Consider the following 53,644-nt stretch of genomic DNA (forward strand, 5'->3'; position numbering starts at 1 on the left):
GCGACCACCCTCGGCGTACCCCTCGAAAGGGTGCGGTTGGCGCCGACGCGGACCGACAAGGTGCCGAACACGTCCGCGACCGCGGCGTCGTCCGGGGCCGACCTGAACGGGGCGGCGATCAAGAACGCGTGCGAGCAGATCCGCGAGCGGCTCGCGCAGGTCGCCGGCGGGAAGCTCGGGATCAGCCCGGCTGACGTACGGTTCGTGGACGGCGACGTCCGCGGGCTGTCCGGCGACGGCGTACCGTGGAACGAGATCGTTGGCATGGCCTACATGCAGCGGGTACAGCTGTGGGCGGCCGGGTTCTACCGGACCGAGGGCCTGCACTGGGACGCGAACGCGATGCGCGGCGAGCCGTTCAAGTACTTCGCGTACGGCGTGGCCGCGTCCGAGGTGGAGGTCGACGGGTTCACCGGTTCGTACACGCTGCGGCGGGTCGACATCGTGCACGACGTCGGCGACAGCCTCAGCCCGCTGATCGACATCGGCCAGATCGAGGGCGGGTTCGTCCAGGGCGCCGGGTGGCTGACGCTGGAGGACCTTCGCTGGGACACGAAGACCGGCCGGCTGTCGACGCAGGCCGCCAGCACGTACAAGCTCCCGAGCTTCTCCGAGATGCCGGAAGTCTTCAACGTGACGCTGCTGGAGAAGGCCCACGAGGAGGGCGCGGTCTACGGCTCCAAGGCCGTCGGCGAACCCCCACTCATGCTCGCCTTCTCCGTCCGCGAAGCCCTACGCCAAGCAGCCGCCGCCTTCGGCCCGCCCGGCACCAGCGTCGACCTCCCGTCCCCGGCCACACCCGAGGCTGTCTATTGGGCGCTCGATCGGGCCCGAGGAGGTGCCTCATGGAGTGGGTGAAGGCCGTTCAGCGGTTGCGGGCCCGGCGTGAGGCTGGGGTGTTGGTGACGGTGCTGTCCGTGCGCGGGCATGCGCCCCGGGAGGCCGGGGCGAAGATGGTTGTTGCCATGGACAACGTCTGGGGAACGGTCGGCGGTGGCAATCTGGAGGCGCTCGGGGTGGAACGTTCACGGTCGATGATCGGTCAAGGCGTTACCAGTCCGGAGGTGCTGACCGCGGCGTTGTCGGACAAGGCGCCGTACCAGCACGGGGTTCAGTGTTGTGGTGGTGAGGTGCAGTTGTTGCTGGAGCCGTTGCCTGTGGTGCCGTCGGTGGCGATCTTCGGGGTCGGGCATGTGGGGCTCGAGCTGGCGCGGATCCTCGCGCGGCACGACATCGAGCTGCATCTCGTCGACTCGCGCGCGGATCAGCTGACCGGCGAGCGGCTCGGCGTACTGGACGATGCGGTCGCGCAGGTTCATGTGCACAACGTTCCGGTGCTTCCCGAGCTGGTCGTCGGCGAACTGCCGGCCGGTACGCATGTGGTGATCATGACGCACGACCACGCCGAGGACGCCGCGCTCTGCGACGCCGCGATCCGGAACGAGCAGCTCGCCACCATCGGGCTGATCGGGTCGAGCGCGAAGTGGACCCGGTTCCAGCGCAAGCTCGCCGAGGACGGGAACCCGCCCGCGGCGATCGCCCGGATCACCACCCCGATCGGCATCCCGGGCCTCACCGGCAAGCAGCCGGCCGTGATCGCGGTCAGCGTCGCCGCCTGGCTCCTCGAACGCTTCACCACCCAGACAGCCGAGGCGCAGTCCGCTTCGGCCCAGACCGCCGGGGCGCAGGCCTCGGCGCAGTCCGCCGCGCGGCTTCCCGTGTCGGCTCGATCTGCCGAGCGTCGCCCCGCCTCGGCTCAGCGTAAGGCACAAGCATGACTCTCTACCGTGGCACGTTCATCGACACCCCGGAGAGCCCGTTCGCGGGCGCCGGGCTGCGGGTCGACAGCGACGCCGGCCTGCTCGTCGAGAACGGGGTGATCGTTGCCCGCGGCCCGTACCTGGAGATCCGCGAGGCACACCCCGCCGAGCAGGTCGTGGACCTGCGCGACGGCGTCGTACTCCCCGGGTTCGTCGACACCCACGTGCACTTCCCGCAGATCCGCGCGGTCGGCGGCCTCGGCCTGCCGCTGCTCGAGTGGCTGGACCGGTACGCCCTCCCGGAGGAGGCGCGGATGGCCGACGCCGAGTACGCGACCGGTGTCGCGCACGAGTTCGTCCGCGGGCTGGCGGCGGCCGGTACGACGTCCGCGCTGGTCTTCGGCGCGCACTACACCGACGCCGTCGACGCGCTCTTCACCGCCGCGTCCCAGGTCGGGCTGCGGGTGACGAGCGGCCTCGTCCTGAGCGACCGGCTGCTCCGGCCGGAACTGCTCACCACCCCGGTCCGCGCGTACGCCGAATCGCTCGCGCTCGCGAACCGCTGGCACAACGTCGGCCGCAACCGGTACGCCGTCACGCCGCGCTTCTCCCTGTCCTGCACCGACGACCTGCTCGCCACCTGCCGCGAACTCATGGAGGCGATCCCCGGCGCCCTGTTCACCTCGCACGTGAACGAGAACGAGGCCGAGATCGCGACGGTCGCCGACCTGTTCGGCGGCAGCGACTACGTCACGACGTACGACCGGCACGGCCTGGTGGACCGGCGTACCGTGCTCGCCCACAACGTGCACCCGACAGACGTCGAACTCAAGACCCTCGCAACCAGCGGCGCCACCGTCGCCCACTGCCCCACGAGCAACGCGGCCCTCGGCAGCGGACTGTTCCCGCTGACGCGCCACCTGCAGTACGGCGTCCGCGTCGCACTCGGCTCCGACGTAGGCGCCGGCACCGGCTTCTCCCTCCTCAAGGAAGGCCTCCAGGCCTACTTCTGCCAGCAACTCCTCGGCGACCAGGGCCGCCCACTCACCGCAGCCCACCTCCTCTACCTGGCCACCACCGCCGGCGCCGAGGCCCTCGACCTCCCCCACGTAGGCCACCTCTCCGTAGGCCAAGCCTTCGACGCCCAACTCCTCCGCCCCACCGAAGGCTCCCCCCTGGCGGTCGCGATCACCCACGCCGAAGACACCGAAGAAGCCCTAGCCCGAATCTTCACCCTAGGCACCCCCACCGACATCCAAGCCGTCTGGCTCAACGGCGACCTCCTCCACTGACCACCCCCGCCGGGGTCGCGCGACACGCTATTGCTTGTCGCGCGACCCTGGCGGGTGTCTCGCGATCCCCCGCCAGATCCGCGTGGCGGTCTCGTGCGCACGGTTGAGGTCCGCCCAGCCGAAGCGGAGTACGCCGTACCCGCGCTCGCGGAGGCGGTCCTCCCGCCACTTCTCCGCGACGACAGCATCCGCACCGTCGACGTACTTCAGCGCGCCGTCGAACTCGATCACCAGCACGCCGCCGAGCAGGAAGTCGACGCGCGCGAGCAGCCGACCGGTGTCGTCCCGGATCTCCACCTGCAACTCCGGTGCGGGGAGGCCGTGGTTCGCCAGCAGCACGCGGAAGCGCGACTCCCCGACGGACTCGCTCAGGCCGTTGGCAAACTGCGCGGCCGCACGCGCGGCGGGAGACCCGTGCCAGCGGTGATGCCGTCGTACGGTCGCGCCCAGGCGCTCCCTACTCGTGAGATCCATCCGGAGCGCAGCATCGGCGAGAACGACGCCGACCTCGTACGTCGAGGTACACGTCGTCTCCACGATCGCGCGATCGACGCTGGTGACTCGCAGGCCGCCGAGCTCCACGATCTCGTCGGCGGCGGTGGCGCGGCGATGCACCCGCACCGCCCGACCGCTGCGGGCACGCCCGGAGGCCACCCGGGTGAAGTGTGGTCTGGCCAGATCTGTCCCCCACACGGGTCAGCCGTGCAGCGCCGCCGCGGACTGATGACTCACGACGACGTCCCCGAGCCGCTCGCTCGCCATCCGAACGTTGAGCAGGTGCAGCCGGATCGCCCGGTCCCACGGGGATTCGTCGGCGGGCCAGCCGCGTGGGTCGACGTACGAGTTGAAACTCAACCTGAGCCACTGCCCGCTCTGCACGCGCTGCCGCACCTGGCTGTCGCTGTATCCGGCCGCGATGGCGTCCGGACGCGTGAACCACCCGCCACGGGCGGCCGCGACCACTTCCAATCTCCTGTTCATGCCCAAGAAGGTGCAGGCGTTGAGGACCAGCCCGGACACGCAGATCGTCCTTGTGGATAACCCCTGGGGTCGCGGAACAAGCTATTGCTTGTCGCGCGACCCCAGGGGTTATCGCGATCAGAGCAGGAGGCCGGCCTGGGTGCGCGCGACGTCCGTTGCGAGGGTGGTGGGGTCGGCGGTTTGGAGTACGGCGTTCTCGACCACGGGGCGGCCGTTCGTGAGGAGGAGCGCCAGGGGTGGGGGTGTGGAGAGGGCCAGGGATGCTACGGGGTCGGGGATGCCGGCGTGCGGGAGGCCCTTGAGGTCCCAGAGGGCTAGGTCGGCTAGTTTGCCTGGTTCGAGGGAGCCTATGTCGGCGGAGCGGCCTAGGATTTGGGCGCCGTCGAGGGTGGCCATTTCGAGGGCGGCGCGGACGGTGAGGGCTTGCGGGCCGCCGCGGGCTCTTGCGAACAGCAAGGCGTGGCGGAGTTCTTCGACGAGGCTGCCGGATTCGTTGCTGGCGGCGCCGTCCACGCCCAGGCCGACCGGGGAGCCGGCGGCGCGGAGGTCGGCGGTACGGGCGATGCCGGCGCCCAGGCGGGCGTTCGAGCTCGGGCAGTGCGCGACGCCCGTACCGGTGCCGCCGAGGTGCTTGATCTCCGCGTCGTCGAAGTGGATGCCGTGCGCGAACCACACGTCCGGCCCGGTCCAGCCGAGCTGGTCGGCGTACTCGAGCGGCGTGCACCCGTACGTCTCCCGGCACCACGCCGTCTCGTCGGTCGTCTCCGCGAGATGCGTGTGCAGCCGTACGCCGCGACGCCGGGCGAGCTCGGCCGACTCGCGCATCAGCTCCCCGCTCACGCTGAACGGCGAGCACGGCGCCACCACGATCTGCAGCATCGAGTCGGAGGATGGGTCATGCCAACGGTCGATGGCGTCCTCGGTCGCCGACAGGATCGAGTCACGGTCCTCGACCACGGAGTCCGGCGGCAGCCCGCCGTCCTTCTGACCGCGGTCCATCGACCCGCGCGCGGGATGGAACCGCAGCCCGATCTCACCGGCGGCCGCGATCTCCGCCGCGAGCAGATCCCCGCCAGGGAACACGTAGTGGTGATCGGCGACCGTAGTACATCCGGTCAACGCGAGCTGGGCCAGCGCCGCGCGTGCGGCGACGTACACGGTTTCCGGGGTGATCCGCGCCCAGACCGGGTACAGCGTGGTCAGCCACTCGAAGAGCGTCGCGTCCGCGGCCAGCCCGCGCGTCACCCACTGGTACAGGTGCTGATGCGTGTTCACGAACCCCGGCGTGACCAGACAGCCGCGCCCGTCCACCACCCGGGCGGCGTCGTACACCGGTGCCGGCCCGGGCCCGACCGCTACCAGGCGATTGCCCTCGGCAACCACGTGGCCGGTGAACTCGCGCCGGGCCGGATCGAGGGTCGCCACGTGAGCGCCCTCGATCACGATCCGGGACATCAGCAGAAGCCGGCGATGTTGACCCAGGCGCTGCCCGAGTCGCTGGCGTCGTCGCGGGTCACGGACGCCTCGATCAGGCCGTACGGGCGGTCCGCGGCGATGAAGACCTCGCCCGGGTTCTCGACCCCGAACGGCGACAGGTCGACCAGGAAGTGGTGCTTGTTCGGCGCCGAGAACTTGATCTCGGCCACCTCCGGGTGCTCCTCGAGTACGGCGGTGCCCATGCCGTACAGGGTCTGCTGCAGCGCGAGGCTGTGGATCGTGGCGAACCGCGACAGCAGCAGCGCCTTGATCGCGTCGTACGACTTGTCCCAGTCGACCTCGGTGTGGTCGTACCGCCAGCGCGCGACGAGCGAGGTCGCGAGGATCCGGTCGTTCGTCTCCGGCAGCGTCGTGTACTCATCCTTCAGGAACCCGTGGAACTCGGACCCGGTGGACTTCAGTACGACGAGGTCGCTGATCCCGGAGACGACGTACGCCTTCCGGTCCGCGCCGCGGCCGTCGATGTTGACGACCGTGTTCCGCACCCCGGCGCCGCTGCGGACGAACGAGTGGTCGTGCTCCTGACCGTCGACGAGGATCCGCTCCCAGGCGTACTCCTCGACCGCGATCCGGGCGCCGGACGCGGCCGGCGACGCCTCCAGGAACCGGTCGCCGAGGGTCAGCGCGTAGTCCTCGATCGCGCCGACGCCCTTCTCCTTGGCGAACGCGAACGCGGTGTTCTTCTGGGTGTCGGTCGGCAGTACGTCGGCCTGGTCCCCGCTGGTGTGCGCGGCCGCGAAGTCGCCGCGCAGCGCGGTCGACACGTTCAGGTCGCGGATCTGGTGGCGGGGCGTGTCCCGGTAGATGCGGACGACGCGGTTCTCGGCTTTGCCGTACTGGTTGGTGCCCAGGTGGATGGCCATCTCGGGTCAGCTCCCTCGGTAGGTGGAAAACGCGAACGGGCTGAGCAGCAACGGGACGTGGTAGTGCCGCTCGTCGGCGACCGTGAAGGTCACGGAGACCTCGGGAAAGAAGATGTCCTGACCGGTGTTTCCGGCGTACGTCGTGACGTCGAAGCGCAGGCGGTACGTCCCCGGGCCGAGGGCCGGCACGAGCGCCACCCGCCCGTCCGCGTCCGTCGTACCGGACGCTTCGAGTACGTCGCCCCGGTACAGCTCGACCGGAACGCCGGCCGCCGGTCGTCCCAGCGCGGTGTCGAGAACGTGCGTGGACAAGGAACTCATGCCGTCACCACCTTGCTCAACCGGAGCAGCGCGATCTTGCGCAGCTCCTCGTGCACAACTGCCGCCTCGGTCGCGTCGTCGTGCGTGAGCCGCTCCCGCAGGCTGCCCAGCATCTGCTCCGCCGACAACCCGGTGGCGCAGATCAGGAACACCCGGCCGAACCGGTCCTCGTACTGACGGTTGCCCTCGGCAAGCTCCTGGCGCACGCCGGTGTCGTCGCCGACTCCGGACTGCTCCGAGCGGGACCAGGACGCCTCGGTACTCGCGCCTCGCGGCCGGTCACCGATCCGCGGGTGCGCCTGCAGGGCTCGGTCGACCTCGTCGTCGTCGAGCTCCCGTAGTACCTGGTCGGCGAGCGCGGTCAGGGCGGCGAGTTCGCCGTACGGCCGCTTGGCGAGGATCGCGTCGACCCAGCGCGGTACGTCGCAGCAGGCCGTCAGCGCCGGCCGCAAGCGGTCGGTCGGAGCGGAGTCGAACTCCTCCAGGTCCACGATCACACCTTCTCGAATCCCGAAATCTACTTTCCGTATGACGAGAGCGTGACATCCACCGAGCTTGTCGTCAACAGTTTGTTGAATTTCAGCGGGAGCGGTTCAGGTAGTTGTAGACGGTGAAGCGCGTGACGCCGAGCGCCTCAGCCACGATCTCCGCCGACTTCCGGTACTCGAAGGCACCACGCGACTCCAGCAACAGGACAGCCTGCTGCTTGCCGGTCCTGGACAGCTCGTTGAGCGGCCCGCCCAACTCGTCGGCGACGTCGGCCAAAAGCCCCTGCACACCCCGGACACCAGCCGCACCAGCCGCACCACGCGCGCCGGGAGCGCCGCCTGAGGCAGCGGAGCTGGCGGGCGCCGCGGAGGTGGCGGAGGTGGCGGACTCGGAGGCGGCGGCGGGCGCGGAGGCGGCGCCGGACGCGGCGGAGCCGGAGGCGGAGCCGGAGGCGGAGCCGGAGGCGGAGGCGGAGGTGGAGGCGGAGGTGGAGGCGGAGGTGGAGGCGGAGCCGGAGGCGGAGGTGGAGGCGGAGGTGGAGGCGGAGGTGGAGGCGGAGCCGGAGGCGGAGGCGGAGGTGGAGGCGGAGGTGGAGGCGGAGGTGGAGGCGGAGGTGGAGGCGGAGGTGGAGGCGGAGGTGGAGGCGGAGGTGGAGGCGGAGGTGGCGGAGGCGGCGGAGGCGGAGGCGGCGGTGGCGGAGGCGGCGGTGGCGGAGGCGGAGGTGGCGGAGGTGGAGGTGGCGGAGGTGGAGGTGGCGGACGCGCCGGAGGAGGCGGGCGCGGAGGAGGCGGACGCGCCGGACCCGACGGACGCAGCGGACCCGGCGGACCCGGCGGACCCGGAGGAGGCGGACGTGGGGACTGGTGGGAGGCGGACGGCGAGCACCGCCTCGCCCTCCCACTCCAGTGGGATGTCGTCGCCGCGCGCGTCGCCCGGTGCGACCAGCTCGGCGTTCAGCCGCTCGACCAGCGGCCGGATCGCCTTCGCCAACGGATGCTCAGGCATCGCGCCGTACCTGCAAGGTCACCTGGTTCGCACCACCGGCGAACGCCGCCTCCAGCACCTTCGGGAGCGCGGGCAGCAGCAGGTGCTGCTCGCCGCTGACCTGCGTACCGAGCGGGCCGAACTCGCAGTCGAGCCCGGCCGCCTCCGCCGCCCGCAGCGCCTCGGTGGCGTGCGCGGGCGGCGAGCCCTCCACATCGAAGGGTTCCGTCGTGAACTCCGCTACGAGTCGCATGTGGCGAGGCTAGGCGCGCCGCGCCAGTTTCGCGAGGTCCTTCACGTCGAACTCGCCCGCGTCGGTCGCGCCGCACTCGATCCCGCGCAGCACGAACCCGGCGAGGGCGACCGCGGTGGCCGGCTCGTCGAGGTACCCGGACTCGCCGTGGCCGAGGTACGCGCGCAGCCGGAGCGCGGCCTGGTCGAAGCCCTCCCGGTAGAACAGGTACGTCGCCGCGAACCGGGTCGGGAGCTGCGCCGGGTGCATGTCCCAGCCCTGGTAGATCCCGCGCCCGAGCGAACGCCGTACCAGCCGGAAGTGCAGGCGCCAGGCGTCGTGGATCGCGTCGCCAACCGGGAGAACGTTGGTCGACCCATCGGATACGAAGACGCCGGTGCCGGCCGCGGCGAGCTGCATGACGTCCTTCGCGTGGTCCGCGACCGGATGCTCCATGCTCTGGTACGCCGCCGCGACTCCGAGCGACGCGGAGTAGTCGTACGTGCCGTAGTGCAGCCCGGTGACGCGCGAGCCGCCGGCCTTGACCATCCGCGCGATCAGCGCCGTACCGTCGGCGCCGAGGATCGCCTGCGGGGTCTCGACCTGGATCTCGAAGTCCAGCGGCCGGAGGTTGTGCTCGGCCTCCAGTGTCTCGAGCGCGTAGACCATCGCCTCGACCTGCTCGACCGAGGTCACCTTCGGCAGCGTGATGACGAAGCCGTCGCGGTTGCCACCCAGGTTCGCCAGGAACAGGTCGAGGGTCCGGATGCCGCGACGCCGGGTCGGGGCCTCGAGGGACTTGATCCGGAGACCGAAGTACGGCGACTGCTGGGCGACCCGGGCCGCAGCGATCGCGGCCGCGTCCTCCTCGTCGTCCGGGCGGTTGCCGTAGCCGTCCTCGAAGTCGATCCGGAGGTCCTCGATCGGCTCGCGTTCGAGCTTGCCGCGGACCCGCTCGTAGACGTCGTCCGGGAGGTCCAGCACCTTCACGAACTCCGGGTGCTCGTCGAGCGCCTTCAGCGCCTGCGCACCCCAGTCCGCGACCGTGTTCTCGGCGTACCGGTCGGCCGGGACGTAGACGGTGTGGACAGGTTGCCGGACGCCGCGGTCACCGCGGTAGTCGGCGGTCAGGGCGGCGTCGGCCGCTGCCAGCCGACGGTCGAGCTCGGTCACCAGGTCATCCACGTGCGGCCTCCTTTTTCCGTATTGTGGAGACTAATATCTACCTTGTGGAAGATACAAGGGCCGGAGCTTCCGGGATCTGGCGCTAAACTTCCGTGATCCGGAAAGGTGGAGGACATGGCGGAGACGAACGGCAAGGGCCGGACCGGCAGCGTGCAGTCGATCGAGCGCGCCTTCGGGCTGCTCGAGACGATGGCCGACGCCGGCGGCATGATGGGCCTGTCGCAGCTCGCGGCCGCTTCCGGGCTGCCGCTGCCGACGATCCACCGGCTGGTCCGCACGCTCGTCGACCTCGGCTACCTGCGGCAGGAGCCGTCCCGGCAGTACGTGCTCGGGCCGAAGCTGATCCGGCTCGGCGAGAGTTCGTCGCACATGCTCAGTGTGTTCGCCCGCCCGCATCTGGCCCGGCTCGTCGACGAGCTCGGCGAGTCCGCGAACATGGCGATGCTGGACGGCGACCAGATCGTGTACCTCGCGCAGGTCCCGTCGCGGCACTCGATGCGGATGTTCACCGAGGTCGGGCGCCGGGTGCTGCCGCACTGCACCGCGGTCGGCAAGGCGATCCTGGCCCAGTTCCCGGACGCCGAGGTCCGCGAGCTGCTGCACCGCACCGGTATGCCGAAGCACACCGACAACACGCTCACCACGCCGGACGCGTTCACCGCCCAGCTCCACCAGGCCGAGGCGAACGGCTACGCGATGGACGAAGGCGAACAAGAGCTGGGCGTCCGCTGCGTCGCCGTCGCCGTCCCCGACGCCCCGTCCCACCTCGCCATCTCGATCTCCGGCCCGGCCGGACGCATGACCGAACCGCTGGTGGAACAGGCCATCCCCCTCCTCACCCAAGCCGCCAAGTCCCTCTCGGAGGACCTCCGCTAACCAGGCGGCCGCAGCACACAGAACTCGTTCCCGTCCGGATCAGCCAGCACATGCCAGCTCCAGCCGTCCTCGTGGAGCGGGTCGGCGGTCAGCTGCCGCGCGCCGAGCGCGAGGAGGCGGGCGACCTCGGTGTCGAGGTCCGGCGTCCGCAGATCGAGGTGGACGCGGTTCTTCGCCTGTTTGCGGTCGGGGACCTTCTGGAGAAGTACCTCGATGCCGGACCCGACGGCCGGGAGCAAGGTCTGGTACGTCGAGGGCTCGCCGGCGCGGGTGTAGCCGAGGGCGGCGGTCCAGAAATCGGCCGCGCGGTCGAGGTCCGCGACGTCGACCACCACGACCAGTTCGCCATTCGAGTAGGTCATGGGGCGTACGTGCGCCAGCGTTCGGTGAGGACGTAGCCGAGGGACTGGTTGGCTTGCAGGCTGGCCTCATTGGTGGCGGCGCCACCGGTGCTGAAGCGGGTGATGCCGATGTCGAGGAGCGCGAGGATCGAGGCGGCCTTGACGGCTTGGCCGACGCCGCGGCGGCGGTACTGCGCGAGCACCGAGGTGAAGGCGGTGTCGCCGTACCCCTCGTGTTCGCGGATCACCGTGGCGCCGACGAGGCGGTTGCCGTCGAGGGCGCCGAAGACGCGGTTCGCCGGCCAGAGTGCCCGGATGTCGGCGAGTTCGCCGACGTGGTGGTGCGTCGCCGGCGTGTCGGGGTAGTCGGGCTGGTTCGTCGACTCGAGCGTGTGCAACGCCGTCGCGGACTCCGGCCCGAGCTCACGGACGGTCAGCCCGCCGACGGTCGCCCGCCGTACCGCGGACTCCAGCAGCTCCCGGTCCGGGTCGAACAGCCGGACCGCCCAGGACTCGGCGACCACGCGGTACCCGGCCGCTTCCAGCTCGGCGCACCGCGGGTCACTGTCCTGGACGATCTCGTAATCACCCACCTGGTGATTGTCAGCCAAGTTTGCGCAGCAACGGAAGGACGTCTTCGGTGAACTGGGTCAGGAAGCGCTCCTGATCGTTCCCCGGACCGTGGACGACGAAGTGGTTGAAGCCGGCGTCGGCGTACGGCTGGAACTGCTTCACGACCTCCTCCGGGTCCGACGCCACGATCCAGCGCTTCGCGACCTGCTCGATCGGCAGCTCGTCGGCGAGCCGCTCCATCTCGGTCGCACTCGTCACGCTGTGCTTCTGCTCCGGCGTCAGCGACAGCGGCGCCCAGAACCGCGTGTTCTCCAGCGCGGCCGCCGGGTCCCGGTCGTACGACACCTTGACCTCGAGCATCCGGTCCAGGTTCTCGAACTTCTTGCCCGCCTTCTCCGCACCCTCCTTCACGGCCGGGATCAGCTTGTCCGTGTACAGCTCCATGCCCTTGCCGGACGTCGCGATGAACCCGTCACCGGCGCGCCCGGCGTACTTCGCGACCAGCGGCCCGCCCGCCGCGACGTACACCTTCAGCGCGGTCTCGGGACGGTCGTAGATGAACGCGTCGACGGTCTTGTAGTACGGCCCCTCGGAGCTGACGCCGTCCTTCGTCCACAGGTCGCGGATCAGCTGCACGGCCTCCCGCAGCCGGGCGAACCGCTCCTTGAACTCGGGCCACTCCATCCCCGACACCGCGATCTCGTTCAGCGCCTCGCCGGTGCCGACACCGAGCATCACCCGCCCTGGGTACAGCATCCCGAGGGTCGCGAACGCCTGCGCGATCACGGCCGGGTTGTACCGGAACGTCGGCGTCAGCACCGACGTACCCAGCTGCACCCGCTCGGTCCGCTCGCCCACCGCCGCGAGCCAGGCGAGCGCGAACGGTGCGTGCCCGCCCTCGTGCCGCCACGGCAGGAAGTGGTCCGACACGGTCACGCTGTCGAGTCCCAGCTGCTCGGCCCGCACGGAGTACTCCACCAGGTCCCGCGGCCCGAACTGCTCCGCCGAGGCCTTGTACCCGACCCGAATGCTCACCCTCTGCTCCCAACGTCGTCTGCGCGTACTCCGGAAACAACCTCGTCCAGGTCCGACTTTATGCCGCCCGCGAGCCCTACCATCCAGAACGTGTATGCGAATGACGCACGAGTGCTCGGTCTGATCGGTACGACGTTCCGGGCGGCCGGGCTGCCCGCGATCCGCGTGACCGTACCGGCCGCACTCGCCGAACGGGCCGTCGCCGCGTGGGAACACGACGACACCGCCGCCGCGGACCCGTCCGAGGAACCGTACGCCCGCCTGCAGCGGCACCGCGCCGGCGCGCTCGCACTGATCGGCCTGTCGATCACCGAGAGCGGGAAGCTCGACGCCGACGGGAACACCGTCGTCGACCTCAGCCCCGAGCTCGTCGGCGTGGCGATGGACGCGGCGGACGACGTACTGCGTCGTTGATTGACTCCGGCCGGGGCTTCAGTAGGATGTGGGTCCGGCGCGGCCCGCGCCTCACCTTCGTCGACCGGCCCCAGCCCGGTCACAGCGAGAAGGCAAAGGGACTTCCTGTCTCGGGCCGCACGTCCTGGTCACCCGCCTCGGACGGATCGCTGGGGGATCGCGTGCGAGTGCGTGGAAGGCCAGATGACAGCGCACAGGAACTTCAAGCAACGGGTACGAGCCCGCGCCGCCAAGACCGGCGAGTCCTACACGACTGCCCTCCGGCACTTCCGTCCGACTCCACTTGGAGAACCAGACATGCCGGAACAATCCACACTACGGTTCGCCGTCGTCCAGTCGACGATGCGCCACGATCCGACGAACGCCGACGAACTCCGCGCGGGCGGCGCCGAACTCCGTGACTTCATCAGGCAGGCGGCTGCGGCCGGCGCCCGCCTGGTGCACTTCACCGAGGGTGCGCTGTGCTTCCCGAGCAAGCGCGTGATGTCGTCGCTCGGCCCGGACGAGGTAGGCCCCTCGGACTGGACCAAGGCAGAGTGGGCGGTGCTGCAGTCCGAACTCGACCAGCTCACTGTGCTCGCCGGGGAACTCGGAATCTGGGTCGTGGTCCCGTCCATCCATCAGCAGCCGGAGGGCCGCCCGTACAACAGCATGTATGTGGTGTCCGACCAGGGAAAGGTCGTCGCCCGCTACGACGAGCGGACGCTGTCGACCACCAAGGTGACCTGGATGTACGCGGCGGGCAAGCAGCCGGTGACATTCGACGTCGACGGGTTCCGATTCGGGCTCGCGCTCGGCCTGGACGTGTTGTTCCCGGAGCTGTTCGTCGAGTACGACCAGCTCGGGGCGGACGGCGTGCTCGTCTCGTACGCGACGCACCGCGTGTCGCACCACGAGCACGTGGCAGTGCAGGCGCGTGGATGCGCGGTGAACAACACGAGCTGGATCAGCTTCGCGGTGCCTGCGAACCCGGAGAGCGGACTCGCGGCAGGCGTTGTCGACCCGCGCGGCGAGTGGGCGACCCAGGTACCGGCGGACGGCTTGCCGGCCCTCGCGATCGCCGACCTGCACCATGTCGAGGCAACGCAGGTCGGCCGTGACTTCCGGCGGCGGACGCGGGAGCGGATCAGCTCCTAGTCCTCACACACCCGGGTGCCGGCGCGTTCTACCTGTATGAACAGGCATGCGGTGGTCAGCACCCGGATCGGGGAGCTCACGGTGGTGGTGTCGGAGGAGGCGCTGGTCGGCGTCTACTTTCCGCATCACTGGGTGAAGCCGTCGGCGGAGACGTTGGGTGAGCGGGTCGAGTCGACCGACCCGCTCATCGCGCTCGTCGTCGAGCAGTTGGAGTCGTACTTCGCCGGATCGCGCGCCTCCTTCGACCTGCCGGTCCGGTTGGACGGCGACGCGTTCCAGCGCCGGGTGTGGGCGGTGCTCGCGGAGATCCCGTACGGCGAGACCACGACGTACGGCGAGATCGCCGCGCGGCTCGGGGAACCGGCACAGGCGGTCGGGAAAGCCGTCGGGCAGAACCCGGTGTCGATCGTCGTCCCGTGCCACCGCGTGATCGGCAAGAACGGCTCGCTCACCGGGTACGCCGGCGGGTTGAAGCGCAAGCAGTTCCTCCTCGACCTGGAGGAACCGGTCGGCGCGCGGTTGTTCTGAGAGGCGGACCTGCAGCACTCACCAACCTCCGTCCGCAGCCGGCGCGGTGGCGCGGCTGAGCGTGCCGCGGCGCGGGGCGGAGGAGTTGGTGAGTGGTGGGCGTCCGGTCGTCAGCTCAGGTCGCCGACCTGTTCGGCGTACCAGTCGAGTTCGGTGAGGTGTTCGGCGATCTGGCGCAGCGTCCAGTTCGGGGTGCGGTCCTTGTCCCACTCGGCCGGGTCGAGGGCGGCGTACCGCAGGACGAACGTGCGGCCGAGCCGGGTGAGCCGCTGCTCGGCCTCGCGGACGTCCGCCGCGCTGAACGGCGCGAGGTCCGCGGCCGAGGTGAGCGCGCTCGCGTGCCACTCGTCGGGCTGCGTCGGTACGCCGGCCAGCAGCGCCTCGACCTCCGCGAGGTGATCGACCAGATGGTCCGCGATCCGGCGGACCGCCTTGTGCGGCGTGAACGTACGGTCGTCGTCGGACGTCCGCGGTACGCCGTCCCACGCCGGCCAGGTGAAGACCAGCTTCAACGACCGCTGCACCGCGTCAGCGACGAGTTCTCCCGGGTTCTGTGTCATGCCGCCGACGCTAAGCCCGTCACGATTCGGTGGCGGCCGAACTGATCTTCAGGCGCTGAGCCAGGCGTTCCGCGTCGTACGGCGCGTGCACCTTGGCGTCGTTGTCGAAGTACACGTAGGTGTCGCACTTCCACGAGCGGACCTTGCGCGCCCAGCGGTCGAGCGACTTGTCGTCGTACCCGCTCACGTACAGCTCTTCCGCGCCGTGCAACCGGGCGTACGCGAAGTCCGCGGTGACGTCGTCGAACATCGGCCACTTGCCCGCCGTGTCGGCGCAGACCACCGCGATGTCGTGCTCCCGGGCCAGCTCGACGAAGTCGTCGGTCTTGAAGCTCTCGTGCCGTACTTCGATGGCGTACCGGAGCGGCCGGTCCACGCGAGCTTCGAGCAGCGCCCGCCCTTCCAGCCGCTCGTCGTGCCCCTTCGCGACCTGCGCGGCAGCGGCCGTTGTGCGCGGCAACTGTGCGAAGAAGTCCGCGCACCGGGTCGCGTCGTACCGGAAGTTGGGCGGGAGCTGCCACAGCACCGGGCCGAGTTTGTTGCCCAGCGCAAGAACCCCGGAGGCGAAGAAGTTCGCCAGCGGCGCGTCCACGTCGGCGAGCCGTTTGAGATGCGTGACGAACCGCGGGCCCTTGACGGCGAACACGAACCCGTCGGGTGTCTCGTCGTACCAGCGCTGGTACAGCTCCGGGCGTTGCAGCGCGTAGAACGAGCCGTTGAGCTCGATCGAGTTCAGCCTGGCGGACGCGTACTCGAGCTCGGCGCGCTGCGGGAGCCCCTCCGGGTAGTACGTCCTGCGCCACGGCGGGTAGCGCCAGCCCGAGATCCCCACGCGATATTTGCAGGCCGGCCAGCTCATGGGTCGATTATGGTCCCGGCATGCAGATCGACCGCGGTGCGTACCCGGAGGCGCGGACTCCCTGGGACGATCCGGCGTGGCGCGTCGAGGCGCTCGGCTGGCTGGATGCGGCGCTGGGGCGGATCGGCGTCCGGGAGAGCGGGCCGCGGCGGGTCCGGGTACGGCCGTGGTCGGTGATCGTCCGGGTGGATGCGGCGAGTCCGGTGTGGTTCAAGGCGGGCGCGCCCGGGGCCGCGTTCGAGGCGGGGCTGGGCGAGGCGTTGGCGCGGTGGGCGCCGGGGCACGTGCTGACGCCGTACGCCGTGGATGCGGCGCGCGGGTGGTCGTTGATGCCGTCCGGGGGCGAGCTGCTGCGGAGCGTGCCGCCGGGGCCGCGGGAGTGGACGGAGGCGTTGACGCAGTACGCCTCGCTTCAGCGGTCGCTGGTCGGGCGGGTCGAGGAGCTGCTGCGGCTCGGCGTACCGGATGCTCGGGTGGCGGCGTTGCCGGGGATCTTCGACGCGGCGGTCGCATCGTGCGTGCGTGGGGCGGAGGCGGCTCGGCTGCGGGAGTTCCGGCCGCGGCTGGTCGGGTGGTGCGAGGAGTTGCGGGCGATCGGCGTACCGGATTCGCTGGATCACGCGGACCTGCACGACGGGCAGATCCTGGTGGCGGAGCCGGGGCGGTACACGTTCTTCGACTGGGGTGACGCGAACGTCGGTCACCCGTTCTTCAGCCTGCTGGTCACCCTCGACCGCGCGGCCGAACTCCATGGGCCGGAGGTCGCCGCGCGGCTGGAGGACGCGTACCTGGAGGCGTGGACCACCGACGGCCACACCCTGCCGGACCTGCGGCGCGCCGCAGACCTCGCCCGCCGCCTCAGCCAACTGACCCGCGCCGGCTCGTGGGCCCGCCTGTTCCCCGACGCCGCACACCTCGGCGTCCCCGAACGGGCCGCCGCGCTGCTGCGGCTCCTGCCGTGATCCGGACCGCCAGGCCATCACAATTGCGGCCATTGCCCGCGCTCGAGCGTGCCCGGCGCCGCGGCGGCACGATTGTGATGGCCTGGAGATCCGGGTCAGGTCGGGATCATCTTCGGCCACCAGGGCGGGACGTTGCCCGGGCAGGTGCCGGGGGAGCCGGCCGGGGTGCCCTGCCAGGAGAACAGGGCGAGGTCGGCGATCGCGAGCGCGATGCAGGCGGCGAACAGCGAGAACAGGAACGCCTTCCCGGCGTACCGGAAGACGATCGTGAACAGCACCAGGTTGACGATCAGCGCGATCGGCACCCCGAGGAACAGCAGCGTCAGCCCGTTCGGCACCTTCCCCGCGACGTCGACGTGACACGTCTTCCACGCCCGCGAGGTGAGCACGATCAGCCCGAACGCGGCCCCGCCACCCACGACCACGGTAAGGAACGACTCGCCCTTACTCCCCTTCGCCGCAAACGCCATGAGCATTACGGTAAGTGATCCACCGCGTCACTTCATCCCGGTCAGTCGTCGAGGGGGTGCAGATCAACCGGTGTGAGCACCCAGCGGAACCCGTACTTCGGGCTCGCGGCGCGGTCGACCTTGTCCGGCGCGAAGTACTCGTTGACCAGGCTGAGCAGCCGCTCGTGGAACTCCGCGACCCGTTCACCCGGGACCCGGCCGGCGTGTTCCCCGCTGTCCTGGACGAAGCCGGCAGCGTACATTCCGGCGGCCGCGTCGGCGTACGCCTGCACGTAGTCCTGCACGCTCGTACCGGGTATCGCCGACCGGTTCCTGGGCTCCGGGGTGGGGCTCGCGGCCAGGTCGGCGCCGGCCTCCGTACGGTGCCAGCGGCCGGCCTCCTCGGCGGCGCGACCGGTGTCGCGGAGCTTCTCCAGGTACCAGAGCACGCGCGCGTCGGTCACGTCGAGCGCGTCGGCCAGCTCGGTCAGCGTGTGCGGCTCGGCCAGCGAGGCCACGATCCCGCGCGGCAGGTCGGACTGTTCCCAGGTCATGCGGACATTCAATACGCCGAGGAGACGATCGGCGACCTCACGTACGGCACCACTCGCATCGACCAGCACGGCGCCGTACCTCGCGTTGTCGGCGTCGACATCTTGGTGCCAGCGAAGGACACGTTGCAGTTCCGCCGCGCTCGAGCCCGGAGCGTTTCGGGTGGCACGCGGTAGGTGTGGTCCGCGAACCAGGCGTCGTCCCGCTCGGCCGGCATCGCCACCTCGGCACCGCCGGCGTCGAACCACCGCGCCAGCCGATCCCGGTCGACGTCGTACACGACGTACCCCCGCCGCCGCAGCTCGTCCCCCACCGCGGTCTTCCCCACCCCGGACGAGCCGGTCACGTAGACGAGGCCCATCACTCCACCTTCGGCCGGAGCCACATGATCGTGGTCGGGGCGGTGTCGTCGGGCGCTGGGACGACGACGAGTTGGTGGTCGTCCTCGTACAGGACCCGGCCGGGGGCGGCGGAGGTGTAGCGCTCGCACGGGAGGTTGTGCGCGGCGAGGATCTGCAGGTAGCCCGGGATCGGCTCGAGCAGGTGGGTTGCCGTGGTCTTGAACCAGGAGGCGGCCAGCGGGTCGGCCTCGTAGACGCCGGACGGTTTCTCGTACGCCGCGTCGTACCAGTCGTTCGTCGTACGCCGGAACCGTTCCTCGTCGGCGGTCAGGTAGCCGCGGTACGCGAGCATGTTGACGAGGCCGAAGATGCCGATCCGGCGGCAGCGGCGGTCGGGGACGGGACTCTGGTAGCGCACGTACGTCGGCATGCTGGGGATTCTGCCCGGTTTTTGTCGGCGGGGCCGTCTACGCTCGCGCGTCATGGTGGATCTGACGGCGACGCGGGAGTCGTACGACGTACTGGCGGAGCGGCATGCGGACGTGGTCGGCGCGGGCCTGGACGACCTGCCGCTGGAGCGCGGTCTGCTGTCGGTGTTCGCCGAGCTGATACTTGCCAACGGCAACAGACCGGTCGTGGACGTCGGGTGCGGGTCGGGCCGGGTGACGACGGTGCTGGCACGGCTCGGGCTGGACGCGTTCGGGGTCGACCTGTCGCCGGGGATGGTCGCGCTGGCGCGGCGTACGTACCCGGACCTGCGGTTCGAGGAGGGTTCGCTGCTGGCGCTCGACCTGCCCGACGCGGAGCTCGGCGGCGTACTCGCGTTCTACTCGATCATCCACACCCCGTGGGAGCTGCGGGCGCAGGTGTTCGCCGAGTTCCATCGGGTGCTCGCGCCGGGTGGGGTGCTGATGCTGGCGTTCCAGGTCGGCAGCGAGAGCAGCCGGCGGACCGAGCTGTACGGCACCCCGATCGCGTTGGAGTGGTACCGGCAGCAGCCGGACGAGATCGCGGAACTGCTGCGGGCAGCCGGCTTCGGCATCTGGTCGACAACGGTCCGCGAGCCTGGTGAGGGGGAGACCACGCGGCGGGCTTATGTCATCGCACGCCGTTGACCTTCGGGGCGTGTCAGGCATACCCTGACACAACCTTGTCAGGCGATACCTGACAGATTCCCGAGGAGGCCATGATGTCCGACAACGTCTTGCGATGCTCGTTCTGCGGAAAGGTCCGCGACGAGGTGGAGCACCTGATCGCCGGCCCGGGCGTGTTCATCTGCAACGAATGCGTCGAGCTGTGCGAACGCGTGATGAGTGACAAGCCACTGCCGTCGTTCCCGCCGCTGGACGGGAAGACCGACGAGGAACTGCTGGCCGACATGGCCCGCCTCGACGCGTCCCGCGGGCAGGTCGAGGCCGCCGTACAGGATCGCGTACTGCGGTTGCGCTCGCGGTCGGTGACCTGGGCGCGGATCGGCGAAGCGCTCGGGATCAGCAGGCAGTCGGCCTGGGAACGGTACTCCGGGGAGGAATGATGATCCTGCTCGTCCGCCACGGCGAGGCCGACGGCACCCAACTGGACGCCGAAGGCTGGTGGGGCCCCGCGCGCGACTTCGCACCACTGTCCGCGCGCGGCATCCACCAGGCGAAGGACGCCGGCCGCCGCCTCCGCGACTGCGGCGCCGAGCACATCATCGCCTCACCGATGACGCGCGCCCTCCAAACCGCCGCCCTGATCGCCGCCGAAACCCACCTTCCGCTCACCGCCGTCGACGTCGACCTCCGCGAATGGCTCCCCGACAACACCCTCACCTGGCGCACCCCCGAAGCCCTCGCCGCCGCCGAGGACCGCAAGCGCCACAACGGCACCTGGCCCGCCGGCGAAACCCGCACCTGGGAACCCCACACCTCCGTCCGCCACCGAGCCCTCACCGCCCTCCGCCGCCACCCGACCCCCGTGATAGCCGTCTGCCACAGCGTCGTCATCGAAACCCTCACCGGCACCCAAACCATCCCCCACTGCTCCGTACACCCCTTCACCCTCCCCACCGACGAGGTGTCCCTCTCCCGATGACCAGCCGACTCGTGAACCTCCGCAGCCGCTGGCTGCAGGCAACAACAACCGTCCTCCAGGCAGACCCCACCATCGCCGGCGCAGCCCTCGTCGGCTCCCTGGGCACCGGCCAAGCCGACGACTGGAGCGACGTCGACCTCCTCCTCGTCGCCGAGGATCCGGACGCCGTGGTCCTCCCGAGCACCAACCGCACCGTCACCATCGACGCCCGCCACAACGGCCCAGCCGGCACTCGAGCGAGCAGCGCCCAGTACGTCGTGGACGGCCTCCCGCTCTGGGTCGACTGGCATATCCACCCACTGTCCCTGGCCTACTGGCCCGCCGACAGCAAGCTCCTCTTCGAACACCACCCGATCCGCCGCACCCCCGCTACCTTCAACACCTACCTGAACGAAGGCCCCCGCGAACCAGCAACCCCCAAGACCGCCACCGAGCAACACGCACTCCGAATCGCCCTCATCCCCATAGCCGCCAAACAGGTCGCCCGCCGCTCCCCCGACGCACCCCAAACCATCCAATTCCTCGGCGGCCCACCAACCACCACCCCCCAATCCCAACTAGCCGCCCTCTACCAGCTACTGGACGAGCTCCAGACCCCCGAAACCCACGCAAGCGTCACCGCAGCCCGCAGCTACCTCACCCTCCTCGACCACTAGCTGGACGTGCGGAGGAAGCGCTCGACTTCCTCGACGTACTGCTCCGGCTCTTCGGCGTTCGGGAAGTGAGCACTGTTGGCGAAGACGCAGAGGTGGGCGCGCGGAAGGCGGGTGGCCAGGTCGCGCGGGCCGTCGACGCCGGCGTTGCGGTCCCAGAGGCCGATCAGGATCAGCACCGGGAGATCCACCGCGGCCAGGTCGTCGGCGAGCGGTACGGCGCGGGCCGGCTGGGCGGCCACAGCGGCCGCCATTGCGCCGGTGTTGACGAGACCGCTCTCCGCCCACAGCTCGCGGACGCGCCGGCCAACCTCAGGCTGGTGGAACAGGAACCGGTCCGTGGTTTCCCGATCGACGACGTCCCACACGGCGCGCGGACCCGAACGGTCGACGGCCGCGCGGATCGCCGTACGCATCGCAGCGTCCGCCGCAACAGCCTCGAACCCGCCGGGCCACGGCGACACACTGAGCGGACCCGCGAGAGCGGTGCCCTGCAGGATGAGCCCGTCGACACGCTCCGGATACGCCACGGCGTACTCGGCCGCCAACTCGCCTCCGAACGAGATCCCGAGCAGCACCATCCGCGGCAGCCCGAGCTGACGGCGCAGCTGCTCGAGATCGTCCACCAGCACAGGTACGGCGTACTCCCCGTCAACCGGCGCCGCGCTGCGCCCCGACCCGCGCTGCTCGTAGTACACGACCGGCCCGAGCCGCTCCAGCCGCGGGCCGGTCAGCCGCTCGAAGTCGTAGGCGAACCCACCCGGACCGCCGTGCACCACCACGACCGGCGTCTTGGCGCGGACATCCCCAACGATCCGCACCCAATGCCGTACTCCGTTGGCCATGACGTACGACTCGCTCATCGGACGCCAACTGCTTGGCTTGAGCCTCTGGTTCGAGGGCGTTGGGTCAGCGTGAGGTAAGCGACGGCTACGCAGATCATCACGAGCTTCACGGTACGGGCGGTTCGGGCGAGGGTCTCGGTGTCGCCTTGCACGAAGAGGCGGATCGCGGTGCGGCGAGTACGGCGGGCAGCAGGTTGCGCAGCCGCGCCGTCGGGCGGTGGCCGAGGATGGACCGGGCGACCTCGACCACCACGATCGAGCTGAGTACGTCCATCACGAACAGGAAATGCAGCACCACGTTCACGCCGAAGAAGATCCGTCCGATCCGCTCGTCCTTGCGGAGCAGCACCAGGACAGCAACGCCGTACGTCGACGTCGGCAGCAGCGCGACGTACGTGAGGACGACCACGACCAGCGCCAGCACGAACCCGTCGATCCCGAGGTGATCGCCCTCGCGGGCGCCGGCGACCAGGACCGACTCGGCGAACGCGACGAAGTTCAGCACGAAGAACGGCACGGCGAACAGCTTCACCAGGTTCGCCGACCGCTGCAGCGCGTCGAGGTCGCGGCGCCGGGACAGCCGGACCGCGTCGACCACCACGAGTACGGACGCGAGCAAGTAGACCACGAGCCACGTGCTGAACGAACCGAACGCGGCCGACAGCGCTCCCGGTCCGTCGATCCGGTAGGGCCAGTGCACCCCGATGCCGAGGGCAACGATCGCCATCACGACCGCGCCCAGGGCGAGGATTCCGCTCAGCACCGTGGCCATGGTGGCTCATTCTCGCGGCCGGGCAGGTCAGCCCGGTGAAACGATCAGTACCAGCGAGCCGTCGAGGTGCTCCTGCGTCCGCAGCGCGCCGTACTTCGCATCCCAGGCGCCACTGGACAAGTCGTTGCCCAGCGTCGTCTCGAACCGCTCGTGGACCTCGGGCGCGACGAAGCTCCACGCCGAGTTCGCCTGCCGCGCGCCGGGATCGAGCAGTCGCTCGGGCCGCCCGTAGTACGCCTCGCCGAATCCGTCGACGCAGCGCAGCGGGATCGGCAGCGACGTCGCGCTGCCGCCGCCGAGGCCGGCCAGGATCGCGTCGACGGTCGGGTACCGGCGGGCCTCGGTGTCGATCGCCTCGGGCGCGTACTCGTGCAGCCAGAACTTCCGCAGCGCGGCCGGGTCACACGTCAGTACGACGACCGGGCCGCGCGTCACCCGGCGTACCTCAGCCAGACCGGCGTTCAGGCCGGACCACTGGTGTACGGTGAACGTCGCCATCGCGGCGTCGAACGTGTCGTCGTCGAACGGCAGGCTCTCGGCGGTCCCGTCGATCGCCGCGACCCGGTCCGCCGGGCGCTGGGCGCGCATCTTCGCGGACGGCTCGACCGCGGTCACGGCGAGGTCGCGCGGCTCGTACGAACCGGCGCCGGCGCCCACGTTCAGGACGGTCCGGGCGGGACCGAGCGCGGCGCGGATCGCGGCCTCGAACTCCGGTTCGGGCTGCCGGTACGACGTGTAGCCCTCGCCGATCCGGCCGTAGTCCGCGTCGCCGGCGCTGCCGTCGGCCCTCCGGTTGGTGCTCATCAGGCTCCTTCGCGAGGTGAGTTCCTAGTGGATCAAGGCCTCGACCCACTCGTCGTGATGCTTGGCCGAGTACTCCGCGGCGGGTCCCCAGAAGTCGCCGTGACCGGTCGCGTAGTGCGTCGCCCACGGTTCCTCGCCGGTTTCGTGGCCACGGACGAGCAGGTCGTACGAACCGCGCGTACGGGCCGCCATCCGCGCCGGGAACGCCAGCCGCTGCTCGTGGTCGAGCCCGTAGCCGTCGACGAAGGCGCGCAACCGCGGGGCGTCGACCGTGACCTCGCCGGTCGGCAGCAGCGGTACGAGCGTCTGCGCGGCGTACCCGAGATCCCACAGCCGCGTCGACGGGCCCGCGTTGTCCCAGTCGATGAAGGCCCAGCGGTCGTCGCTGCAGACCAGGTTCCACGGCGCGAGGTCGCCGTGCAGGATCAGGTCGCCGCCGGCCGGATCCGGTACGGCGGGGTTCCAGGCCGCGTCCGCCGGCGGGTCGAAGGTCGTCATCGCGTCGTGGTACTCGCGGATCAGCCGGCCGAGGCGGCGCAGCTCGTCGAGGGAGAACGGCGGCATCGTGTCCGCCAGCGTGCCCGGGAGGTACTCGAGCACATGCCTGTCCTGGTCGTCCCGCCCCAGCGTCCGCGGCGCGAACGTCGTACCGTCGAGGTGCTCGAGAACCGCCTCGACACCGGCCGTGTGCGCGAGCGCAGGCTTCCGTACGGTCGCCCCGATCCGGACGACGCGGTCCGCGACGTTCCCGCCGGTCAGCTCTTCCTCGACGTCCATCCGGTCCATGATGGCGGGCCGGGCGGCGCGGCGATACGGATTTACGGTGGACCCGGTGCCGACGGCACCTTTACCGTGGTGCGGTGACAACGGTGCGCAAGGTCCAGATCACCTTCGACTGCGCTGACCCGGAGCGGGTCGCGCGCTTCTGGTGCGAGGTGCTCGGGTACGTCGCGCCTGAACCGCCGGACGGGTTCGCGTCGTGGGACGAGTACAACGCGACGCTGCCGCCGGAGGAGGCGGGAAGCTGGTTCGCCTGCACCGACCCGAACGGCGAGGGGCCGCGGCTGTTCTTCCAGCGCGTACCCGAGGGCAAGGTCGTGAAGAACCGCGTACATCTCGACGTACGCGTCGGCACCGGGCTTGTCGGTGACGAGCGGCTCGCGGCCCTCATGGCCGAACGGGATCGGCTGATGGCGCTCGGCGCGACAGAGGTCCTGCTCCAGCGCGCCGACGCCGTGAACGAGTCCTGCATCTGGATGAACGATGTCGAGGGCAACGACTTCTGCCTCGACTAGACCGACGATGGCCCGCGGCGTGCCGATGAACGCCGCTTCGCATGAACGCTGTGCTCAGCCTGCACTTCGAAGTACGCAACGAACAACCGGACTGGCCCGTGGTCGCGATCCTGGTGGACGGGCAGAACCCGTTCGCAGCGGTCGCCCCTGACCGGCAGGGCTTCGACCCAGCCGCAATCCTCGGCCCACCGACACCGGCCCCCACCCCTGACCTCGGCCCACTCGCGCCGGACCCGACCTGCGATCTCGGCCCGCTGGTGCCGGACGATGCCGGGCGGCGGGTGGCTGTCTACCGGTGTTCTTGCGGGGAGCCGGGCTGTGGCGTGATCGCGCCGTACATCGTGCCCTCCCCGGACCGCCGGCGAATCTCGTGGGTCGACTTCCGCGACTACACCGGCGTCTTCGACGACCCACTCACCGACCTGACCGCAGACGGCCGCCCGTGGGACCTACCCGACCTCCACTTCGACCGAACCCAGTACCTGACCGAAGTACACCGAGCCACCACCGACCGCTCCTGGGAAACCCCCCGCCGCGCGACCGCCCGCCTCCTCACGGACCGCCTCACCACAGTCCCCCACCTACGCTGGATCAGCCCAGCCTGGAACGCGGACGGCGTACAACTCTCCATCGAACCCCCAGGCCACCACCAACTGCTCCTACACCTCACCAGCACCGCCCCAACCCCATCCCAAGCCGCCGACGACATGGCCCAACAGCTCTTGAGCTGCCCACCGGCCGAGCGCTCCCGTCGTTTCGGCTGGCGTCGCTGACCAACTCGACGATATTATCTGATCAGATAACGCTCAGGAGTGCGGGGAGATGGACAAGGACAGTAAGGCGGTCACCGAACTGCTCGACAGCGCTCTCACGGAGAGCGGCCTGTCGCAAGCCGCGTTCGCCACTGCCCTCGGCACATCGGCTTCTCGTCTCTCCACCTACCGCTCCGGCAAGACCAAGCCGACTGCACAGTTCTTCCTGCGGGCACGACGGATCGCCCATGCCCTGCATGCGGCGCGCGAGTATCGGATCATGACGGCGCCGGCGACCGCGACGGCCATCCGCGAGGCGACCGACGAAGATTGGGCCTGGCGAATGCTGCTCCAGGGACGCGACCACCTACGCCTGCTGCTGCGCCGACGCGACGGGTCCGAGGCTGCGTGGGAGGCGGCGCCCGCGACCACGGGTCAGCCCGCCTTCGACGCCTTACTGGCCGCTCTGACCGCGGAAGAGTTCCGTGCGGCCGATGAGGAACCACCCGAGTGGACCAAGATCGCACCCCTCCCGGAGCCTTGGATCCCTGAGCACCTCTTCCTCGATCCCGACGAGATCGTCGCCCGAACCCCGGCGTACCTCGCCCGACTCAACATCTTCGTTCCGGCCCGTGATCTGGTGACCGCCTAATCGGTCGTCGTCGGTCGTTGTGGGTGCGGCGATCGCGGTGACGGCGGACGACAGCCCTCGTCGTACTGAAGACATCGACGCCATCACCCGCGACGACGCCGTACTCGAGGAAGCACGAGCGATGGCGGCCGACCGGAAACTTCCCGAGGACTGGCTCAACACCCACGCCGGCCCGTGGATGCCACCGCTTCCCGACGGATCGCTGACCACGGCGATACGCCCGGCTTGCACATCACCTACGCCAGCGACGAGTTCCTGCTGGCCACCAAGCTCGTCGCCCAGCGCCGCAAGGACGCCGCCGACATCGTCGTACTCGCCAAGCGCCTGCACCTGGAGAACGCATCGGCGTCCGACCTGGGGCAACTGGTCCGCCGCTACTACACCGACGACAACGTACTCGAGTTCATCCTCGACGGGAACGACACCGACCGGGAGCTCCACCTGCTGACAGTCCGCGCCGAGCGTCTACTGACGAATCATCGGTCCGGAGCACGTCCCGAAGTACCGACTACTCCGGTGTCAGCCGTACGTCGAAATCAGCCGCCGCCTCGCGAACGAAGCTGATCGGAAGGAACCTGCCAGCACTAGGGTCGCGGGATGTTGGGTCGGGTGCCGGAGGCGCGGGGGTTGGGGCCGGATGCGGAGGGGCAGTGGGTTCGGTGGTGGAGGTCGGCGGGGTGGGAGCGGGCGGCCGACCTACTGGATCGGGCGTGCGTCAGTGACCTCGTACCGCTCGACCTGGAGGTCAACGACGTCTACCCGGCGAACATCTTCGCTGACCGCACGACCGGCGTACTCCGCCCCCGCTTCTTCGACTTCGGCAACACCCTGTGGGCGCACCCGTTCGTCACCCTGCACGGCTTCCTCGACTCAGTCGCCGAGTGGACCCGCGCGCCGCTCTCCCCCGAAGACCGCGCCGACCTCGTCACCACCTACCTGACGATCTGGCACAACCACCTCGCCGCCGACCCCGCCGTACTCCGCCAAGACCTCGCCGCCACAGAACCCCTCACCGCCGTACACCGCCTGATCTCATGGACACGCCTCATCCCGTACGCCGACCCCACCGAACTCCGCACCCGCGCCCAAATCCCCCTCACCTACCTGACCACCGCGTGCGCCTAACGACCGAGACGATCAGAGCCAGCCAACCGAAACCAGCAGAGCGCCTGCCGTGCCGACGTCATCGCTAACCCGCGGTGACGACGAGCAACACACCGACCAGCACCAGCCCGACTGTCACGGCGCCGACCCAACCGCCGCCGGTCGTCCACACCTCAGTATGTAGGTCGCGCGGCGTCAGATGTGGCGGTAGCCGTCGTCGACGGTGAGTTCGAGGAGTGAACCGGCGGGTGCTGGCGTGGAGGTCGACCAGGTTTGACTACGGACGTCGCCGATGACGGAGAGGCCCAGGCGGTCACCGTCCATGAGTACGGCGTCGTCCGGGCCGAGGATCCGGAGCTTGCGGATGCGGCCGCCGCGGTGGCGGACCGTGTAGCCGCCGTCGTGCTCGACGATCTCGACGTCATCGTCGACGTCGACGATCCCGGGCTGCCACGGCGCGGTCAGGACTACTTGCCGGTCTTCCGTCAGCACGAGGAAGTCGACCACTAGCGCGACCCGGCTGCCGTCGGCGGCGACACCCCAGTAGCACGGATACCCGCCGTCGCCGTACCCGCTGGTGACCATCGCCCCGTCGACCACCTCGCCCAGCAGGCTGAACGTCGTACCTGGGTTCGCTTTCTCGGACTGCAGCAGGAACAGCTCGTCGGCGTACTGCGCGTCGCAGCGGACGAGGTTCGCGAGGTCGAGGAATGCCACGTTGCCGTAGTCGACACCGACGATGTGCGAGCCGTTCGTACGGGGCGCGGGATGCCAGGTTGCGGCCGGGAGGTCCGAGAGCCGGAGCCGCAGCGCGACGTTCGTACCGGCGACCGTCGCGACCTCGACGGGGTAGGTGCCGGGCGGAATTCGCTGAGCGAGCGGCTCGAGGTCGAAGTCGAGGTAGCCGAAATCGCGGACGGTCAGGACGCCCGACGCGCAGGTGATGCCGCCGAGCTGATGTACGGCGAGTGGTTCGGGTGTATCGAAGGGCGCAACCAGACGGCCCGCCTCGAACAGACTCGGGATGTCCAGCTCGAGGTCGGCCGCGATGTCCCCGAGGGGTACGTCGAACTTCGGCGCCGCAAGCAACCGTTCGGCCTCGGCCGCGTCGACCAACGGCGTACCGGGCGGGTCGAGGAACGACAGGATCCGCGCGATTCGCCACTCTCCCTCGCGACGCTCCAGCCGGTACTCGAAGTACCGAGGCAGTCCGCCACCTTCCATCACCGAACGCACCGTCGCGTGGTCGCCTTGCTCGACGACCTCCGTCACGGACTCACTCACCGGATCATGCGCCGGATCCCCGGACAGAACCCCTTCCGCTCCCGTCTGCGCGCCAGGCACAAAGTGCACGTCAACCAACCGAGCAAGCTCCCCCAGCCACACATCCATCTGCCCCGAAGCCAACCCCCGCTCATCCGGAACCTTCCCCGCCCGCTCCCAACATCCCCGAAAATCCACAACAAACGCCTCAACCCGACCCCGCGCACCATCACTCATCCGCGAGAGACTACCCAGCCGAGTTGCCGGGCCCCACTCGAACCGTTCACTCTGTTGCCCATGCCGCGTGACGAGGTACCGCCGCTGACGGAGGATGAGGCCGAGTTCGTCGAGGTGGTTCGGGCTCGGACGGTGGGCTGGGTGCCATCGACGGCACCGGAGGATTGGTACGACGGTATGCAGGTTGGGTCAGACGACGGGCGGTGTCTGGTCTGGGCGGATCTCATCGTGGACAACTCGACGCTGCTGACGGTCGGGGCGTACTACAACGGCGCCGTGACGACGACAGGGAGTCTTCATACTCAGTTGTTCGTCCTGGATCGGGACGACATACGCGTGCTGCCGTCCACGTTCGGCGGTCCGGTCTCGGAACAGGCGGCAGGTGCTGCCGACTGGCTGGATCGGTTGGTACGCCGACCAATCCGCCGCCGCGACTGGTCCGGCACCGCCCGCGAGTACGCCTTCGCCGACGACGGAACGAGTCTCGTCGTCTCCGGATCACAACGGGACCGCTCGGGCCCGCCGCTGCGAGAGTCCGTGCTCCAGATCTCGGAGGAACGATGACGGTCCTGGCGGCGGGAGGTCAGGTGTTCTGGTGCTCAAGCCATTCCTGGGAACTCACACGGTTTCGAATCCGCGTTTGTGTGGGAACCGCTTCGCGACTATCTCGTCCACGCCACCGGTCGCCAGGAACGCATCCACAGCGTCGAAGTTGTCGGCCCGGTAAGGCGACCACAACCTCGCTGACAAAGTCCAGGTCATTCGCGCGCGACATGCGGACGTCAGCTCCACAGGCAGAAGGGGTGGCCGGCCGGGTCCAGCATCACTCTTAATCTGTTGGGGTCTCGGTCGGCCGGCTGTTGGCGGGCCTCGCGGGCGCCGTACGAGAGTGCCCTGATGACCGCAGCCTGTACGTCGTCCACGCGGATCTCGAAGTGCATCATCTTCGTCTGCGCGGGCACCACCTCCGGCCATACCGGGGCGACGTACCAGTCGTTGGCCTGGATGTTGAGCCACATGCCGCTCTGAGGATCCTGCATCGCAGCCCAACGCGGCTCCCGCTCAGCCACCTCCACCCCGAGCAGGTCGCGATAGAAGGCAACCTCAGCGTCATACTCACCAGGCCCGCAATCGATGCACACCGCATTCCAGTGGAACCCCGGCGCTTCCTCGGAACCCTGCATGCTTCGTCGACTCCTTCGGGTATCCCGGTTCGTTAACGAGTCAGCCCACTCTAGGCGTGCGATTCCCGAGAGCTGGCAACCGAGGTCAGCGCGGTACGGATCAGATGGCACGATGCGTCCGTGGACGTGCAGTGGCCCGCGCGGCGTCGCGATGTGATCGAGGCGTTGGACGTACTCGCCTCAGAACCACCGACGACGGACGGAGCCGGCCACGACCCTCGTTGGCCCGACGTGACGAACGCGGTCCACTGGCTGGTAGATGACACCTTCTGGGACATCCATGATCCAGCGGATTCGATTGGAACCATCCTCCGCGACCAACGAGAAGCCGTCGTAGTTCGCAGGGTGGTCGCCGCCGTCGTGGCTGTATCGGAAAGGCAGGGCGCCACCTCGACCGATGCTCGATGGTTCGCCGACGAGGGTTGAGCCGAAGTTCGAGCCGCCGCAGCTGGCGCGGGCGCCGTACTACGTCTTAGCTGTCGTCCGTCGGATGGTCATGGAAGTACGTAATGGGCTTGCCTGATGTGGTGGCGTAGATGATTTCGCGGCGGGTGGTTTCGCCGATGTAGCCGTTGGGGTTCACGATGCGTACCTCGTCCGCGAGGTCGATCCGGCGGAGGTGTAGCTCGCCCAGGGCCTGCACGAGCGAAGGGTCGAGGTCAGGTACGTCGGTGGCCTCCGGGGCCAGCACGATCGCCAGGTCGAGCGTCAAGCGGGTGCGCTCGGCCGCCAACTCCTTGCTGAAGCGGAGGGAACCGCACAGGCAAACAATCTTCGGGCGAGCGACTGGCACGTCGGACATGAACACCTTTCAAAGCAGTGTCGGTGCGTTGTGTTTGGCTTCGGCTATGGATCTGAAGTCGCGGCTGCACGAGTCCCTCCGCGGAGCGCGAGAGACGAATCGCAGCAAGTTCGAAGGCCTGACGGAGTACGACCTGCGCCGGCCGTTGACGCCTACGGGAAGCAACCTGCTCGGGATTCTCAGGCATCTCGGCGGCATCGAACATGCGTACCTGTGCGAGACCTTCGGCCGCCCCCTTCCGCCACCGCCCCTGCCGGACGACTGGGAAGAAGAACTCTGGCACAACGGCGACATGTGGGTACGGTCCACGGAGTCGAGCGCGGCGATTCTGAGCTGGTACGACGAAGCCTGCGCGCAGGCGGACCGGACCATCGAGATGCTCGGCCTGGACGCCCCGGGCGAGGTACCCCACTGGGACGAGGCCCACCGGTCGACGACTCTCGGAGACATGATCGTCATCGTGCTCGGCGAGGAATGCCGCCACGGCGGCCACATCGACGTCGTCCGCGAACTGGTCGACGGCCGAGCAGGCCCGGACCACACCGACTTCGGCGCCCCGGCCAAGTGGCAGGCGTACGTCACCAAAGTCCAAGCAGCCGCCGACCTCCACGCCACCACCTGACCGGAGCAGGTGTCCCCGGAAACGCAAAACACCAGGTCAGAGACCTGGTGTTGGTGTTTTGCGTGGCGCGCTCGGAGGGATTCGAACCCCCAACCTTCTGATCCGTAGTCAGATGCTCTATCCGTTGAGCTACGAGCGCTGGACAACGTCGAGTAACGATACATGGAGGGGGCGGATGTTTGCCAATCGGGCTCTGGGAGGGGGCTCTACGATCCGCGCATGGGACTTGAGGAGCTGTTCGGTGGGCGGGATCTGGGGGACGTGAAGAAGGCGGTCGGGTTCGTGATGGAGAACTCGGACGACTTCCAGAAGGTGCTGAATCTGGTGCGGGGGTTGCCCGACGACGCGGTGGGGTTCATCGGGAAGTTGCCGGAGTTGCTGAAGACGATCGGGGCGGGGCTGGCGGAGGCTGGGGAGCAGGCGGGGAAGGCGGCGGGGGCGCTTGTCGGGGAGGACGGGGAGGGTGGGGCGCGGAAGGCGCTGAGCGGGAGTGCGGGGACCATGAACGCGGCGAAGGACCGGCTGCACGACGCGGCGGGGATGCTGGCGGGGCTGGCGGGTGAGCTGGACAAGATTCCGGGGGTCGGGGGTGCGGCGGCGAAGAAGCTGAACCACGGGAGTGGGCAGATCGGCGGGGTCGCGACGGAAATCGAGAGTCTGGCCGGGAACCTGCAGGAGCTGTCGGGGATTCTCGCGACGGTGGGGGAAGCGCTGAACGGCCTCGGTACGAAGCTCACGGAGTCCGGCGGGTCGGTGCGGACACTCCTCGGATGAGACGGAACCGGAGTTCGGTGACGTTCGTCTAACGCGGGGTGTTCGTCGGGTGAGGGAGGACCTCCGCGTGGCTAAGGTCGCGGGCATGGCTAGTCGGCTGGTGCGGGGTACGGCGATCGGGTGCGGAGTGGCCGCGCTGGTCGGCGGCGGGGTCGGGTTCGCGGTCGGCGAGCCGGTGACGCAGGGCGACATCCCGGCGCCGCGGGCGCTGCCGAAGGACCTGTGCGCGAAGATCGGCGACGTGTCCGCCCTGTTGCCGAAGGCATCGGCCGGGCCGGTGACGATGATCCAGGGCGGTACGTCGGAGATCACCTGCCAGGCGGGCAGTTCGCGGGCGAAGGTCCGGGCGTACACGTCGGCGAGCGTGAAGGTCACGATCACGCCGTACGGCGGGCAGGACGCCGGCGCGGGGAACACGCCGTTCACGCCGGACCAGGTCGCGAAGCGGACGTTCACCCGGTCGCCGCTGAAGTCGTACGACAAGGACCGGCCGTACCCGACGAAGGTCAGCCGGACGGAGAGCGGGCTGGCGGGCGAGTCGTGGAACGTGCACGCGCTCGTCCAGCACGCCGACGTCGTCGTACTGGTGGAGTACACGGCCAACCCGATCGACGGGGACTCCGCGCAGCAGGCGGCGCTGGCGCTCGCGGACCGGGCGATCTGGGAGAGCAAGTGACCAACGGCACGCCGGAGATCCCCGGCTACCAGCTGGACCAGCGGATCCTGCAGCACCCGCTGGCGGAGCTGTGGCACGGGCGGTCGTTCACCGGGATGGAAATCGTCGCGCTGATCCTGAGCGAGGCCGGCGCGGAGAACCAGACCGTCGTCGACCGGCTGGCCGGCGCGAGCCGCGACGCCGCGCTGGTCCCCGGCCGGCAGGAGACCCCGCTCTGGGCGGCGAGCTTCAACGCCGAGCGCCCGTACGCGATCACCCAGCTGATCGCGGGCCAGACCGGCGCCGAGCGACTGATCGACCCGCTGGACGGCATCGTCGGCAACGACGAGGACTCGCTGCGCGCGGTCCGCGATCAGCTCAGCAGGTACGGCGCCGCCGCGCCACCACCAGCCACCAACATCCCGTCCTACGTCGACCGCCCCCCGGAACCACAGCAACCGCAGGAGACGCAACAGCCGTCCAGGATCGAGATCGCCCGGCAGTACCGCCGCAAGATCGGTGCCTGGGTGTACGCCGTGGTCGCCGTCGCCGTACTGATCGTGTTCACGGTCGCGTACTCCGTCGGCACCGCGATCGGCAGCGCGGTGAAGGCCAAGCCCACCGATCCCGCGGCCGGCGCGCCCGCGGTCAGCCCGGAGCCGTACGCGCCCCGGGTGCTGATCCCGCCGATCGAGCGGCCGACGACCGCGGCGTACAAGCGCCCCGACGGTTCGGCCGGTGTCTTCGGTGCGACGTACCCGGCGAACGCCGACGTTCAGGTGGTGGCGAACGCCGAGCTCCCGTTCGCGTTCGGCTGGCCGCGGCCGCCGCAGGTGGCGTTCCTCGGCGAGTCGTCGCAGCTGATCCTGCGGAAGGTCGTGACCAAGAACGACTACGCGCCGGGCGGGCTGAAGAACGCGATGCAGGCCCAGTTCGCGCTGCACCCGTGCGCGACGCTCGCGAAGTGCCTGGCCGACCGGCCGGGCTTCGACAAGCAGTGGACGGCGATCTACCGGACGACCGTGCCGGCCACCGCGAAGGACGCACGGACCTGGTTGAGCGTGTCGACCGCGGCGCCGTACACGATCACGATGACCCGCGCGTTCCAGAGCGGCGGTCACTGGTGGCTGGTCGGGGTGATGGCGTACGGGCAGACCGTCGAGGCGCCGGACGTGCAGCGGCTGGTCAACGACATCTGGCGGCAGACCAGCTGAAGGACCGCAAAATCTCCTGGAACGGCCCGCGCACCCCGCGCGGGCCGTTCTCATTTTCACAAGCGGCACCGGAAAGCGATTGTCGCGAAAACTTTGTGACCGGGTTCACGTTCTAGGGGTTCTCAGACCCCGGCGACGTCGCGTACCGTTAAAACCACTTGCACACTGGTATGTATCCACTGGAACTACTGGTATGCGACAGATCACACCGCCAGCCAGCTGCACCGAACCGCCGGAGACCCCGGCGGCCGGACGCCGTACCCGCCTTTCAGCGTCGAGAGGCCGGGACGTCACCGGACCCGGCAGCCGAGAGGGAATGAGCCGCGAATGACGACGATCGCCAATCCGACCCGGACCAAAGCCGACCACCGAGCCGACAGCACCGCCACCCTCCCGGCGACCGACCGGCAGTACGACCTGAGCGACGCGCCGACCCAGCACGCCGGCCTGCTGGCCTGGGTGGCCGAGGTCGCCGCGCTCACCCAGCCGGACCGGATCCACTGGGTCGACGGGTCGGACGCGGAGTACGCGAAGCTCACCGACGAGCTGATCGCGGCCGGCACCATGGTCCGGCTGAACGACGAGAAGAAGCCGAACTCGTTCTGGGTCCGCACCGACCCGTCGGACGTCGCGCGCGTCGAGCAGCGCACGTTCATCTGCTCGGTCGAGGAGAAGGACGCGGGGCCGACCAACAACTGGGTCGCGCCGGCGGAGATGAAGGCGACGCTCAAGAACTTGTACAGCGGCGCGATGCGCGGCCGGACGATGTACGTCGTCCCGTTCTGCATGGGCCCGCTGACCGCCGAGAAGCCGATGTTCGGCGTCGAGATCACGGACTCGGCGTACGTCGTGGCCTCGATGCGGATCATGTGCCGCAGCGGCGCCGAGGTACTCGAGAAGATGGGCGCGGACGCGCCGTACGTCCCCTGTCTGCACTCGGTCGGCGCGCCACTGCAACCGGGCGAGCAGGACGTGCCGTGGCCGTGCAACGACGAGAAGTACATCGTGCAGTTCCCGGAGGAGCGGGCGATCTGGTCGTACGGCTCCGGGTACGGCGGCAACTCGCTGCTCGGCAAGAAGTGCTACTCGCTGCGGATCGCGTCCGCGATGGCGCGCGACGAGGGCTGGCTGGCCGAGCACATGCTGATCCTCAAGCTGATCTCGCCGGAGAAGAAGGTGCACTACGTCGCGGCGGCGTTCCCGAGCGCCTGCGGCAAGACCAACCTGGCGATGCTCGACCCGACGCTGGAGGGCTGGGAGGTCGAGACGCTCGGCGACGACATCGCCTGGATGCGGTTCGGCAAGGACGGCCGGCTGTACGCCGTGAACCCGGAGTTCGGGCTCTTCGGCGTTGCCCCTGGCACCGGCTGGAAGACCAACCCGAACGCGATGCGGACGATCGAGAAGGGCAACTCGGTCTTCACGAACGTCGCGCTCACCGACGACGGCGACGTCTGGTGGGAGGGCTACTCGCCGACCCCGCCGGACCACCTGACCGACTGGAAGGGCCGCGAGTGGACGCCGGACTCGGGCGAGCTGTCCAGCCACCCGAACAGCCGGTTCTGTACGCCGATCACGCAGTGCCCGATCCTCGCCGACGAGTACGACGACCCGAACGGGGTCCCGATCTCCGCGATCATCTTCGGCGGCCGGCGGGCGACGACCGTACCGCTGGTGACCGAGTCCCGGGACTGGGCGCACGGCGTGTTCATGGGTGCGACGCTGTCCTCGGAGACGACCGCGGCGGCCGTCGGCCAGGTAGGCGTCGTACGGCGGGACCCGATGGCGATGCTGCCGTTCCTCGGGTACGACGCGGGGCAGTACTTCGACCACTGGCTGACCGTCGGCAAGCAGCACGACGCGGCGCGGCTGCCGAAGATCTTCTACGTGAACTGGTTCCGCAAGGACGACGCGGGCAAGTTCGTCTGGCCGGGCTTCGGTGAGAACAGCCGGGTGCTGAAGTGGGTCATCGACCGGATCGAGGGTCAGGCCGACGCGGTCGAGACGCCGATCGGCCGGGTGCCGGCCGCCGGCGCGCTGGACGTCACCGGGCTGGACGTGACCGCGCAGGACCTGGAGATCGCGCTGAACGTCGACGCCGACGAGTGGAAGGCCGAGCTCCCGCTGATCGAGGAGTGGTTCGCGAAGCTCGGCGACACCGTCCCGGCGTCGTTGAAGGTCGAACTCGACAACCTCAAGGCCCGCCTGGGCTGACCGGCACCGGCCGCCGAGTCGGAAGCCGGCGGCCGGACGACAGCGCGGCGCCCCGGATCACCTCCCGGGGCGCCGCGCTGTACTTTCCGCCAGCACCCGCCGTACCTGGTCGTCGCTGACCTCCGAGAAGTCGCGGTACGCCTGCCCGACCGCGGTGAAGTACTGCGGGAACCACGGGCACACCACCCGGTCCGCCCGGAGTCCGCGACAACTGGTCGTACTGCCTACGGGTACGGCGGCGATCACCTGCGCGGGCCGTTGCCGGCGTACCGCGTCCACCGCGGCGCGCATCGTCGTACCGGTGGCGAGGCCGTCGTCGACCAGGACGACGGCACGGTCCCGTACGTCGATCGGCGGCCGGTCGCCGCGGTACGTCGACTCGCGGCGGCGCAGCTCGCGCTCCTCGGACCGGCGTACCGCCTCGATCGCGTCCGGGTCGACGCCCGCCGCGACCGGCTCGTTGCGGACCAGGTACAGCTCCTCGCCGACGCCGGCGATCGCGCCCATCGCCAGCTCCGGCTGCCACGGGACGCCGAGCTTGCGGACGACCAGGACGTCGAGCTCCGCGCCGAGGGCGTCCGCGACCGGGGCCGCGACGAGTACGCCGCCGCGCGCCAGCCCGAGGACCAGGACGGAGCCGGCGACCGGGCCGATCTCCTCGGCCAGTGCCCGGCCGGCGGTCTCCCGATCCCGGTACGGCCTCCTCATAGGACCCATGATCCAACTACGTTGACCGCATGCGAATCCCTGACAGCGCGCGAGCGGTACTCGAGTCGAAGGCCCTCGGGCATCTGGTGACGATCAACCCCGACGGCAGTCCGCAGGCGTCGGTGATCTGGGTCGGGCTGGACGGCGACGAGATCATCGCCGGGCACATCCCGAACAACCGCAAGGTGAAGAACATCCGCCGCGACGGCCGGGTCGTGCTGACGGTGGAGACCGACGTCGTCAACGAGACGGGGCTGGCCGAGTACCTGGTGATCACCGGCACGGCACGGATCACCGAGGGCGGCGCGGTCGATGTACTGCGGAACCTCGCGAAGACCTACATCGGCCCGGACGCCGAGTTCTTCCCGGGCGCCGAGCCGCCGCCGGGGTACATCACCCACATCGCCGTCGACAAGATCGGCGGGGTGGGACCGTGGGCGTGAAGGTCGGAGTGATGCTTCCGCTCGGTGCCGGCGACGGGCCGGGTGGCGGGATGCCGGGGTGGCGGGACGTCCGGGCGGTCGCCGAGGCGGCCGAGCAGGGTGGGCTGGACTCGGTCTGGATCGCGGACCACTTCCTGTACCGCGACGGCGACGGCCAGGTCTTCGGGATGCACGACAGCTGGACCCTGTTGTCCGCGGTCGCCGCGGTCACCGAACGGGTCGAGCTGGGCAACATGGTGCTCTGCGCATCGTTCCGCGATCCGGGCCTGACGGCGAAGATGGCCGCCACGCTCGACGAGGTCTCCGGCGGGCGGCTGACCCTCGGCGTCGGCGCCGGCTGGCACGACCCGGAGTACGAGACCTTCGGCCTGCCCACCGATCACCGCGTCGGCCGCTTCACCGAGTGGCTGGAGATCGTCGCCCGCCTGCTCCGCGGTGAGACCGTCACGTACGACGGCACCTATTACTCGGCGCGCGACGCGAACCTCGACCCGGCGCCGCCGCACCGCGTCCCGCTCCTGGTCGCCGGACACCGCCCGCGGATGCTCAGGCTCGTCACCCAGTGGGCCGACGCCTGGAACACCGCCTGGTACGGCGTCCCGTCCGAGAAGCTCGACGAACGGCTGCAGACGCTCGACGACGCGCTGAAGACCGCGCACCGCGAGACCATCACCCGCACCGTCGGCCTCGTCGTCCGCGACCCCGAGCAGCCGTCGACGGACCCGAGCCCCCAGGCGATCCCGGTCGCAGACCTGCCGGCGGCGATCACGGCGTACCAGGAACTGGGCGTGGACCACCTGATCATCTCCGGCGACCCGATGACGCCGCGCACCGTGGAACGGATCGCCGAAGCGGTCCGGTCCCTCGATGCGTAGTCGCGCCTTCCGTCGCCGGATCGCCGCACTGCTGATCGACTACCTGCTGATCTGCGCCTGGCTCGCCGTACTGGCCGGGGCGGCCCTGGTCGTCTACCTGATCACCGGATCGCTGCCGAACTGGCTCGACCTGGTCGGCACGGCCGGGGCCGAAACCCTCGGCTTCGTGCTGCTCGTGCTCCCGGTGGGCATCTACCTCTTCACCACCGAGGCATCCGCCAGGCACGCGACCGTCGGCAAACGCGCGCTCCACCTCCAGGTGACCGACCCCCGAACCGGCACCCCGCCGACGCGCCGCCAGATCCTCGTCCGGACCGTCGTCAAACTGATCCCCTGGGAACTGGCGCACTTCTTCATCTGGCAACTGGCGGCCGCCGGCTCCCCGACCCCGGCCTGGATCACCACCGGCCTGATCGCGGTCTACGTCCTCCCGCTCACCTACCTGGCGATGGTCGCCTTCCGCAAGGACGCCCGAGGCCCCCACGACCTCGCCGCCAACACCGCGGTAGGCCCGAGCTGACCAGCAAACCCAGCCACGCACAGACGGGGGCCCGGGGGGGCGGAGCCCCGCCGGGCGGGGCCTGGGGGTTGCACCCCCAGAAAAGGCCGGAGCTCCCCACCTGCGCTTTCTGCAGGCAAGGAGCTCCCAGAGCGGAGGCGGCGAGATTTGAACTCGCGAGAGGGGTTTACCCTCAACCCGCTTAGCAGGCGGGCGCCATCGACCGGACTAGGCGACGCCTCCTCCGACGGTCCCCACGCGGGGACGCGACGACGGCCAAGCCTATCTGCTCGACCGGCCCGCTGCCAAAACGGGTTGTCCCCGGCCCGGACGCCGGCGCCTTTCCGCCGACCCGCGCCGGGTGCGCGGAGGGGAACACCAGGCTGCGCCGCGCGGGTCGCCACGCTGAGTGGCGGCTGTGGGACCTTGGGTGTGTCGGCCGGTGCATGTGTACCCTGGCGAACATCGACGGGGGTCGCCAGCATCACGTCAACCAAATGGGTGCCGTGGGCGTCTGAAGTACCGTGGGTCGCTCCGGCGGCCGACGGGCAGGTAATGACGTCGTCGATCAGGGAACGGAGCTATGTCGCGGAGTACTCGCGCAGCCGGCCGGAGGGCGGCGCCACGCGCCGGCCGATCCCGGCCTCGCTCTCATCGGGCCCGGACGGCGTCGAAGGCGATCGGGCTGACCCTGGTCAGCGCCCTGGTCCCCGGCTCCGGGCTGCTGATGGGCGGCCGCAAGAAGCTCGGCGCGTTCGTCCTGACGCTCAGCATCGGCCTGCTGCTGATCGGCGCGTACGTCGGTCTCACGCACCGCGACTCGGTCCTCGCGATCGCGGTGTCCCCGCGGCAGCTGCTGATCGCGACCTTCGCGGTCGTCGTACTGGGTGTCTGCTGGATCTGGGTCGTGATCGCCTCGCACAAGCTGATCCGCCCGGTGAGCATGACGTACACGGGCCGGCTGGCGGGCTCGATGGTGGTCGGGCTGCTGTGCTTCGCGATCGCCGTACCGACGACCGTCGCGGCGCAGACCGTGATGGCGCAGCGCGACCTGGTCGGCAGCGTGTTCCAGTCCGAGGGCAACTCCAAGAGCGCGACCCGGCCGAAGGTGACGAACGCGAAGGACCCGTGGGAGAAGATCCCGCGGCTGAACCTGCTGCTGCTCGGCGCCGACGACGGCATCGGCCGGACCGGTGTCCGGACCGACACGGTGATCGTGGCCAGCATCGACACCAAGACCGGTAACACCTCGCTGATCTCGCTCAGCCGGAACTGGATGCGGATGCCGTTCCCGGCGGACTCGCCGCTGCACAAGGTGTACCCGGACGGGTTCTGGGACCCGAGCCAGGGCAACATCGAGCAGCCGGAGTACTACCTCGACGCGATGTACGACAACATCCCGAAGGCGCACCCGGGGATCCTCGGCCAGACCGACAACGAGGGCGCGGACGCGGTGAAGCTGGCCGCGAGCGCCGCGCTCGGCCTGGACATCGACTACTACATGCAGGTCAACCTGGCCGGCTTCCGGCAGATCATCGACGCGCTCGGCGGCATCACCGTGAACGTCAACTACCGGGTCCCGATCGGCGGCGACTACGGCCAGGGTCCGGGGACGAACGGGCACAAGTTGCCGAGCGGCTACATCGAGCCGGGCCCGAACCAGAAGCTCGACGGTTACCACGCGCTGTGGTTCGCCCGCGGGCGGTACGGGCTGAGCGACCCGTCGCGGCAGGAGCGGCAGCGCTGCACGATCCACGCGCTGGTGAACAGCGCGAGCCCGCAGGCGCTGGTGACCAGCTACCAGGAGATCGCGAAGGCCAGCAAGGAACTGCTGCGCACCGACATCCCGCAGGAGATCCTGCCGGCGTTCATCCAGCTCGCGCTGAAGGTGAAGAGCGCCAAGGTCACCAACATCGACCTGGACAAGAACAAGAACTTCCCCACCGGCAAGAACCCGGACTACACGGCGATGCAGCAGATCATCCAGAAGTCGCTGAACCCGGTCGCGGGTACGCCGACCGCGAAGCCCACCAAGAAGCCGACCACCGGTACGACGAAGAAGCCGACGCCGACGAAGACCACGGCGACCCCGGGTACGGCGCAGAACCTGAACGACGCGTGCGCCTACAACCCGAACGAGACCGGCACCGGTAACTGAACCTTCCTCAGGAGACAATTGGACCAGAATTGAATCTGGTCACACCTGGGGGTGACGTGAGGCGTTCGTTGGCGGTCCTGGTCGGGGTTTCGCTCCTGACCGTTGCGGGTTGCAGCAGCAGTAAGCCGGACAGCAAAGACACTCCGTCGGCCGTCAGCAGCACGCCGTCGTCCACACCTACCGTGGCGGCGCCCAAGCCGACGCCGACCGCGGTCGCGCTCTCGGTGCCGATGTACCAGCGGGCGTTGACGAACGTCGAGAAGGTCCTGAAGCCGGCCGTCGTCCGGGTGATGAACGCGCCGTCGGTGGCGGCGTTCGACGCCAGTCGCAAGCAACTCGCGGCCGCGGTGGTGATCGAGCGCAACGAGCTCGCGAAGATCACGCCGCCGAGCGGCCTGGTGTCCGCGCATCCCGCCGTACTGGACGCCTTCGACGCGTACGCCGGGGACGTGGCGACGCAGCTGAGCAAGGCCGGGGACACGAAGACCGGCTGCGGGTTCCCGAAGGCACCCGACGTCCGGCTGTACGAGGCGAAGAGCGGGATCCGGACCGCGTACGCGGGGCTGGCGCAGAGCGTGCAGCAGTCGATCGGCAAGGGCGTGAAGTTCGGCGCGGTGTCCGTACCGGCCAAGCCGGCCACCCCCGCGGTGATCGGCGGCCGCGGCGAGAACGGCGACGTGTTCCAGCGGTCCGGGTCGCGTGGTCCGGGGTCGCTGAAGATCGTCAACTCCGGAAACGACGTGGTGGTCGTCGTCACCACCAGCAACCCGCGCACGCCGGAGGCCTCGATCTACGTCCGCGCCAACAAGAGCGCGACCCTGAACGGACTCCGGAAGCAGGACTACTACGTGTACTTCAAGTCCGGGACGAACTGGGACGCGAAGAACCGCCGGTTCACCGAGAGCTGCGCCTACCAGAAGTTCGACGACATCTTCAGCGGCCAGTACGCGTGGACGGTCACGCTGACCAAGTCCCCGCTCGGCAACGCGCCGTCGTCCGAGACCGACGCCTTCTGATCCGGCTGCCCGGGGCGGATGAGATCCTGTGTCGATGCGGACGACGTACCGGATGCGGGCGGGACGATTCCTCGGGATCCTGGCCGCCGGGTTGATCATTCTCGGGGTGGCCGCCCTGCTCTGGGCGTTCGGCCTGCCGTCCGTCGCGGTGTCAGTGTTCGTCACGCTCGGCGGGCTGATCGCGCTCGCCGGGCTGTGGATCCTGGCCCGGCCGCCGAAGGTCGCGCGGCTGCGGGACCGGGAGATCGACGTCCGCGGCGTCAAGACCGCCTGGACCGACATCACCGAGGTGGGCCGGGTCGAGACCACGCACGGCGAGGCGATCGTGCTGCGCACCAAACACGCCGACCAGCCGATCCTGCTGCCGGTGTCCTGGCTGCCGCCGAAGCAGGTCGGCACGCTGGAGACCGCGCTGCGCGACAAGCTGAACGCGGCCCACGGGTACACCATCTGGGACGGGACTGCCGCGGAGGACACCGGCAGCGCAGAATGATCCGGTGCTTTCCTTCGACCTGTCGTACGACGAACTCCTGACCTACCCGGGCACGAACCCGCGGCCCGCGGACTTCGACGCGTTCTGGGACAAGGCGCTGCTCGAGCTCGACGAGCTCCCGGCCGACGCCAAGTTCGTCGACGCCGACGACTTCCCGCTGACCACCGGCGTGGCCCAGCACCTGTACTTCAACGGCACCGGCGGGTACCGGGTGCACGCGAAGGTGGTGCGCCCGGCCGAGCCGACCGGGCCCGCCGTACTGCTGTTCCACGGGTACGGCGGTGAGCAGCCGAAATGGGTCGACCTGCTGCCGTACGCCGCCCGCGGGTTCACGGTCGCGGCGCTCGACGTCCGCGAACAGGTCGCCTTCCGTACGCCGTCCCAGGCGCCGAACAGCTTCTCCCTGCACAACCACCTGGTGCACGGGCTCGACGACGGGCCGGACGGGCTGCTGTACAAGCACGTCTTCCTGGACACGCGCCGGCTGGCCGACCTGATCGGCGGACTGCCGGACGTCGACGCGGCCCGGATCGCGACGACCGGCTGGAGCCAGGGCGGCGGGCTGTCGCTGGTCGCGGCCGCGCTCACGCCGACGATCAAGTACACCGCGAGCGTGTACCCGTTCCTGTGCGACTACCAGCGCACGTGGGACCTGAACCTCGACACGGCGCCGTACAACGAGATCGTCACCTGGTTCCGGAAGCGCGACCCTCGGCATCTGCGGCAGGACGAGGTGTTCACCACGCTCGGCTACATCGACGTGCAGCATCTGGCGTCGCGGATCCGCGGCGAGGTGACGGTGTTCGTCGGGCTCGAGGACCAGATCTGCCCGCCGTCGACGCAGTTCGCGGCGTACAACAAGATCGGGTCGGTGAAGGAAGTCCGGACGTACCCCGACTTCGGCCACGACGACCTGCCGGGCGCGCACGACGACATCTACCAGCTGATCGGCGCGAAGCTCTAGAGCAGGAACCAGTAGTTCTCGGTCGCTCCTTGGGTGGCTAGGCCGCCGCCCAAGGAGGTGTAGAGCGTGCGGGCCGCCTTGTTGTGGGCGCCGGTGGTGAGGAACATCTTCGTCGCACCAGCTTCGCGACCCGCGCGGATGAACGCCTGGGTCAGCTCCCGCCCGATCCCCTTGCGACGGTGCGCCTCGGCGACCTCCAACTGATGGAGGTACAGCATCGACGTACCGTCCGGGCGGGCGAGCTGGGAACCCCAGCACCAGCCGGTGATCTCGTCGCCGTCGGTGGCCACGAACAGCAGCGTTCCTGGGGTTTCGAGGTAGTCGGGGCCAGCCTCGGCATTCATGAAGGTGCGGGTGGCACGGGCGAGCAGGGCGCTGTTCGGGACGGTGATCATGCGGGTGTTCGCCATCCCGCCAACCTACGTCAGGCGCCGTCCAGCAGGGCCTGGTGAATCTTCGTCAGCGCCTTCATCAGTTGCGCTCGTTCGGTCTTCGTGAGGGTCGCGGTGATCCGGTCCTCCAGCTGCTGCCGCTCCGCCTCGATCGGCCCCTGCAGCGCCTGCCCGGCCGGCGTCAGCCAGAGCCGGACGAGCCGGTTGTCGCGCGGATCCGGACGCCGTTCGAGCAGGCCGGCCTCGGCCATCCGGGTCGCCAGCTTGGTGACCGCGGGCGTGGTCACGTTGACGCTCGCGGCGATCTCCCCCGGCGTACGGCCGTCCTTCGCCCACAGCGCCGCAAGCAGATGATCCTGCCCGAGCCGCAGTCCATGGCGTTGTACGGCGTTGTCGGCGGCGGCGCGCAGCAACTTGGACGTCCTGCTGTGCAGCTCCAGGAACTCGGGCACCGGCGTACTCCTTGACCACTAGATCGTTTACCGGTTAACGTTCTTCCGAAATCGTTAACCGGTAAAGGAGTTTGCCATGCTGCTGGTCACCGGCGCCACCGGACACGTCGGCCGGGCCCTCGTCGACGAGCTCAACCGGCGCGGCGCCGCGTTCCGCGCGCTCGTCCGCACCCCCCGCCCGGATCTGCCCGCCGAGCAACAGCTCGGGGACCTCGACGGGCCGCTCGACCTGCGCGGCGTCGACAAGCTCTTCCTGCTCGTCCCCGGCACCGGCCTCACCCACACCACGAACGTCGTCACCGCGGCCCGCACCGCCGGCGTACGACGGATCGTGTACCTCTCGTCGTACGCCGTCCTCGGCGACCCGGTCCCCGCGATGGGCCGCTGGCACCACGAACGCGAGCAGCTGATCCTCGGATCGGGGATCCCGGCAACGTTCCTCCGGGCGACCGGGTTCATGACCAACACCACCGACTGGCTGCCGACGATCCGCGCCGGCGGCTACGTCCTGGACCCGATCGGCCCGGGGCGGGCGGCACCGGTCGACCCGGCGGACATCGCGGCGGTCGCGGCCGCCGTACTACTGGAGGATGGCCACGAACCGTGGTACACGATCACCGGACCGGAGACGCTGACACTCGCGGAACAGGTCGCGATCCTTGGCGCATCGATTGGCCGCACCCTCGAAGTACGACCGATCGAAACACCCGAGGACGCGGTACGTTTCCGCTATCCAGACGGCGCGCCACCGGAACTCGCGGCCGCGATTGTCGAAGGCCTGCAGCTGATGCGCGCGGACACCGTCGGCCTGCGAACGGACGTCGTACGGCGGGTTACAGGACGGGAACCGCGAACGTACGCGGAGTGGTGCTCGGCGCATTCGGACGTATTGGGCAAGGGATTCTGACAGTAGTCACAGCAGTGAAACTTGCTCACAGCTGTGGACAGTAACGGTGGGTAGTAGTACTTTTGCTTTCTGTTGGAGGTTTCGGGAACCGAGAACCCGATGCCGACGACAACGAGCAACGGCGTATCGAGACGCCGTACCGAGTGCTCACCCGCAGGATCAGATCCGCGCGCGGCGGTGCTTCCGAGGCCCGCCTGCCTTTCGCACTCCGCGAACTTCCCTTGGTCGCGAAACCCCCTTGTCCGCAAGGGGTTTGCACGGACGGCCCGACCCGAACCGGGCGGCCGACTGACCAGACGGGATCACGGGGATGGCATCGACGACTGAGGTTGCCCCAGGCAACCGCGTGCGAAACGGCTGGCCCGGCTTGGGCCGGGTCGCCCGCCGCACCCTCGTCGCCGTCGGCCTGGGCACCCTAGCCGCCCTAGCCCTAACCACCACCGCCCAAGCCACCAACACCCCCACCCCCTCCCTGTCAATCCACGTCAACCTCCACCCCGAACCCACCAACGTCCACCCAGCCAACACCCCGTCCGGAGCCACCCGCCTCCACCCCGGATCCGCCAACACCCACGCCGGACCCACCGACCACCGCCCAGGCCCCGCCAACACCCGCTCCGGACTCGCCGGCCTCCGCCCAGGCCCTGTCAATATCCAGTCCGGATCCGTCGACCTCCGGTCCGGATCCGTGGGCGCCCAGGCTGGATCCGTCGGCTCCCGATCCGGGTCCGTCTGGCTGCAGGCCCCCGGTCACTCCGGCCGGGATGCACAGCTGCCGGCCGTCCGGCTGCCGAGTACCCGCTCCGCACCGCCGACGCCCTCACCGTCGGCCCCCGCGTCGAGCCACCACTCCGCCCCGGACGGCCCGGCAGCTGTGACCCACCGCAACCCCCCAACCTCCGCCAAGGCCGCCCACCCCACCCACTCCCCGGCCCACCCCGCCACCACGCCCAAGAACCACCCCACCCCGAGCCACACCCACCGTCCACTCGCCAAACCCCAACCACCAACCACACCCCACCCCGCCACCACCTCCCCCCGCGCTCACCAAACCGCGCACCCCATCTCCGCCCCCAAGCCCCGCCCCCTCACCATCCCGACAGACCAACCCCGCCCTCTCGCCCACCCCGCCACAGACCAGGCCCGTCCCCTCGCCCACACCCGCACCATCGCCGCAGACCAGGCTCGCCCCCTCGTCCCCGCGAACCCGGACCACCCACTCACCACCGCCGGTCGGGACCAGGTTCGCCCGCTCGCCCACACCCCCGGTACGAACCCGGACCGCCCAGACACCCCCGCCACCATCGCGGACCTCGCCGGTCCCCTCGCCGACACCACCAGCTCGTCCGCGACCCGCCCTCTCGCCACCACCGCGATCGCGCAGCCGGTCTCCCGCGCGGTTGACGACCTCGAACAAGCGGTCCTGGAAACTCAGCTCGCTGCCAACACCACCCGCCAGGGCCTCGGCAAGCAGACCGCCGGCCACATCACCAGCCCGGTCCGCAACAGCCAGCCCGTCGCCGGCATCCTCCGCCCAGTCCTGAGCGAGCGGGTCACCACGGGGATCAGCCGCCCGGCCTCGAGCGAGTCGGTCGTCACGAGCATCACCCGCCCGGTCCTCGGCAGCCCAGTCGTAACGAGCATCACCCGCCCGATCCTTAGCGAGCCAGGCATCACGAGGATCACCCGCCCGGTTCTCAGCGGTCGGGCCGTCGCGAGCCTCACCACGCCGGTCAGCCCGGCCCTCGCAGGCATCTCCAAGCCCGTCCTCGACAGCCGGGTCCTCACCGGCATCATCCGCCCGGTCCTCGGCAGCCCGGTCGTCCGCAGCATCACCAAGCCAGCGCTCGGCGGCCCGGTCGTCTCGAGCATCGTCAAACCGGTCCTCAGCGGCCCGGTCGTCTCGAGCATCGTCAAGCCGGTCCTCGGCAGCCCGACCGTCTCGAGCATCGTCAAGCCGGTGCTCGGCAGTTCGGTCGTTTCCGGTGTCACTCGGCCGGTGCTGGGTGGCGAGGTTGTCGGGGACCTCACCTCCCCGGTGCTCGGCAGCGATCTCGTCACGAGCGTTGCGCGGCCGGTGCTCGGGTACCCCGTCGTACGCGAGCTGCCCTCCGACCCCACCACTGAGCCGGCACCGACCGACGACCCGACCACCCCGCCGCCCCTCACCCCCGCCACCGACCCGACGGCCCAAGACGCAAACGGCCAGCCCGACCACACCTCCGCGCAGGACTACCCCGCCGGCTCGCGGATCGCCGTACCCCCGGCATTCCAGCTCGCACCCGCAACCACCCCCGCCGGCACCACGGCCCCGGCCGGCCAACCGGCCTCGTCCCGTACGACCAGCACCACGTCGTACGACCAGCTCGGGACCGGCGACGCGGAGCTCGGTATTGGCGGATACCGCGGCAGCAGCGTGCCGGTCCCGGTACCCGGCCCGGGGAGCCTCCCGAGCCCGTCCACCACCGGAGCCCCTTCGGACGGTGGATCGGCGCAGCTCGGTGGAGGCCCCGGGCCGCGGGCGTCCGAATCGCCCGCCTCCGATCTTCCCGGCCTGCGCCGGCGCGGTGTTGTGGCCGCCGCCGACTGGCAGCTGCCGGGCGCCCCGACCTTCGAACCGGGGAGTTCTCCCGACTGAGCGGTGACCCGTGCCGGACCTGTTCCGGCGTACGAGTCCACGCGGCGGAACAACCGCCGTACACCCTCAGAAACGGGGAGAAGGAGATGACAAGCCAGCTCCATCGGAGCGTTCGAAGAGTGGCCGGAGTGGCCGTCTTCGCCGGCGGCGTGATTGCCCTCGGCGCAGGCGCTGCCCAGGCGGACACCGGACGTTCCACACAGCCCGACCCGGCGTCCGGCGTACTCCAGACGGTCGGCGGCATCCTGGGCGACACACTGAACGGAAACAGTGGCCGATCCATTGCTCCGGGGGAACCTCACCCCGCGGAGCGCCCCGCGGTGACCGGTACGGTCGGCGTGCAGGGCAACGGAGACGACCATTCGATCACCGTCGGGACCCGGCAACGGCCCACGGTGCAGTCCTCGCGTACGCCGCGCCATATCGCGGTCGACGCACCGGCGAAGGCCGACGGGTCGGGCCCTCCGAAGGGTGATTCGGGTCGTCCGACGCACCTGAAGACCGACACGCCGGCACGGACCGACGGGTCGACGCCTCGATCCAACGGCAAGTCCCGCGCGGCGAAGCAGGCGGCTCTCAAGTCGTCGGCCAAGCCGTCGGGCGAGCGGTCGGTCAAGCCTTTGGTCGAGCGTTCGGTCAAGCAGGACCAGGGCCGCGGCTCTGGTACGACGGGCACCTCGGACGGCCTTCTCGGTGGCCGCTCCGGACGTACTGCCCCGACGTACCGGATCCCGGTCGACACACGGCACGCCGTACGGACCGGAGGCCTTCTCGATGGCCGCCGCGTCGCGACGAACGGCGTACCCAACCCGGCGAAGGGCCTGACCGGCGACATACCGTCGACCGGCTCGATCCCGACGCCCGCGGACGCGGCAGGCCTACTCGGTGGCCTACCCGCCAACACCAACACGCTGGGTGCGGTCGGCACCCCGCAACAAGCAGCCAACGCCATCACAGGCCAAGGCTCGCCGCTGAACACAGCAACTACTGCCGTCGGGAACGGCGGTTCGCCGCTCAGCGCAGCAACTGGTGCCGTCGGACGCGGCGGCTCGCCGCTGAACGCGGCAGCTGGTGCTGTCGGGAACGGCAGTTCGCCGCTGAACGCGGCAACTGGTGCTGTTGGGCGTGGCGGTTCGCCGTTGGGTACGGCGACGGGCGTGCTCGGCGGTGCTGGTCCGATGAACGCGGTCAACGGCGCCACCTCCGGTGGTCCCGGCCGCATCGTCGGTACCGTCACCGGCGGCCCGAGCAGCATCGCCGGCAGCGCTGCCGGCGGTCGTACGCCGCTCGGCACCACGGGTGCGCCGATCCACAACACACCGGCCGGTTCGGCCACGGGCGGCACTCCCACCGCCCGGCAGAGCTGCGGTACTCCGTCAGGAGCACCCGGGACCTGCGAGTACAGGTACGCCACAGACCAGTCCTCGTCGTCCCAGCAGACCTCAACAGCCGTCTCGACCCAGCAACAGAACGGTTCCGGAAGCTCTGCAGGTAGCCCGCTCTGGGTCACCACCCAGGACTACGGCACCTCCGCAGGCGACACCAACAACCGCGGCAGCTACGACGCCTCAGCCGGCTCGCAGCAAACCTCCACCGCGGTCTCCACCCAGCAACAAAACGCCTCCGGCAGCTCTGCAGGTAGCCCGCTCTGGGTAACCACGCAGGACTACGGCACCTCCGCAGGCAACACCAACGCCCGCACCACGGGCCGCGGCGGGTACGACTCGTCGGTCGGGTCGCAACAGACCTCGACCGCCGTCTCCACCCAGCAACAGAACGGCTGCGGCTCCTCCGCAGGCAGCCCGCTCTGGGTAACCACCCAGGACTACGGCACCTGCGCCGGCGAGCAGTCCACAACCGGCAACAGCCGCAGCGGGTACGACAGCTCGGTGGGGTCCCAACAGACCTCTACCGCCGTCTCCACCCAGCAACAGAACGGCTGCGGCTCCTCCGCAGGTAGCCCGCTCTGGGTCACCACCCAGGACTACGGCACCTGCGCCGGCGAAGCTCGTGGGACGACCGGCGGCAACGCCGGGCGCGGTGGATACGACAGCAGCGTTGGGTCGCAGCAGACCAGCACGGCTGTTTCCACTCAGCAGCAGAACGGGTGCGGTTCGTCTGCAGGTAGCCCCTTGTGGGTCACCAGCCAGGACTACGGCACCTGCGCCGGCGAAACCAGCGGCGCGACCGGCAGCGCCGGACACGGTGCGTACGACTCGTCTGTGGGGTCGCAGCAGACCTCCACAGCCGTGTCCACCCAGCAGCAGAACGGGTGCGGTTCGTCTGCAGGTAGTCCGCTGTGGGTTACCTCGCAGGACTACGGCACCTGCGCCGGAGAGTCCAACGGCTCAACCGGTGCCGGGCGGGGCGGGTACGACAGCTCCGTAGGGTCTCAGCAGACCTCCACCGCTGTCTCCACCCAGCAACAGAACGGCTGCGGCTCCTCGGCTGGTTCCCCGCTCTGGGTCACCAGCCAGGACTACGGCACCTGCGCGGGCGAGGCGAACGGCTCGGGTGGTGCCGGAAACGGCACCGCCCGGGGCGGGTACGACAGCTCCGTCGGTTCTCAGCAGACGAGCACGGCTGTCTCCACCCAGCAGCAGAACGGCTGCGGGTCCTCGGCTGGTTCCCCGCTCTGGGTAACCACCCAGGACTACGGGACCTGCGCGGGTGAGGCCAACGGCGCGGCCGGTGGCAACGCCGGGCGTGGTAGGTACGACAGCAGCGTTGGGTCGCAGCAGACCTCGACTGCTGTCTCCACGCAGCAGCAGAACGGGTGTGGCAGCTCTGCAGGTAGCCCCTTGTGGGTTACCTCGCAGGACTACGGCACCTGCGCCGGGGAGACCAACAGCCCGGCCGGTGCCGGGCGGGGCGGGTACGACAGCTCCGTCGGGTCGCAGCAGACCAGCACCGCCGTCTCCACCCAGCAGCAGAACGGGTGCGGCAGCTCTGCAGGTAGCCCCTTGTGGGTTACCTCGCAGGACTACGGCACCTGCGCCGGGGAGACCAACAGCCCGGCCGGTGCCGGGCGGGGCGGGTACGACAGCTCCGTCGGGTCGCAGCAGACCAGCACCGCCGTCTCCACCCAGCAACAGAACGGGTGCGGCAGCTCTGCAGGTAGCCCCTTGTGGGTTACCTCGCAGGACTACGGCACCTGCGCCGGGGAGACCAACAGCCCGGCCGGTGCCGGGCGGGGCGGGTACGACAGCTCCGTCGGGTCGCAGCAGACCAGCACCGCCGTCTCCACCCAGCAACAGAACGGGTGCGGCAGCTCTGCAGGTAGCCCCTTGTGGGTTACCTCGCAGGACTACGGGACCTGTGCGGGCGAGTACGGAAGCGGGACCGCCGGTGGTGACACCGGCGGTACCCCCGCGGGTGCGGCGGTGGGGTCGCAGCAGACCTCTACCGCTGTCTCGACGCAGCAGCAGAATGCATGCGGCAGCAGCGCGGGGTCTCCGCTCTGGGTGACCACCCAGGACTACGGGACCTGCGCAGACGCTCACGGAAACGGGACCGCCGGTGGTGACACCGGCGGTACCCCCGGGGCGGGTACGGCGTCGCAGCAGACGGCTACTCCGTTGTTCATGTCTCAGCAGAACGCGTGCGGCTCGCAGTCGGGTTCGTTGCTGTGGACAACCTCTCAGGACTACGGGACCTGCTCCGCGGCGGACGCGAACTCCGGTGAGGTCCCCTCGCAGCAGACCAGCACGCTGGTCGGCGGGATGCAGCAGAACGCGTGCGGCAGCACGATGTACACGCCGCTCTGGGTGAGCACCCAGGACTACGGCACCTGCGGCAGCACAACGCCCAATCAGCCGGGCAACCCGGGCAAGGGCACGGTGACCACCGGTACGCCGACCATCAACGGCAAGCCCGCCGCCCAGAAGCCCGGTCCGAACGTGAAGCCGGGCGACAAGACCACCGTGAGCATCCCGGTCAGCAACACCGGCAAGGACCCTGTGAACAACCTCCAGGGCACCTCCAGCACGGGCACGATGACATGCGGCAAGTCGACCCTGAAGCCGGGCGAGTCCACTACCTGCACCACGACGTACACCGCGAAGCCCGGCGACCAGGGCGTCCAGTACGCCGTCACCGGCACCTCCGGCAGTACGCCGGTCTCCGCCACGGGCACCGTCTACTACCACGCCCAGCAGCCGGGCAAGGTCACGACGGGTACGCCGACCATCAACGGCAAGCCCGCAGGCCAGAAGCCCGGTCCGCGGCTCGACCCGGGTAAGCCGGCGACCGTCACCGTCCCGGTCAGCAACACCGGTGACACACAGGTCACCAACCTCAAGGGCACGTCCAGCTCGGGCCAGATGAGCTGCGGCAAGTCCGCCCTGAAGCCAGGCGAGTCCACGACCTGCACGCTGACCACAACGAGCACCCCAGGCAACCAGGGCATCCAGTACGCCGTCACCGGCGATAGCGGCAGCACCCCGATCGCCACCACCGGCACCGTCTACTACCAAGGCAAGAAGCCGACCGCCGGGACAGTCACCCCCGGTACGCCGACCATCAACGGCAAGCCGGCCGGTCAGAAGCCCGGCCCGAACGTGAAGCCCGGCGATAAGACCACCGTCAGCGTCCCGGTCAGCAACACCGGAGGCACGACGGTCAACGGGCTTACGGCAACCACCCCGCGGGGCGCGATGACGTGCGGCAAGACGAGTCTGCAGCCAGGCGAGTCCACGACGTGCAGCATGTCCACAACCGCAGGCCAGGGCAGCCAGAACATCCCGTATGTCGTCAACGGCACAAGCGGCACCACCCCCGTCACCGCGACGGGCACAGCGCACTACCAGGGCAAGAAGCCGGCCCCGGGCAAGCTGACGACCGGTACGCCGACCATCAACGGCAAACCGGCCAACCACAAGCCAGGCCCGAACGTGAAGCCCGGCGACAAGACCACCGTCACCGTCCCGGTCAGCAACAGCGGGGACACCCCCGTCGACAACCTGCACGGAACGTCCAGCAACGGGACCCTGAAGTGTGGGGCGACCAGCCTGCAGCCAGGGCAGTCCACCACCTGCAGCACGACGTACACCGCGAAGCCCGGCGACCAGGGCATCCAGTACGCCGTCAACGGGACCAGCGGAAGTACGCCGGTCTCAACCACGGGCACCGTGTACTACCAAGGCAAGAAGCCGACCCCCGGCAAGCTGACAACCGGTACGCCGACCATCAACGGCACGCAGGCCGACCACAAGCCCGGCCCGAACGTGAAGCCCGGCGACAGGACCACGGTCACCGTCCCGGTGACCAACAGCGGTGGTACTGAGGTCGCAGGGCTGAAGGGCAGCACTCAGCACGGCCAGATGACGTGCAGCAAGAGCAATCTGCAGCCTGGTGAGTCGACCACCTGCACCGTGTCGAGCACTGCGGGCAGGGGCGACCAGGGCGTCGCGTACACGGTCAGCGGCACCAGCGGGACCTCCCCGGTCAGCACGACCGGTACGGCGTACTACCGGACGCCGGGTAAGGCGGGAATCACCGTGGGCAGGGCGACAGTGGGTGGCAAGCCTGCCGGGCAGCGGCCTGGGCCGGCGGTGCGGCCGGGAGACAGGACCACGGTCAGCGTTCCGGTGACGAACACCGGTGAGACCGGGGTCAGGAACCTCGCGGCGAGCACTCCGCAGGGACGGATGGCGTGCGACAAGACGAGCCTGAAGCCGGGTGAGTCGACCACGTGCACGATGTCGACCACAGCAGTCCAGGGCAACCAGCAGGTGCCGGTGAAGGTAACGGGCATCGCGGGCAACGCTGAGCCGGTTGCGAGCGGCACCACGGCGTACTACAGCACCAGCAAGGACCGCTCTGCGATTACGGTCGGTCGGCCGGTGGTGAACGGGAAGAGCGCTTCCGGGAGGCCTGGGCCGCGCGTTACGCCGGGTAAGCCGGCGACCGTGGTCGTACCAGTGCGCAACACCGGGAGCACGCGGGTCAGCAA

At 69.7% G+C, this 53,644-nt stretch carries 62 protein-coding genes and 2 tRNA genes (2 of these 64 only partly in view); 34 read left to right on the forward strand and 30 right to left on the reverse strand.

The window, feature by feature from the left end; all coding sequences use genetic code 11:
- The 3 genes in view from xdhB to guaD are tightly spaced (each overlapping or abutting the next) and all read left to right on the forward strand, a layout consistent with a single transcriptional unit that may run on beyond the window.
- A protein-coding gene (xdhB, locus tag ACQHIV_RS28745) for a xanthine dehydrogenase molybdopterin binding subunit (protein WP_427886863.1) crosses the window boundary here: on the forward strand, positions 1–858 show its 3' portion. The gene continues 1,470 nt to the left of window position 1, outside the view; 858 of the gene's 2,328 nt are visible here — the last part of the coding sequence; its start codon lies beyond the left edge, outside the window; its stop codon occupies positions 856–858.
- Positions 846–1,778 (forward strand): xanthine dehydrogenase accessory protein XdhC, encoded by a 933-nt coding sequence (gene xdhC, locus ACQHIV_RS28750; RefSeq protein WP_427886864.1) that lies wholly within the window; start codon positions 846–848, stop codon positions 1,776–1,778. Before xdhB ends, xdhC begins: the two co-directional genes overlap by 13 nt.
- The gene (guaD, locus tag ACQHIV_RS28755; RefSeq protein WP_427886865.1) at positions 1,775–3,052 is read left to right on the forward strand and encodes a guanine deaminase; all 1,278 of its coding nucleotides are present in this window, start codon (positions 1,775–1,777) and stop codon (positions 3,050–3,052) included. The genes xdhC and guaD overlap by 4 nt, the downstream gene beginning before the upstream one ends.
- Before the next feature lie 27 nt (positions 3,053–3,079).
- Here guaD and ACQHIV_RS28760 read toward each other — a convergent pair whose 3' ends face one another.
- The 9 genes from ACQHIV_RS28760 to ACQHIV_RS28800 all read right to left on the reverse strand — a co-directional run bounded on the left by ACQHIV_RS28760 (position 3,080) and on the right by ACQHIV_RS28800 (position 9,604).
- Entirely contained in the window at positions 3,080–3,706 is a 627-nt protein-coding gene (locus ACQHIV_RS28760; protein WP_427886867.1) for a hypothetical protein, read from the reverse strand.
- Between the two features lie 42 nt (positions 3,707–3,748).
- Positions 3,749–4,033, reverse strand: coding sequence for a type IV toxin-antitoxin system AbiEi family antitoxin domain-containing protein (locus ACQHIV_RS28765; protein WP_427886869.1), 285 nt, complete (start codon positions 4,031–4,033; stop codon positions 3,749–3,751).
- Positions 4,034–4,150: 117 nt separating this feature from the next.
- On the reverse strand, positions 4,151–5,488 hold the full coding sequence (locus ACQHIV_RS28770; RefSeq protein WP_427886871.1) for an 8-oxoguanine deaminase: 1,338 nt from the start codon (positions 5,486–5,488) through the stop codon (positions 4,151–4,153).
- On the reverse strand, positions 5,488–6,393 hold the full coding sequence (pucL, locus tag ACQHIV_RS28775) for a factor-independent urate hydroxylase (RefSeq protein ID WP_427886873.1): 906 nt from the start codon (positions 6,391–6,393) through the stop codon (positions 5,488–5,490). The genes ACQHIV_RS28770 and pucL overlap by 1 nt, the downstream gene beginning before the upstream one ends.
- Before the next feature lie 6 nt (positions 6,394–6,399).
- A complete protein-coding gene (gene uraH / locus ACQHIV_RS28780; RefSeq protein WP_427886875.1) occupies positions 6,400–6,714 on the reverse strand; it encodes a hydroxyisourate hydrolase in 315 nt (104 codons plus the stop codon).
- Positions 6,711–7,205, reverse strand: coding sequence for a 2-oxo-4-hydroxy-4-carboxy-5-ureidoimidazoline decarboxylase (gene uraD, locus ACQHIV_RS28785; RefSeq protein ID WP_427886877.1), 495 nt, complete (start codon positions 7,203–7,205; stop codon positions 6,711–6,713). Before uraD ends, uraH begins: the two co-directional genes overlap by 4 nt.
- A gap of 88 nt (positions 7,206–7,293) precedes the next feature.
- On the reverse strand, positions 7,294–8,208 hold the full coding sequence (locus tag ACQHIV_RS28790) for a helix-turn-helix domain-containing protein (RefSeq protein ID WP_427886878.1): 915 nt from the start codon (positions 8,206–8,208) through the stop codon (positions 7,294–7,296).
- Positions 8,201–8,440 carry a thiamine-binding protein gene (locus ACQHIV_RS28795; RefSeq protein WP_427886880.1) on the reverse strand — a complete coding sequence of 80 codons (240 nt, stop codon included), beginning with the start codon at positions 8,438–8,440 and terminating at the stop codon, positions 8,201–8,203. The genes ACQHIV_RS28790 and ACQHIV_RS28795 overlap by 8 nt, the downstream gene beginning before the upstream one ends.
- A gap of 9 nt (positions 8,441–8,449) precedes the next feature.
- Entirely contained in the window at positions 8,450–9,604 is a 1,155-nt protein-coding gene (locus tag ACQHIV_RS28800) for a DUF6986 family protein (protein ID WP_427886882.1), read from the reverse strand.
- A gap of 114 nt (positions 9,605–9,718) precedes the next feature.
- On the opposite strand from ACQHIV_RS28800, the gene ACQHIV_RS28805 reads away from it, so the two are divergent.
- Positions 9,719–10,480, forward strand: a complete 762-nt coding sequence (locus tag ACQHIV_RS28805) for an IclR family transcriptional regulator (protein WP_427886884.1) — start codon at positions 9,719–9,721, stop codon at positions 10,478–10,480.
- On the opposite strand, the gene ACQHIV_RS28810 is transcribed toward ACQHIV_RS28805, so the two are convergent.
- From ACQHIV_RS28810 to fgd, 3 genes are read right to left on the reverse strand one after another with little or no spacing between them, the layout of a single operon-like run.
- Positions 10,477–10,842, reverse strand: coding sequence for a VOC family protein (locus ACQHIV_RS28810; RefSeq protein ID WP_427886886.1), 366 nt, complete (start codon positions 10,840–10,842; stop codon positions 10,477–10,479). The two genes, ACQHIV_RS28805 and ACQHIV_RS28810, sit on opposite strands and share 4 nt — an antisense overlap.
- Positions 10,839–11,414 carry an N-acetyltransferase family protein gene (locus tag ACQHIV_RS28815; RefSeq protein WP_427886888.1) on the reverse strand — a complete coding sequence of 192 codons (576 nt, stop codon included), beginning with the start codon at positions 11,412–11,414 and terminating at the stop codon, positions 10,839–10,841. Before ACQHIV_RS28815 ends, ACQHIV_RS28810 begins: the two co-directional genes overlap by 4 nt.
- Before the next feature lie 10 nt (positions 11,415–11,424).
- Entirely contained in the window at positions 11,425–12,429 is a 1,005-nt protein-coding gene (gene fgd / locus ACQHIV_RS28820; protein WP_427886890.1) for a glucose-6-phosphate dehydrogenase (coenzyme-F420), read from the reverse strand.
- Positions 12,430–12,519: 90 nt separating this feature from the next.
- Between fgd and ACQHIV_RS28825 the strand changes: the two genes are divergently transcribed.
- The 3 genes from ACQHIV_RS28825 to ACQHIV_RS28835 all read left to right on the forward strand — a co-directional run bounded on the left by ACQHIV_RS28825 (position 12,520) and on the right by ACQHIV_RS28835 (position 14,508).
- On the forward strand, positions 12,520–12,843 hold the full coding sequence (locus ACQHIV_RS28825) for a hypothetical protein (protein WP_427886892.1): 324 nt from the start codon (positions 12,520–12,522) through the stop codon (positions 12,841–12,843).
- 297 nt (positions 12,844–13,140) lie between these two features.
- Positions 13,141–13,980, forward strand: coding sequence for a carbon-nitrogen hydrolase family protein (locus ACQHIV_RS28830; protein ID WP_427886894.1), 840 nt, complete (start codon positions 13,141–13,143; stop codon positions 13,978–13,980).
- A gap of 36 nt (positions 13,981–14,016) precedes the next feature.
- Positions 14,017–14,508: a methylated-DNA--[protein]-cysteine S-methyltransferase gene (locus tag ACQHIV_RS28835; protein ID WP_427886896.1), complete on the forward strand. Its 492-nt coding sequence runs from the start codon at positions 14,017–14,019 to the stop codon at positions 14,506–14,508.
- A gap of 110 nt (positions 14,509–14,618) precedes the next feature.
- Here the strand turns inward: ACQHIV_RS28835 and ACQHIV_RS28840 are convergent, their stop codons facing one another.
- Together ACQHIV_RS28840 and ACQHIV_RS28845 are read right to left on the reverse strand one after the other, a co-directional pair.
- Positions 14,619–15,068, reverse strand: coding sequence for a hypothetical protein (locus ACQHIV_RS28840; RefSeq protein ID WP_427886898.1), 450 nt, complete (start codon positions 15,066–15,068; stop codon positions 14,619–14,621).
- A gap of 19 nt (positions 15,069–15,087) precedes the next feature.
- Entirely contained in the window at positions 15,088–15,927 is an 840-nt protein-coding gene (locus tag ACQHIV_RS28845) for a DUF72 domain-containing protein (RefSeq protein ID WP_427886900.1), read from the reverse strand.
- Positions 15,928–15,947: 20 nt separating this feature from the next.
- Between ACQHIV_RS28845 and ACQHIV_RS28850 the strand changes: the two genes are divergently transcribed.
- On the forward strand, positions 15,948–16,889 hold the full coding sequence (locus tag ACQHIV_RS28850) for a phosphotransferase (RefSeq protein ID WP_427886902.1): 942 nt from the start codon (positions 15,948–15,950) through the stop codon (positions 16,887–16,889).
- Positions 16,890–16,984: 95 nt separating this feature from the next.
- On the opposite strand, the gene ACQHIV_RS28855 is transcribed toward ACQHIV_RS28850, so the two are convergent.
- From ACQHIV_RS28855 to ACQHIV_RS28870, 4 genes are read right to left on the reverse strand one after another with little or no spacing between them, the layout of a single operon-like run.
- Positions 16,985–17,359 (reverse strand): hypothetical protein, encoded by a 375-nt coding sequence (locus ACQHIV_RS28855; RefSeq protein ID WP_427886904.1) that lies wholly within the window; start codon positions 17,357–17,359, stop codon positions 16,985–16,987.
- A 41-nt stretch (positions 17,360–17,400) separates the two neighbouring features.
- Entirely contained in the window at positions 17,401–17,892 is a 492-nt protein-coding gene (locus ACQHIV_RS28860; protein ID WP_427886906.1) for a hypothetical protein, read from the reverse strand.
- Between the two features lie 8 nt (positions 17,893–17,900).
- Positions 17,901–18,251: a hypothetical protein gene (locus ACQHIV_RS28865; RefSeq protein WP_427886907.1), complete on the reverse strand. Its 351-nt coding sequence runs from the start codon at positions 18,249–18,251 to the stop codon at positions 17,901–17,903.
- Positions 18,251–18,661, reverse strand: coding sequence for a hypothetical protein (locus tag ACQHIV_RS28870; RefSeq protein WP_427886908.1), 411 nt, complete (start codon positions 18,659–18,661; stop codon positions 18,251–18,253). The genes ACQHIV_RS28865 and ACQHIV_RS28870 overlap by 1 nt, the downstream gene beginning before the upstream one ends.
- Positions 18,662–18,713: 52 nt before the next feature.
- On the opposite strand from ACQHIV_RS28870, the gene ACQHIV_RS28875 reads away from it, so the two are divergent.
- The 4 genes from ACQHIV_RS28875 to ACQHIV_RS28890 all read left to right on the forward strand — a co-directional run bounded on the left by ACQHIV_RS28875 (position 18,714) and on the right by ACQHIV_RS28890 (position 20,960).
- Positions 18,714–19,346: a methyltransferase domain-containing protein gene (locus ACQHIV_RS28875; protein ID WP_427886910.1), complete on the forward strand. Its 633-nt coding sequence runs from the start codon at positions 18,714–18,716 to the stop codon at positions 19,344–19,346.
- Between the two features lie 74 nt (positions 19,347–19,420).
- On the forward strand, positions 19,421–19,765 hold the full coding sequence (locus ACQHIV_RS28880; RefSeq protein WP_427886912.1) for a ClpX C4-type zinc finger protein: 345 nt from the start codon (positions 19,421–19,423) through the stop codon (positions 19,763–19,765).
- Positions 19,765–20,304 (forward strand): histidine phosphatase family protein, encoded by a 540-nt coding sequence (locus ACQHIV_RS28885; RefSeq protein ID WP_427886914.1) that lies wholly within the window; start codon positions 19,765–19,767, stop codon positions 20,302–20,304. The genes ACQHIV_RS28880 and ACQHIV_RS28885 overlap by 1 nt, the downstream gene beginning before the upstream one ends.
- Positions 20,301–20,960 carry a nucleotidyltransferase domain-containing protein gene (locus ACQHIV_RS28890; RefSeq protein ID WP_427886916.1) on the forward strand — a complete coding sequence of 220 codons (660 nt, stop codon included), beginning with the start codon at positions 20,301–20,303 and terminating at the stop codon, positions 20,958–20,960. The genes ACQHIV_RS28885 and ACQHIV_RS28890 overlap by 4 nt, the downstream gene beginning before the upstream one ends.
- Here ACQHIV_RS28890 and ACQHIV_RS28895 read toward each other — a convergent pair.
- From ACQHIV_RS28895 to ACQHIV_RS28910, 4 genes are all read right to left on the reverse strand, one after another.
- A complete protein-coding gene (locus ACQHIV_RS28895) occupies positions 20,957–21,820 on the reverse strand; it encodes an alpha/beta fold hydrolase (RefSeq protein WP_427886918.1) in 864 nt (287 codons plus the stop codon). The genes ACQHIV_RS28890 and ACQHIV_RS28895 overlap by 4 nt on opposite strands.
- Before the next feature lie 88 nt (positions 21,821–21,908).
- Complete coding sequence (locus ACQHIV_RS28900; RefSeq protein WP_427886920.1) at positions 21,909–22,574, reverse strand: DUF6652 family protein; 666 nt, start codon at positions 22,572–22,574, stop codon at positions 21,909–21,911.
- A 27-nt stretch (positions 22,575–22,601) separates the two neighbouring features.
- On the reverse strand, positions 22,602–23,378 hold the full coding sequence (locus ACQHIV_RS28905; RefSeq protein ID WP_427886921.1) for a class I SAM-dependent methyltransferase: 777 nt from the start codon (positions 23,376–23,378) through the stop codon (positions 22,602–22,604).
- Positions 23,379–23,402: 24 nt separating this feature from the next.
- Entirely contained in the window at positions 23,403–24,155 is a 753-nt protein-coding gene (locus ACQHIV_RS28910) for a phosphotransferase (protein ID WP_427886922.1), read from the reverse strand.
- Positions 24,156–24,238: 83 nt separating this feature from the next.
- Here ACQHIV_RS28910 and ACQHIV_RS28915 point away from each other — a divergent pair, with 83 nt between their 5' ends.
- From ACQHIV_RS28915 to ACQHIV_RS28935, 5 genes are all read left to right on the forward strand, one after another.
- A complete protein-coding gene (locus ACQHIV_RS28915) occupies positions 24,239–24,673 on the forward strand; it encodes a VOC family protein (protein WP_427886924.1) in 435 nt (144 codons plus the stop codon).
- Positions 24,674–24,714: 41 nt separating this feature from the next.
- Positions 24,715–25,446, forward strand: a complete 732-nt coding sequence (locus tag ACQHIV_RS28920; RefSeq protein WP_427886926.1) for a hypothetical protein — start codon at positions 24,715–24,717, stop codon at positions 25,444–25,446.
- A 49-nt stretch (positions 25,447–25,495) separates the two neighbouring features.
- Entirely contained in the window at positions 25,496–26,077 is a 582-nt protein-coding gene (locus tag ACQHIV_RS28925) for a helix-turn-helix domain-containing protein (protein ID WP_427886928.1), read from the forward strand.
- 225 nt (positions 26,078–26,302) lie between these two features.
- A complete protein-coding gene (locus ACQHIV_RS28930) occupies positions 26,303–26,641 on the forward strand; it encodes a hypothetical protein (RefSeq protein WP_427886930.1) in 339 nt (112 codons plus the stop codon).
- Between the two features lie 33 nt (positions 26,642–26,674).
- Positions 26,675–27,202, forward strand: a complete 528-nt coding sequence (locus tag ACQHIV_RS28935) for a hypothetical protein (RefSeq protein WP_427886932.1) — start codon at positions 26,675–26,677, stop codon at positions 27,200–27,202.
- Between the two features lie 174 nt (positions 27,203–27,376).
- On the opposite strand, the gene ACQHIV_RS28940 is transcribed toward ACQHIV_RS28935, so the two are convergent.
- The gene (locus ACQHIV_RS28940) at positions 27,377–28,465 is read right to left on the reverse strand and encodes a DUF4241 domain-containing protein (protein WP_427886933.1); all 1,089 of its coding nucleotides are present in this window, start codon (positions 28,463–28,465) and stop codon (positions 27,377–27,379) included.
- A 276-nt stretch (positions 28,466–28,741) separates the two neighbouring features.
- On the opposite strand from ACQHIV_RS28940, the gene ACQHIV_RS28945 reads away from it, so the two are divergent.
- Positions 28,742–29,245 carry a hypothetical protein gene (locus ACQHIV_RS28945; RefSeq protein WP_427886935.1) on the forward strand — a complete coding sequence of 168 codons (504 nt, stop codon included), beginning with the start codon at positions 28,742–28,744 and terminating at the stop codon, positions 29,243–29,245.
- 218 nt (positions 29,246–29,463) lie between these two features.
- Here ACQHIV_RS28945 and ACQHIV_RS28950 read toward each other — a convergent pair whose 3' ends face one another.
- Positions 29,464–29,865, reverse strand: a complete 402-nt coding sequence (locus ACQHIV_RS28950; RefSeq protein ID WP_427886936.1) for a VOC family protein — start codon at positions 29,863–29,865, stop codon at positions 29,464–29,466.
- A gap of 120 nt (positions 29,866–29,985) precedes the next feature.
- Here ACQHIV_RS28950 and ACQHIV_RS28955 point away from each other — a divergent pair, with 120 nt between their 5' ends.
- On the forward strand, positions 29,986–30,291 hold the full coding sequence (locus ACQHIV_RS28955; protein ID WP_427886938.1) for an SCO4402 family protein: 306 nt from the start codon (positions 29,986–29,988) through the stop codon (positions 30,289–30,291).
- A 46-nt stretch (positions 30,292–30,337) separates the two neighbouring features.
- Here ACQHIV_RS28955 and ACQHIV_RS28960 read toward each other — a convergent pair whose 3' ends face one another.
- Positions 30,338–30,667 (reverse strand): hypothetical protein, encoded by a 330-nt coding sequence (locus ACQHIV_RS28960; RefSeq protein WP_427886940.1) that lies wholly within the window; start codon positions 30,665–30,667, stop codon positions 30,338–30,340.
- Positions 30,668–30,713: 46 nt separating this feature from the next.
- Between ACQHIV_RS28960 and ACQHIV_RS28965 the strand changes: the two genes are divergently transcribed.
- The gene (locus ACQHIV_RS28965; protein ID WP_427886942.1) at positions 30,714–31,289 is read left to right on the forward strand and encodes a DinB family protein; all 576 of its coding nucleotides are present in this window, start codon (positions 30,714–30,716) and stop codon (positions 31,287–31,289) included.
- Positions 31,290–31,352: 63 nt separating this feature from the next.
- On the opposite strand, the gene ACQHIV_RS28970 is transcribed toward ACQHIV_RS28965, so the two are convergent.
- A tRNA-Arg gene (locus ACQHIV_RS28970) sits at positions 31,353–31,428 on the reverse strand.
- An 80-nt stretch (positions 31,429–31,508) separates the two neighbouring features.
- Here ACQHIV_RS28970 and ACQHIV_RS28975 point away from each other — a divergent pair.
- The 4 genes from ACQHIV_RS28975 (at position 31,509) to ACQHIV_RS28990 (ending at position 36,146) form a co-directional block, all read left to right on the forward strand.
- The gene (locus ACQHIV_RS28975; protein ID WP_427886944.1) at positions 31,509–32,063 is read left to right on the forward strand and encodes a hypothetical protein; all 555 of its coding nucleotides are present in this window, start codon (positions 31,509–31,511) and stop codon (positions 32,061–32,063) included.
- A gap of 85 nt (positions 32,064–32,148) precedes the next feature.
- A complete protein-coding gene (locus ACQHIV_RS28980) occupies positions 32,149–32,739 on the forward strand; it encodes a hypothetical protein (RefSeq protein WP_427886946.1) in 591 nt (196 codons plus the stop codon).
- Positions 32,736–33,932, forward strand: coding sequence for a hypothetical protein (locus tag ACQHIV_RS28985; RefSeq protein WP_427886947.1), 1,197 nt, complete (start codon positions 32,736–32,738; stop codon positions 33,930–33,932). The genes ACQHIV_RS28980 and ACQHIV_RS28985 overlap by 4 nt, the downstream gene beginning before the upstream one ends.
- Positions 33,933–34,259: 327 nt before the next feature.
- Positions 34,260–36,146, forward strand: a complete 1,887-nt coding sequence (locus tag ACQHIV_RS28990) for a phosphoenolpyruvate carboxykinase (GTP) (protein ID WP_427886949.1) — start codon at positions 34,260–34,262, stop codon at positions 36,144–36,146.
- A 57-nt stretch (positions 36,147–36,203) separates the two neighbouring features.
- Here the strand turns inward: ACQHIV_RS28990 and ACQHIV_RS28995 are convergent, their stop codons facing one another.
- Positions 36,204–36,854 carry a phosphoribosyltransferase gene (locus tag ACQHIV_RS28995; RefSeq protein WP_427886951.1) on the reverse strand — a complete coding sequence of 217 codons (651 nt, stop codon included), beginning with the start codon at positions 36,852–36,854 and terminating at the stop codon, positions 36,204–36,206.
- A 29-nt stretch (positions 36,855–36,883) separates the two neighbouring features.
- Here ACQHIV_RS28995 and ACQHIV_RS29000 point away from each other — a divergent pair, with 29 nt between their 5' ends.
- From ACQHIV_RS29000 to ACQHIV_RS29010, 3 genes are read left to right on the forward strand one after another with little or no spacing between them, the layout of a single operon-like run.
- Complete coding sequence (locus ACQHIV_RS29000; protein WP_427886953.1) at positions 36,884–37,297, forward strand: PPOX class F420-dependent oxidoreductase; 414 nt, start codon at positions 36,884–36,886, stop codon at positions 37,295–37,297.
- An 11-nt stretch (positions 37,298–37,308) separates the two neighbouring features.
- A complete protein-coding gene (locus ACQHIV_RS29005; protein WP_427886955.1) occupies positions 37,309–38,172 on the forward strand; it encodes an LLM class flavin-dependent oxidoreductase in 864 nt (287 codons plus the stop codon).
- Positions 38,165–38,692 carry an RDD family protein gene (locus ACQHIV_RS29010; RefSeq protein WP_427886957.1) on the forward strand — a complete coding sequence of 176 codons (528 nt, stop codon included), beginning with the start codon at positions 38,165–38,167 and terminating at the stop codon, positions 38,690–38,692. Before ACQHIV_RS29005 ends, ACQHIV_RS29010 begins: the two co-directional genes overlap by 8 nt.
- A gap of 132 nt (positions 38,693–38,824) precedes the next feature.
- Here the strand turns inward: ACQHIV_RS29010 and ACQHIV_RS29015 are convergent.
- A tRNA-Ser gene (locus tag ACQHIV_RS29015) sits at positions 38,825–38,914 on the reverse strand.
- A gap of 340 nt (positions 38,915–39,254) precedes the next feature.
- On the opposite strand from ACQHIV_RS29015, the gene ACQHIV_RS29020 reads away from it, so the two are divergent.
- From ACQHIV_RS29020 to ACQHIV_RS29035, 4 genes are read left to right on the forward strand one after another with little or no spacing between them, the layout of a single operon-like run.
- Positions 39,255–40,829, forward strand: coding sequence for an LCP family protein (locus tag ACQHIV_RS29020; protein WP_427886959.1), 1,575 nt, complete (start codon positions 39,255–39,257; stop codon positions 40,827–40,829).
- 56 nt (positions 40,830–40,885) lie between these two features.
- Positions 40,886–41,845, forward strand: coding sequence for a hypothetical protein (locus ACQHIV_RS29025; protein ID WP_427886960.1), 960 nt, complete (start codon positions 40,886–40,888; stop codon positions 41,843–41,845).
- A gap of 34 nt (positions 41,846–41,879) precedes the next feature.
- Positions 41,880–42,338, forward strand: coding sequence for a hypothetical protein (locus ACQHIV_RS29030; RefSeq protein ID WP_427886962.1), 459 nt, complete (start codon positions 41,880–41,882; stop codon positions 42,336–42,338).
- Between the two features lie 4 nt (positions 42,339–42,342).
- Positions 42,343–43,302, forward strand: a complete 960-nt coding sequence (locus ACQHIV_RS29035; protein WP_427886964.1) for an acetylxylan esterase — start codon at positions 42,343–42,345, stop codon at positions 43,300–43,302.
- Here ACQHIV_RS29035 and ACQHIV_RS29040 read toward each other — a convergent pair.
- Positions 43,299–43,712 (reverse strand): N-acetyltransferase family protein, encoded by a 414-nt coding sequence (locus tag ACQHIV_RS29040; protein WP_427886966.1) that lies wholly within the window; start codon positions 43,710–43,712, stop codon positions 43,299–43,301. The genes ACQHIV_RS29035 and ACQHIV_RS29040 overlap by 4 nt on opposite strands.
- A 14-nt stretch (positions 43,713–43,726) precedes the next feature.
- A complete protein-coding gene (locus ACQHIV_RS29045) occupies positions 43,727–44,146 on the reverse strand; it encodes a MarR family winged helix-turn-helix transcriptional regulator (protein ID WP_427886967.1) in 420 nt (139 codons plus the stop codon).
- 76 nt (positions 44,147–44,222) lie between these two features.
- Here ACQHIV_RS29045 and ACQHIV_RS29050 point away from each other — a divergent pair, with 76 nt between their 5' ends.
- The 3 genes from ACQHIV_RS29050 to ACQHIV_RS29060 all read left to right on the forward strand — a co-directional run.
- Positions 44,223–45,053 (forward strand): NmrA family NAD(P)-binding protein, encoded by an 831-nt coding sequence (locus ACQHIV_RS29050; RefSeq protein ID WP_427886969.1) that lies wholly within the window; start codon positions 44,223–44,225, stop codon positions 45,051–45,053.
- 874 nt (positions 45,054–45,927) lie between these two features.
- Positions 45,928–47,691, forward strand: a complete 1,764-nt coding sequence (locus ACQHIV_RS29055; RefSeq protein ID WP_427886971.1) for a hypothetical protein — start codon at positions 45,928–45,930, stop codon at positions 47,689–47,691.
- 86 nt (positions 47,692–47,777) lie between these two features.
- Positions 47,778–53,644, forward strand: the 5' portion of a protein-coding gene (locus tag ACQHIV_RS29060) for a hypothetical protein (RefSeq protein ID WP_427886973.1). The gene runs 688 nt beyond the window's last position; 5,867 of the gene's 6,555 nt are visible here — the first part of the coding sequence; its start codon is at positions 47,778–47,780; the stop codon falls past the right edge of the window.

Source organism: Kribbella polygonati (assembly GCF_050320105.1).
Lineage (GTDB): Bacteria > Actinomycetota > Actinomycetes > Propionibacteriales > Kribbellaceae > Kribbella.

Excerpts from the sequence above, each read along its gene's own strand:
- xdhC (WP_427886864.1), top strand. The coding sequence starts at position 846 with ATGGAGTGGGTGAAGGCCGTTCAGCGGTTGCGGGCCCGGCGTGAGGCT.
- guaD (WP_427886865.1), top strand. The coding sequence starts at position 1,775 with ATGACTCTCTACCGTGGCACGTTCATCGACACCCCGGAGAGCCCGTTC.
- ACQHIV_RS28765 (WP_427886869.1), bottom strand. The coding sequence starts at position 4,033 with ATGAACAGGAGATTGGAAGTGGTCGCGGCCGCCCGTGGCGGGTGGTTC.
- ACQHIV_RS28770 (WP_427886871.1), bottom strand. The coding sequence starts at position 5,488 with ATGTCCCGGATCGTGATCGAGGGCGCTCACGTGGCGACCCTCGATCCG.
- pucL (WP_427886873.1), bottom strand. The coding sequence starts at position 6,393 with ATGGCCATCCACCTGGGCACCAACCAGTACGGCAAAGCCGAGAACCGC.
- uraH (WP_427886875.1), bottom strand. The coding sequence starts at position 6,714 with ATGAGTTCCTTGTCCACGCACGTTCTCGACACCGCGCTGGGACGACCG.
- ACQHIV_RS28790 (WP_427886878.1), bottom strand. The coding sequence starts at position 8,208 with ATGCCTGAGCATCCGTTGGCGAAGGCGATCCGGCCGCTGGTCGAGCGG.
- ACQHIV_RS28795 (WP_427886880.1), bottom strand. The coding sequence starts at position 8,440 with ATGCGACTCGTAGCGGAGTTCACGACGGAACCCTTCGATGTGGAGGGC.
- ACQHIV_RS28805 (WP_427886884.1), top strand. The coding sequence starts at position 9,719 with ATGGCGGAGACGAACGGCAAGGGCCGGACCGGCAGCGTGCAGTCGATC.
- ACQHIV_RS28810 (WP_427886886.1), bottom strand. The coding sequence starts at position 10,842 with ATGACCTACTCGAATGGCGAACTGGTCGTGGTGGTCGACGTCGCGGAC.
- ACQHIV_RS28830 (WP_427886894.1), top strand. The coding sequence starts at position 13,141 with ATGCCGGAACAATCCACACTACGGTTCGCCGTCGTCCAGTCGACGATG.
- ACQHIV_RS28835 (WP_427886896.1), top strand. The coding sequence starts at position 14,017 with ATGAACAGGCATGCGGTGGTCAGCACCCGGATCGGGGAGCTCACGGTG.
- ACQHIV_RS28840 (WP_427886898.1), bottom strand. The coding sequence starts at position 15,068 with ATGACACAGAACCCGGGAGAACTCGTCGCTGACGCGGTGCAGCGGTCG.
- ACQHIV_RS28845 (WP_427886900.1), bottom strand. The coding sequence starts at position 15,927 with ATGAGCTGGCCGGCCTGCAAATATCGCGTGGGGATCTCGGGCTGGCGC.
- ACQHIV_RS28850 (WP_427886902.1), top strand. The coding sequence starts at position 15,948 with ATGCAGATCGACCGCGGTGCGTACCCGGAGGCGCGGACTCCCTGGGAC.
- ACQHIV_RS28855 (WP_427886904.1), bottom strand. The coding sequence starts at position 17,359 with ATGGCGTTTGCGGCGAAGGGGAGTAAGGGCGAGTCGTTCCTTACCGTG.
- ACQHIV_RS28860 (WP_427886906.1), bottom strand. The coding sequence starts at position 17,892 with ATGACCTGGGAACAGTCCGACCTGCCGCGCGGGATCGTGGCCTCGCTG.
- ACQHIV_RS28865 (WP_427886907.1), bottom strand. The coding sequence starts at position 18,251 with ATGGGCCTCGTCTACGTGACCGGCTCGTCCGGGGTGGGGAAGACCGCG.
- ACQHIV_RS28870 (WP_427886908.1), bottom strand. The coding sequence starts at position 18,661 with ATGCCGACGTACGTGCGCTACCAGAGTCCCGTCCCCGACCGCCGCTGC.
- ACQHIV_RS28875 (WP_427886910.1), top strand. The coding sequence starts at position 18,714 with ATGGTGGATCTGACGGCGACGCGGGAGTCGTACGACGTACTGGCGGAG.
- ACQHIV_RS28880 (WP_427886912.1), top strand. The coding sequence starts at position 19,421 with ATGTCCGACAACGTCTTGCGATGCTCGTTCTGCGGAAAGGTCCGCGAC.
- ACQHIV_RS28885 (WP_427886914.1), top strand. The coding sequence starts at position 19,765 with ATGATCCTGCTCGTCCGCCACGGCGAGGCCGACGGCACCCAACTGGAC.
- ACQHIV_RS28890 (WP_427886916.1), top strand. The coding sequence starts at position 20,301 with ATGACCAGCCGACTCGTGAACCTCCGCAGCCGCTGGCTGCAGGCAACA.
- ACQHIV_RS28895 (WP_427886918.1), bottom strand. The coding sequence starts at position 21,820 with ATGAGCGAGTCGTACGTCATGGCCAACGGAGTACGGCATTGGGTGCGG.
- ACQHIV_RS28900 (WP_427886920.1), bottom strand. The coding sequence starts at position 22,574 with ATGGCCACGGTGCTGAGCGGAATCCTCGCCCTGGGCGCGGTCGTGATG.
- ACQHIV_RS28905 (WP_427886921.1), bottom strand. The coding sequence starts at position 23,378 with ATGAGCACCAACCGGAGGGCCGACGGCAGCGCCGGCGACGCGGACTAC.
- ACQHIV_RS28910 (WP_427886922.1), bottom strand. The coding sequence starts at position 24,155 with ATGGACGTCGAGGAAGAGCTGACCGGCGGGAACGTCGCGGACCGCGTC.
- ACQHIV_RS28920 (WP_427886926.1), top strand. The coding sequence starts at position 24,715 with ATGAACGCTGTGCTCAGCCTGCACTTCGAAGTACGCAACGAACAACCG.
- ACQHIV_RS28925 (WP_427886928.1), top strand. The coding sequence starts at position 25,496 with ATGGACAAGGACAGTAAGGCGGTCACCGAACTGCTCGACAGCGCTCTC.
- ACQHIV_RS28935 (WP_427886932.1), top strand. The coding sequence starts at position 26,675 with ATGTTGGGTCGGGTGCCGGAGGCGCGGGGGTTGGGGCCGGATGCGGAG.
- ACQHIV_RS28945 (WP_427886935.1), top strand. The coding sequence starts at position 28,742 with ATGCCGCGTGACGAGGTACCGCCGCTGACGGAGGATGAGGCCGAGTTC.
- ACQHIV_RS28950 (WP_427886936.1), bottom strand. The coding sequence starts at position 29,865 with ATGCAGGGTTCCGAGGAAGCGCCGGGGTTCCACTGGAATGCGGTGTGC.
- ACQHIV_RS28960 (WP_427886940.1), bottom strand. The coding sequence starts at position 30,667 with ATGTCCGACGTGCCAGTCGCTCGCCCGAAGATTGTTTGCCTGTGCGGT.
- ACQHIV_RS28965 (WP_427886942.1), top strand. The coding sequence starts at position 30,714 with ATGGATCTGAAGTCGCGGCTGCACGAGTCCCTCCGCGGAGCGCGAGAG.
- ACQHIV_RS28975 (WP_427886944.1), top strand. The coding sequence starts at position 31,509 with ATGGGACTTGAGGAGCTGTTCGGTGGGCGGGATCTGGGGGACGTGAAG.
- ACQHIV_RS28980 (WP_427886946.1), top strand. The coding sequence starts at position 32,149 with ATGGCTAGTCGGCTGGTGCGGGGTACGGCGATCGGGTGCGGAGTGGCC.
- ACQHIV_RS28990 (WP_427886949.1), top strand. The coding sequence starts at position 34,260 with ATGACGACGATCGCCAATCCGACCCGGACCAAAGCCGACCACCGAGCC.
- ACQHIV_RS28995 (WP_427886951.1), bottom strand. The coding sequence starts at position 36,854 with ATGAGGAGGCCGTACCGGGATCGGGAGACCGCCGGCCGGGCACTGGCC.
- ACQHIV_RS29000 (WP_427886953.1), top strand. The coding sequence starts at position 36,884 with ATGCGAATCCCTGACAGCGCGCGAGCGGTACTCGAGTCGAAGGCCCTC.
- ACQHIV_RS29005 (WP_427886955.1), top strand. The coding sequence starts at position 37,309 with ATGCTTCCGCTCGGTGCCGGCGACGGGCCGGGTGGCGGGATGCCGGGG.
- ACQHIV_RS29010 (WP_427886957.1), top strand. The coding sequence starts at position 38,165 with ATGCGTAGTCGCGCCTTCCGTCGCCGGATCGCCGCACTGCTGATCGAC.
- ACQHIV_RS29020 (WP_427886959.1), top strand. The coding sequence starts at position 39,255 with ATGTCGCGGAGTACTCGCGCAGCCGGCCGGAGGGCGGCGCCACGCGCC.
- ACQHIV_RS29030 (WP_427886962.1), top strand. The coding sequence starts at position 41,880 with ATGCGGACGACGTACCGGATGCGGGCGGGACGATTCCTCGGGATCCTG.
- ACQHIV_RS29040 (WP_427886966.1), bottom strand. The coding sequence starts at position 43,712 with ATGGCGAACACCCGCATGATCACCGTCCCGAACAGCGCCCTGCTCGCC.
- ACQHIV_RS29050 (WP_427886969.1), top strand. The coding sequence starts at position 44,223 with ATGCTGCTGGTCACCGGCGCCACCGGACACGTCGGCCGGGCCCTCGTC.